51 protein-coding genes and 6 pseudogenes (2 of these 57 cut by a window edge) are annotated in these 57671 nt (G+C 68.5%); 28 read left to right on the plus strand and 29 right to left on the minus strand.

The genetic code is table 11. The features are described from left to right. The 5 genes and pseudogenes from K1T34_RS54325 to K1T34_RS54335 form a co-directional block, all read right to left on the minus strand. Nucleotides 1–16, minus strand: the start of a protein-coding gene (locus K1T34_RS54325; protein ID WP_255638134.1) for a hypothetical protein. Its footprint begins 212 nt before the window's first position; 16 of the gene's 228 nt are visible here — the first part of the coding sequence; the start codon lies at nucleotides 14–16; its stop codon lies beyond the left edge, outside the window. Then, nucleotides 13–246, minus strand: coding sequence for a hypothetical protein (locus tag K1T34_RS54330; RefSeq protein ID WP_255638135.1), 234 nt, complete (start codon nucleotides 244–246; stop codon nucleotides 13–15). Before K1T34_RS54330 ends, K1T34_RS54325 begins: the two co-directional genes overlap by 4 nt. Before the next feature lie 238 nt (nucleotides 247–484). Beyond that, nucleotides 485–691 (minus strand): annotated as a pseudogene (locus K1T34_RS55035) (undecaprenyl diphosphate synthase family protein); the annotation flags it as partial. Continuing rightward, entirely contained in the window at nucleotides 636–1628 is a 993-nt protein-coding gene (locus tag K1T34_RS49190) for a DUF6454 family protein (RefSeq protein ID WP_220241636.1), read from the minus strand. The pseudogene K1T34_RS55035 and the gene K1T34_RS49190, both read right to left, overlap by 56 nt. A gap of 192 nt (nucleotides 1629–1820) precedes the next feature. Further along, nucleotides 1821–2330, minus strand: coding sequence for a helix-turn-helix domain-containing protein (locus tag K1T34_RS54335; RefSeq protein ID WP_255638136.1), 510 nt, complete (start codon nucleotides 2328–2330; stop codon nucleotides 1821–1823). Between the two features lie 569 nt (nucleotides 2331–2899). On the opposite strand from K1T34_RS54335, the gene K1T34_RS49200 reads away from it, so the two are divergent. Next, a complete protein-coding gene (locus tag K1T34_RS49200; RefSeq protein ID WP_220241637.1) occupies nucleotides 2900–6142 on the plus strand; it encodes a TIM-barrel domain-containing protein in 3243 nt (1080 codons plus the stop codon). A gap of 73 nt (nucleotides 6143–6215) precedes the next feature. Here K1T34_RS49200 and K1T34_RS49205 read toward each other — a convergent pair whose 3' ends face one another. Continuing rightward, entirely contained in the window at nucleotides 6216–6470 is a 255-nt protein-coding gene (locus tag K1T34_RS49205; RefSeq protein WP_220241638.1) for an asparagine synthase-related protein, read from the minus strand. A 340-nt stretch (nucleotides 6471–6810) separates the two neighbouring features. Beyond that, complete coding sequence (locus K1T34_RS49210) at nucleotides 6811–7692, minus strand: SDR family oxidoreductase (RefSeq protein WP_220241639.1); 882 nt, start codon at nucleotides 7690–7692, stop codon at nucleotides 6811–6813. 108 nt (nucleotides 7693–7800) lie between these two features. Here K1T34_RS49210 and K1T34_RS49215 point away from each other — a divergent pair, with 108 nt between their 5' ends. Further along, nucleotides 7801–8397, plus strand: coding sequence for a TetR/AcrR family transcriptional regulator (locus tag K1T34_RS49215; RefSeq protein ID WP_220241640.1), 597 nt, complete (start codon nucleotides 7801–7803; stop codon nucleotides 8395–8397). 722 nt (nucleotides 8398–9119) lie between these two features. Here K1T34_RS49215 and K1T34_RS49220 read toward each other — a convergent pair. After that, nucleotides 9120–9944, minus strand: coding sequence for an SAM-dependent methyltransferase (locus tag K1T34_RS49220; RefSeq protein ID WP_220241641.1), 825 nt, complete (start codon nucleotides 9942–9944; stop codon nucleotides 9120–9122). Between the two features lie 538 nt (nucleotides 9945–10482). Here K1T34_RS49220 and K1T34_RS54340 point away from each other — a divergent pair. Beyond that, nucleotides 10483–11630 (plus strand): annotated as a pseudogene (locus K1T34_RS54340) (hypothetical protein). A 4-nt stretch (nucleotides 11631–11634) separates the two neighbouring features. Then, nucleotides 11635–12069 (plus strand): ANTAR domain-containing protein, encoded by a 435-nt coding sequence (locus tag K1T34_RS55040; RefSeq protein ID WP_220247815.1) that lies wholly within the window; start codon nucleotides 11635–11637, stop codon nucleotides 12067–12069. A 23-nt stretch (nucleotides 12070–12092) separates the two neighbouring features. On the opposite strand, the gene K1T34_RS49240 is transcribed toward K1T34_RS55040, so the two are convergent. The 4 genes from K1T34_RS49240 to K1T34_RS49255 all read right to left on the minus strand — a co-directional run bounded on the left by K1T34_RS49240 (nucleotide 12093) and on the right by K1T34_RS49255 (nucleotide 15542). Then, nucleotides 12093–13286, minus strand: a complete 1194-nt coding sequence (locus K1T34_RS49240; protein WP_255638140.1) for an FAD-dependent monooxygenase — start codon at nucleotides 13284–13286, stop codon at nucleotides 12093–12095. A 294-nt stretch (nucleotides 13287–13580) separates the two neighbouring features. Continuing rightward, a complete protein-coding gene (locus tag K1T34_RS49245; RefSeq protein WP_220241642.1) occupies nucleotides 13581–14132 on the minus strand; it encodes a hypothetical protein in 552 nt (183 codons plus the stop codon). 79 nt (nucleotides 14133–14211) lie between these two features. Next, nucleotides 14212–14898, minus strand: coding sequence for a response regulator transcription factor (locus K1T34_RS49250; RefSeq protein WP_220241643.1), 687 nt, complete (start codon nucleotides 14896–14898; stop codon nucleotides 14212–14214). Beyond that, nucleotides 14895–15542 (minus strand): sensor histidine kinase, encoded by a 648-nt coding sequence (locus tag K1T34_RS49255; protein ID WP_220241644.1) that lies wholly within the window; start codon nucleotides 15540–15542, stop codon nucleotides 14895–14897. Before K1T34_RS49255 ends, K1T34_RS49250 begins: the two co-directional genes overlap by 4 nt. Between K1T34_RS49255 and K1T34_RS49260 the strand changes: the two genes are divergently transcribed. The 8 genes and pseudogenes from K1T34_RS49260 to K1T34_RS49295 all read left to right on the plus strand — a co-directional run bounded on the left by K1T34_RS49260 (nucleotide 15495) and on the right by K1T34_RS49295 (nucleotide 23405). Further along, the gene (locus K1T34_RS49260; RefSeq protein WP_220241645.1) at nucleotides 15495–15959 is read left to right on the plus strand and encodes a hypothetical protein; all 465 of its coding nucleotides are present in this window, start codon (nucleotides 15495–15497) and stop codon (nucleotides 15957–15959) included. The genes K1T34_RS49255 and K1T34_RS49260 overlap by 48 nt on opposite strands. Before the next feature lie 255 nt (nucleotides 15960–16214). Further along, nucleotides 16215–17816, plus strand: coding sequence for a carboxylesterase/lipase family protein (locus K1T34_RS49265; RefSeq protein WP_255638141.1), 1602 nt, complete (start codon nucleotides 16215–16217; stop codon nucleotides 17814–17816). Between the two features lie 768 nt (nucleotides 17817–18584). Further along, nucleotides 18585–18768, plus strand: a pseudogene (locus K1T34_RS49270) (IS481 family transposase); the annotation flags it as partial. Nucleotides 18769–19084: 316 nt separating this feature from the next. After that, a complete protein-coding gene (locus K1T34_RS49275; protein ID WP_220241646.1) occupies nucleotides 19085–19606 on the plus strand; it encodes a YbaB/EbfC family nucleoid-associated protein in 522 nt (173 codons plus the stop codon). Next, entirely contained in the window at nucleotides 19603–19917 is a 315-nt protein-coding gene (locus K1T34_RS49280) for a hypothetical protein (protein WP_220241647.1), read from the plus strand. Before K1T34_RS49275 ends, K1T34_RS49280 begins: the two co-directional genes overlap by 4 nt. Next, nucleotides 19914–21704 (plus strand): WXG100 family type VII secretion target, encoded by a 1791-nt coding sequence (locus tag K1T34_RS49285; RefSeq protein WP_220241648.1) that lies wholly within the window; start codon nucleotides 19914–19916, stop codon nucleotides 21702–21704. The genes K1T34_RS49280 and K1T34_RS49285 overlap by 4 nt, the downstream gene beginning before the upstream one ends. A 200-nt stretch (nucleotides 21705–21904) precedes the next feature. Beyond that, the gene (locus K1T34_RS49290; RefSeq protein ID WP_220241649.1) at nucleotides 21905–22066 is read left to right on the plus strand and encodes a hypothetical protein; all 162 of its coding nucleotides are present in this window, start codon (nucleotides 21905–21907) and stop codon (nucleotides 22064–22066) included. Nucleotides 22067–22544: 478 nt separating this feature from the next. Next, complete coding sequence (locus tag K1T34_RS49295; protein WP_220241650.1) at nucleotides 22545–23405, plus strand: YihY/virulence factor BrkB family protein; 861 nt, start codon at nucleotides 22545–22547, stop codon at nucleotides 23403–23405. 367 nt (nucleotides 23406–23772) lie between these two features. Here the strand turns inward: K1T34_RS49295 and K1T34_RS49300 are convergent, their stop codons facing one another. Further along, a complete protein-coding gene (locus tag K1T34_RS49300) occupies nucleotides 23773–24438 on the minus strand; it encodes a DUF2637 domain-containing protein (protein ID WP_220241651.1) in 666 nt (221 codons plus the stop codon). 1362 nt (nucleotides 24439–25800) lie between these two features. Here K1T34_RS49300 and K1T34_RS49305 point away from each other — a divergent pair. Continuing rightward, nucleotides 25801–26160: an HPF/RaiA family ribosome-associated protein gene (locus tag K1T34_RS49305; RefSeq protein WP_220241652.1), complete on the plus strand. Its 360-nt coding sequence runs from the start codon at nucleotides 25801–25803 to the stop codon at nucleotides 26158–26160. Nucleotides 26161–26526: 366 nt separating this feature from the next. On the opposite strand, the gene K1T34_RS49310 is transcribed toward K1T34_RS49305, so the two are convergent. Continuing rightward, the gene (locus K1T34_RS49310) at nucleotides 26527–27186 is read right to left on the minus strand and encodes a helix-turn-helix domain-containing protein (protein WP_255638142.1); all 660 of its coding nucleotides are present in this window, start codon (nucleotides 27184–27186) and stop codon (nucleotides 26527–26529) included. An 87-nt stretch (nucleotides 27187–27273) separates the two neighbouring features. Here K1T34_RS49310 and K1T34_RS49315 point away from each other — a divergent pair, with 87 nt between their 5' ends. Continuing rightward, the gene (locus K1T34_RS49315) at nucleotides 27274–28284 is read left to right on the plus strand and encodes a zinc-binding dehydrogenase (protein ID WP_220241653.1); all 1011 of its coding nucleotides are present in this window, start codon (nucleotides 27274–27276) and stop codon (nucleotides 28282–28284) included. 129 nt (nucleotides 28285–28413) lie between these two features. Here K1T34_RS49315 and K1T34_RS54350 read toward each other — a convergent pair. After that, nucleotides 28414–28527: pseudogene (locus K1T34_RS54350) on the minus strand (site-specific DNA-methyltransferase); the annotation flags it as partial. A 195-nt stretch (nucleotides 28528–28722) separates the two neighbouring features. Between K1T34_RS54350 and K1T34_RS49320 the strand changes: the two are divergent. From K1T34_RS49320 to K1T34_RS49335, 4 genes and pseudogenes are all read left to right on the plus strand, one after another. Next, a complete protein-coding gene (locus K1T34_RS49320) occupies nucleotides 28723–29340 on the plus strand; it encodes a hypothetical protein (protein ID WP_220241654.1) in 618 nt (205 codons plus the stop codon). Nucleotides 29341–29490: 150 nt separating this feature from the next. Next, nucleotides 29491–29583: pseudogene (locus K1T34_RS49325) on the plus strand (peptidase S1); the annotation flags it as partial. 1045 nt (nucleotides 29584–30628) lie between these two features. Continuing rightward, nucleotides 30629–32593 carry an ABC transporter ATP-binding protein gene (locus K1T34_RS49330; RefSeq protein WP_220241655.1) on the plus strand — a complete coding sequence of 655 codons (1965 nt, stop codon included), beginning with the start codon at nucleotides 30629–30631 and terminating at the stop codon, nucleotides 32591–32593. 60 nt (nucleotides 32594–32653) lie between these two features. Beyond that, on the plus strand, nucleotides 32654–33667 hold the full coding sequence (locus tag K1T34_RS49335; RefSeq protein ID WP_220241656.1) for an iron-containing alcohol dehydrogenase: 1014 nt from the start codon (nucleotides 32654–32656) through the stop codon (nucleotides 33665–33667). 158 nt (nucleotides 33668–33825) lie between these two features. Here the strand turns inward: K1T34_RS49335 and K1T34_RS49340 are convergent, their stop codons facing one another. The 3 genes and pseudogenes from K1T34_RS49340 to K1T34_RS49350 all read right to left on the minus strand — a co-directional run bounded on the left by K1T34_RS49340 (nucleotide 33826) and on the right by K1T34_RS49350 (nucleotide 37362). Then, nucleotides 33826–34845 (minus strand): MsnO8 family LLM class oxidoreductase, encoded by a 1020-nt coding sequence (locus K1T34_RS49340; RefSeq protein WP_255638143.1) that lies wholly within the window; start codon nucleotides 34843–34845, stop codon nucleotides 33826–33828. Between the two features lie 44 nt (nucleotides 34846–34889). Further along, a pseudogene (locus tag K1T34_RS49345) lies at nucleotides 34890–36465 on the minus strand (GMC family oxidoreductase). 57 nt (nucleotides 36466–36522) lie between these two features. After that, complete coding sequence (locus K1T34_RS49350) at nucleotides 36523–37362, minus strand: alpha/beta fold hydrolase (protein WP_220241658.1); 840 nt, start codon at nucleotides 37360–37362, stop codon at nucleotides 36523–36525. 124 nt (nucleotides 37363–37486) lie between these two features. Here K1T34_RS49350 and K1T34_RS49355 point away from each other — a divergent pair, with 124 nt between their 5' ends. Together K1T34_RS49355 and K1T34_RS49360 are read left to right on the plus strand one after the other, a co-directional pair. Further along, nucleotides 37487–38080, plus strand: coding sequence for a TetR/AcrR family transcriptional regulator (locus K1T34_RS49355; RefSeq protein ID WP_220241659.1), 594 nt, complete (start codon nucleotides 37487–37489; stop codon nucleotides 38078–38080). Nucleotides 38081–38302: 222 nt separating this feature from the next. Beyond that, complete coding sequence (locus tag K1T34_RS49360; RefSeq protein ID WP_220241660.1) at nucleotides 38303–39781, plus strand: CdaR family transcriptional regulator; 1479 nt, start codon at nucleotides 38303–38305, stop codon at nucleotides 39779–39781. On the opposite strand, the gene K1T34_RS49365 is transcribed toward K1T34_RS49360, so the two are convergent. Together K1T34_RS49365 and K1T34_RS49370 are read right to left on the minus strand one after the other, a co-directional pair. Continuing rightward, nucleotides 39739–41166 (minus strand): amino acid permease, encoded by a 1428-nt coding sequence (locus K1T34_RS49365; protein ID WP_220241661.1) that lies wholly within the window; start codon nucleotides 41164–41166, stop codon nucleotides 39739–39741. The two genes, K1T34_RS49360 and K1T34_RS49365, sit on opposite strands and share 43 nt — an antisense overlap. Nucleotides 41167–41247: 81 nt before the next feature. Continuing rightward, complete coding sequence (locus K1T34_RS49370) at nucleotides 41248–42396, minus strand: mandelate racemase/muconate lactonizing enzyme family protein (RefSeq protein ID WP_220241662.1); 1149 nt, start codon at nucleotides 42394–42396, stop codon at nucleotides 41248–41250. Between the two features lie 209 nt (nucleotides 42397–42605). Between K1T34_RS49370 and K1T34_RS49375 the strand changes: the two genes are divergently transcribed. From K1T34_RS49375 to K1T34_RS49405, 7 genes are all read left to right on the plus strand, one after another. Then, nucleotides 42606–42941, plus strand: coding sequence for an ArsR family transcriptional regulator (locus K1T34_RS49375; protein ID WP_220241663.1), 336 nt, complete (start codon nucleotides 42606–42608; stop codon nucleotides 42939–42941). Continuing rightward, complete coding sequence (locus K1T34_RS49380; protein WP_220241664.1) at nucleotides 42941–43177, plus strand: hypothetical protein; 237 nt, start codon at nucleotides 42941–42943, stop codon at nucleotides 43175–43177. The genes K1T34_RS49375 and K1T34_RS49380 overlap by 1 nt, the downstream gene beginning before the upstream one ends. Before the next feature lie 211 nt (nucleotides 43178–43388). Then, nucleotides 43389–45509: an MMPL family transporter gene (locus K1T34_RS49385; protein WP_255638144.1), complete on the plus strand. Its 2121-nt coding sequence runs from the start codon at nucleotides 43389–43391 to the stop codon at nucleotides 45507–45509. Nucleotides 45510–45702: 193 nt separating this feature from the next. Further along, a complete protein-coding gene (locus K1T34_RS54355; RefSeq protein ID WP_255638145.1) occupies nucleotides 45703–45960 on the plus strand; it encodes a hypothetical protein in 258 nt (85 codons plus the stop codon). Continuing rightward, complete coding sequence (locus K1T34_RS49395) at nucleotides 45957–46181, plus strand: helix-turn-helix domain-containing protein (RefSeq protein WP_220240030.1); 225 nt, start codon at nucleotides 45957–45959, stop codon at nucleotides 46179–46181. The genes K1T34_RS54355 and K1T34_RS49395 overlap by 4 nt, the downstream gene beginning before the upstream one ends. A 41-nt stretch (nucleotides 46182–46222) precedes the next feature. Then, entirely contained in the window at nucleotides 46223–46732 is a 510-nt protein-coding gene (locus K1T34_RS49400; protein ID WP_220241666.1) for a Clp protease N-terminal domain-containing protein, read from the plus strand. Between the two features lie 4 nt (nucleotides 46733–46736). Next, on the plus strand, nucleotides 46737–47027 hold the full coding sequence (locus tag K1T34_RS49405) for a hypothetical protein (protein WP_220241667.1): 291 nt from the start codon (nucleotides 46737–46739) through the stop codon (nucleotides 47025–47027). 146 nt (nucleotides 47028–47173) lie between these two features. Here K1T34_RS49405 and K1T34_RS49410 read toward each other — a convergent pair whose 3' ends face one another. Genes K1T34_RS49410 through K1T34_RS49425 form a run of 4 tightly spaced genes read right to left on the minus strand, consistent with a single transcriptional unit; the run spans nucleotide 47174 to nucleotide 51991 of the window. Next, the gene (locus K1T34_RS49410; protein ID WP_220241668.1) at nucleotides 47174–49213 is read right to left on the minus strand and encodes a glycosyltransferase; all 2040 of its coding nucleotides are present in this window, start codon (nucleotides 49211–49213) and stop codon (nucleotides 47174–47176) included. After that, entirely contained in the window at nucleotides 49210–49839 is a 630-nt protein-coding gene (locus tag K1T34_RS49415) for a DUF998 domain-containing protein (protein ID WP_255638146.1), read from the minus strand. The genes K1T34_RS49410 and K1T34_RS49415 overlap by 4 nt, the downstream gene beginning before the upstream one ends. 56 nt (nucleotides 49840–49895) lie before the next feature. After that, nucleotides 49896–51302 carry an ATP-binding protein gene (locus tag K1T34_RS49420; RefSeq protein ID WP_220241669.1) on the minus strand — a complete coding sequence of 469 codons (1407 nt, stop codon included), beginning with the start codon at nucleotides 51300–51302 and terminating at the stop codon, nucleotides 49896–49898. After that, a complete protein-coding gene (locus tag K1T34_RS49425) occupies nucleotides 51299–51991 on the minus strand; it encodes a response regulator transcription factor (protein ID WP_220241670.1) in 693 nt (230 codons plus the stop codon). The genes K1T34_RS49420 and K1T34_RS49425 overlap by 4 nt, the downstream gene beginning before the upstream one ends. A 147-nt stretch (nucleotides 51992–52138) precedes the next feature. Here K1T34_RS49425 and K1T34_RS49430 point away from each other — a divergent pair, with 147 nt between their 5' ends. After that, on the plus strand, nucleotides 52139–52843 hold the full coding sequence (locus tag K1T34_RS49430; protein ID WP_220241671.1) for a phosphatase PAP2 family protein: 705 nt from the start codon (nucleotides 52139–52141) through the stop codon (nucleotides 52841–52843). A 155-nt stretch (nucleotides 52844–52998) separates the two neighbouring features. Here the strand turns inward: K1T34_RS49430 and thpD are convergent, their stop codons facing one another. From thpD to otsB, 5 genes are all read right to left on the minus strand, one after another. Beyond that, complete coding sequence (gene thpD / locus K1T34_RS49435) at nucleotides 52999–53907, minus strand: ectoine hydroxylase (protein WP_220241672.1); 909 nt, start codon at nucleotides 53905–53907, stop codon at nucleotides 52999–53001. A gap of 393 nt (nucleotides 53908–54300) precedes the next feature. Beyond that, nucleotides 54301–54768, minus strand: coding sequence for a hypothetical protein (locus K1T34_RS49440; RefSeq protein ID WP_220241673.1), 468 nt, complete (start codon nucleotides 54766–54768; stop codon nucleotides 54301–54303). A gap of 196 nt (nucleotides 54769–54964) precedes the next feature. Further along, nucleotides 54965–55969 carry an ROK family glucokinase gene (locus tag K1T34_RS49445; RefSeq protein WP_255638147.1) on the minus strand — a complete coding sequence of 335 codons (1005 nt, stop codon included), beginning with the start codon at nucleotides 55967–55969 and terminating at the stop codon, nucleotides 54965–54967. After that, entirely contained in the window at nucleotides 55966–56754 is a 789-nt protein-coding gene (locus tag K1T34_RS49450; RefSeq protein WP_220241674.1) for an HAD family phosphatase, read from the minus strand. The genes K1T34_RS49445 and K1T34_RS49450 overlap by 4 nt, the downstream gene beginning before the upstream one ends. Further along, a protein-coding gene (gene otsB / locus K1T34_RS49455) for a trehalose-phosphatase (RefSeq protein ID WP_220241675.1) crosses the window boundary here: on the minus strand, nucleotides 56738–57671 show its end. 2390 nt of this gene lie beyond the right edge of the window; 934 of the gene's 3324 nt are visible here — the last part of the coding sequence; its start codon lies off the right edge, out of view; its stop codon occupies nucleotides 56738–56740. Before otsB ends, K1T34_RS49450 begins: the two co-directional genes overlap by 17 nt.

Here is a 57671-nt window from a genome sequence, read left to right on the forward strand (position 1 = left end):
TCGGCAAACTGCTCACCGCGTCCGAGCGATTCCTGGAACGCGCGGTACACCGGCGCGGTGAGGTAACCCGGCCATGATGCGCCGCACCGTCTTCCGCACTTCGTCGGTGTCTTCCGAGGGAGCGGCGAAGATCCGCGCCGCGACCTGTGCCCCGGAGCCGATGTGCGTGGTCACGGTGGGCACGTCGGTGGCGGCCGGCCAGCTCAGGACCGCACCGTCGGCTTCCCGGCCGGCCAGGCGCAGCATCCCGGTCGCAGTGCGGCGACGAGGATCCGCGGCGCCACCGCCGACGCCCGGTCGAGGCGGAATCCCCGTACGCTGAACGTCTCGTAATCCTGCTCGACCCGGCCGCCGGCCAAGGCTTCCCGGAGGAAGCGAACGGTGTCCCGGGTCCGCTGGAACGGCCGGGTGAACGGAACTCCGTTCCAGTCCGAGAGTAGGAATCGATGGCAAACCGCAGGTCGTGGTGGGTGAATTCCGGCCACGACTTGTCAATGAAGACCAATTCGGCATATGCGGCTTGCCAGGGCAAGAAATTCGAGATGCGCCGGCCGGCACCGGTTCGCAGCAGAAGGTCAACGTCGGGCAGGTCGGGGACGTGGAGATATTTCGCAAACTGGGACTCGGTGACGGCGCTAGTCCGCGTCGTGGATCGTGGTGGTGTAGGTGTCGATGGAACCGCCCGCGTCATACTGCGTCAACACCACACCGTCCGTGGTGGGCGTGGCGAGGATCTCGTTGGCGTTGCCGCCGCCGATCTTCGTCGGGTAGCCGTTGAGGATCGCGTGGTCCGGGTCCTTGAGGTCGATCAGGTCGAACCCGCCGTGGGCCTGGATGCCCTCAGAGGCGCCGGAGCAGAGCATCTTCTCGTACGGCACGTACTGGCAGTCCTGGTAGCCGACGTAGTCCGAGGGGTTCTGCCAGGTGTCGACGAGCTTGCCCTTCAGGGTCCACTCATAGAAGGTCCGCGAATCCCAGCTCTGGCCCACCAGGGTCTTCTTCACCGGGTCGTAGATGACGCCGCCGACGTGGTCGTAGTCGACCGTGAACAGGGTCTTGACCTGGTAGGTCTTGATGTTGATCTGCAGGATGTCGGCCGAGCTGTGCGCCGAGTCGACCGCGAGCGGGACATAGGCGTAGTCGCCATAGACCTCGAAGCCGCCGGCGTGGGTGCGGGCGCCGTCGACGAAGGCGATGTCCTTGATGAGAGCGCCGGCCTTGTCGAGGATGACGAGGTGACCGTCGTTGGCGGTGTGGTCGTAGACCGAAATGTAGTAGCGGCCGTTGTAGTACTTGAAGCCCTCCTGCTCGAAGTCGACGCCGGCAGGCTGCCAGGTCTGCGGGATGGAGCCGGACTTGGTCCAGACGGTGTTCTGGTTGACCTGCTCGAAGGCTGCCACCAGCGGAGCGTCGCGGTGGTCGGCGCCCGGGGCCTTGACATTGTCCTTCGGGGGCTGCGCGGCCGGGCCGGCCTGGATCTGGATCGGAGCCGGGTCGCTCAGGGTCGCGGCGACAGCGGTGGAGGCGATGCCGGCCACGGCAAGGGCGGCGCCCGCGATCACAGCGAGGCGCGTGCGGTGGCGCGAGCTCGAGCGCTCGGCAGTGGACCTGGCGGGGAGGATTCTCATGGGTCGACGCTGCCGGAAGCGTCTGGCCGGTTCGTAAAGATCGACGGACCGGATCGCGAACGTTGCCTAAACCTGGATCCACCGATTGATGCCTGGGTGCGGGAATCCAGGTTCTCCTCAGCGGGTCGGGATTCCGCGTGCTCAACCGGTTATCGATCAAGCAGCCGTCACCCAGCTCGAAATCCGCCGACGTCAGCGGTTGGGCGGCATCCGCAACGAGAACCACCACGCCGCCTGACCTGCGCAGAGACGACATCTCGGCAAGCACACCGTCGCACCACACCGCTCCAGCCCCCAGTCCTCAGCAGCCTTCTTAGTGGGAAACCCAGACCTGCTCCCCCACGTCCCATCCGGACGCTTGTACCGGGCACGCCACTCACCCATGCCGGGCTCTTCCTGGCCGAAGGCCATCCTTGACGCCTCTTCTCTGTTACTCCGCCCCGGGGCAGCGCTGAGCCGCACCATCTCGGCGACATCGCCACGGGTGAACCGGTAGTGCTTGCCGAAGCGGTGATGCGGCAGCATTCTCGCGGCAGCTTGGTCCTTCAACGTCCTCGGCGACAGCTGCAGCAACTCCCCCACCTGTTCCGCGGTCAGCAGCGCGTCCGGATCCGCCGGCGGCCCCGGCACAGCAGCATTCACCACTCCTGCAACCTCCCGGATCGCAGCAGCAACAGCACAGTGGTCGGGTTCGGTTTCCATGACGGACTCCTATGCATTTCTCGTCGACCATCGAGACAGATTCAGGGAAGTGTTCGCCGGAGCACATTACTATCCATGCTGACGATCCACCGAGCAGTCAATAGTCTCTCGCAAGAAGACCAAAGAGCCTCGTCAACGCACATGCCGTCCAACTGGCCGCGATTTCAGGACGCTACTATTCGGCAGATCGACCACATGACACATCGACACAATGAAGGGCGATACAGATGGCTAAGAAGTTCACGATTGAAACTGAAGAAGAGAGGTGCGTCGATAATTCACGCAAAACAGCACGAGACAGACGAGTCATCATCGTCCTCCACTGGTAGCGTTTCAGCATCGAACACGTCTTCTTTGACACCTCTGACTCCGGCAATCCGCTCGCTTGGAGACAAGTTGCGGCCGACTTTCTCGACTCCTCGCAACCGGCTGCGGCCAGGCCCATAACGCGTCGGCGACCGACATCACCTGGGTGCAGGACAGATCACCGGACAGTCTTGTGCCCGCGTCTTCATCCTTGATCGTTCACGAAGTAGCGTCGCCGAGGGTCTGTCCAGGGGAGGCATGCGGTGGCGAAATCGGTCCGACGACGACTTCTGGTGCGGCTGCTGGCCGCCGTGTGCCTCGCGGGCACCCTCGTGTCGACGGGGGTTTCCGCCGGTGCGACACCGGTTTCCGCACCGGCCGGGCAAACCGTCACCGCCGGGCAGGCGAGGTTCGAGGTCCTGTCGCCGACGCTCATCCGGACGGAGTACGCGGGTGACTCCGCCTTCGTCGACGCCGGTACCTTCAACGCGGTCGGCCGCGGCAGTTTCGCCAGAACCCCTTACACCGCGACGAAGCGCGACGGTTGGCTGACCATCCGGACCAGCGCCGTCCAGCTGCGCTACAAGCTCGGCTCAGGCGCGTTCTCCGACGACAACCTCACCGTCGGGCTGCGCACCGGCGGCCAGGACGTCACGGCCCGCCCCTGGGCGGGCAAACTGACCCCGGCCTGCGCGTTCGGCACCCTGTGCGAGGCCGAGAACCTGCAGCTGTCCGGGCCGGGCGTCGCCGGCGACCACCGCGGCTACACCGGCGACGGCTTCGCCGCGGGCTTCGCCAACGCCGGCGACGACCTGGCGTTCCGCACGACCGCCCCGGCGGCCGGCGCCTACCAGCTGGATCTGCGGTACGCCAACGGATCCGGCGGCGACGGGCAGCACACCACCCGCACGCTCACGATCCTCGTGGACGGCGGCGATCCGCACCCGGCGTCGCTGCCGCCCACCACCGACTGGGACACCTGGACGCTCGCCACCGTGCCCGTGACGCTGCCCGCGGGCGAGCACCAGGTGACCGTCGAGCGCGGCGCCACCGACTCGGGCAACGTCAACATCGACAGCCTCGCCGTGGTCACGACGGGCGCGCCATACCCGCAGCCCGTCCCGTCCGCACCCACACCCTGTGCCTTCGGCGCCCTGTGCGAAGCCGAGCAGGGCGCCCTGGTCGGCGGCGCGCACGCGGCGAGCGACCACGACGGCTACTCCGGCAAGGGCTTCCTCGCCGGGATGGAGCGCGCGGGCGCGGCCGGCGCGCTCGCGGTGACCGGCGTGCCCGCGAACGGCTCGTATGACCTGCAACTGCGCTACGCCGACGCGATCGCTGTCTCCGGCCAGACCCAACCCACCAGTTTGTCCCTCCAGGTGGGCGACGCCGCACCGACCAGCCTCACGCTGCCCGCGACGAGCAGCTGGAACTCGTGGCGGACCACGGCCGTCCCGGTCAAGCTCGCGGCCGGCACCAACACCGTGACGCTCGGCTGCCCCGACTCGACGAACTGCCACCTCAACATCGACACCGTCGCGGTCACCCGGCCCCACTCGGCGCTGCTCGCGCCGCACGCGGCGTTGGGCGGCTACCGGCGCGGGCTCGACGGCGTGGACGGCACCGCCGTCACCAGCCCGGGAATCCTCTACCAGGACGGCTGGTCGCTGCTCGACGACACCGCCTCGGCGCTGTACGACCCGCGTACCAAGGTCGTCACGCAGCGCCCCGCGCACGGTGGCAAGGCCTACCAGGACGGGTACGTGTTCGCCTACGGTCAGGACTACGCCCGCGGGCTGCGCGAGCTGTCCCAGCTGACCGGTCCGTCCCTGCTGCTGCCGCGCTGGTCGTACGGCGTCTGGTACTCCGAGTACTACGACCGCACGGCCGGGGACTTCGAGCAGACGATCCTGCCGAAGTTCCGGTCGCAGAACGTGCCGCTGGACATGCTCGTGGTCGACACCGACTTCAAGTCGCCGAACAAGTGGAACGGCTGGGAGATCGACCCGACCCGCTTCCCCGACCCGGCGGCGTTCTTCCAGTGGGCGCACGACCAGGGCCTGCACACCGCGCTGAACGTCCACCCGAGCATCCTCGCCTCCGACCCCCAGTTCCCCGCCGCCCAGGCAACGGCGAAGGGCAAGCTCAAGCCCGGCAGCTGCGGCGGTGGGGGCACCGACTGTTACGTGTTCGACTTCGGCGATCCGGACCAGCTGCGGGCCTACTTCGACCTGCACCGGCCGATGGAGCAGCAGGGCAACGACCTCTGGTGGCTCGACTGGTGCTGCGACGGATCGAGCTCCACCCTCGCCGGCGTCACCCCTGACTCGTGGATCAACCAGCAGTACGCCGACGACGCGGCGAAGACCGTCGGCCGCGGGTTCGCGTTCTCCCGCGCGTACGGTTCGCTGCAGGCCGGTGGTTACAGCTCGCCCACCGCGGTGCCCACGGGGCCGTGGGCCGACAAGCGCAGCACTCTGCACTTCACCGGTGACACCGTTTCCGACTGGGCCACGCTGGGCTTCGAGGTCGGCTACACGCCTGGCGAGTCCGCGGCGACCGGCCTGGCTTCGGTGAGCCACGACATCGGCGGCCACACCGGGGGCCTGCAGGAACCCGGGAGCGAGCCGGGTAGCACGAAGCTGCCGGACGACCTGTACGCGCGCTGGGTGCAGTTCGGCACGTTCCAGCCGGTCGATCGCCTGCACTCCAACCACAGCGACCGGTTGCCGTGGCAGTACGGGGCCGCCGCGGACGCGTCGGCGACGAAGTTCCTGAACCTGCGCGAGGACCTCGTGCCGTACACGTACACGCTCGCGCAGCAGGCCACCGCGACGGGACTGCCCATCGTGCGGCCGCTGTACCTGCAGTACCCCGGGCGCCAGGAGGCCTACGCCCAGGCGGGCGCGGAGTACCTGTACGGGCCGGACGTGCTGGTGGCTCCCGCGACGAGCCCGGGCACAACCGCCACCACAAGTGTGTGGTTCCCGCCCGGCAGCGACTGGACGGACTACTTCACGGGCAAGACCTATCGGGGCGGGACCACGGCGCAGATCACCACGGGCTGGGACACGATGCCGGTGTTTCTGCGCTCGGGCGGCATCATGGTCACCCGCAGCGGCGACGTCCCCGGCGACGCGGGCCACCCGCTGACCGCCGCGACGGTCACCGTGGCCGGCGGCCACCGGGGCGCGTTCACCCTCTACGAGGACGACGGGCAGTCGGCCTCGGCGAAGGGCGCCACCACCGGCATGACCTACACCGAGGACGCCCACTCGGCGACACTCGCGATCGACGCCCCACACGGGTCGTACCGTGGGCGGCCGACGCAGCGCACCTGGACCGTGCGGTTCACCGACGCCAAGGCACCGTCGGCGGTGCTCATCAATGGTCACCGCAGCCCGGAGAACACGTGGACCTGGGACCCGGCGACGAAGACCGTGACGGTGCGGACGCCGGCGCAGCCGGTCACGCGGCCGCTCACCGTGCGGTTGCTGAACTCGTAGCCGGGGGTGCCCGGTGCCGCCCTCCTCGGTGCCGGGCATCCCGTCGAGTCGCGATGACGGCGCGCCGGCCTGGTCACGAACGGACAGTCCCGCGCCGCGGGTAGGCACAGCGCCGGGTCCGTTCGAAGTGCTCGGTGCCCAAGTGGGCAGCGACCCGTCGCGCGGCGGCGAGGTCGGCGGATTCGGCAGTGCCGACGGAGAAGGTGCGCAGCCGGTCTCCGCGCTCGCGGCACCACCGGGCGGCGATGGCCGCGGCTGCGAGCGTGGTCGCCGCCGAGCTCGTCCTCGTTGGCGCGCCCTTCGCCACAGCCGCACCGGCAAGAGTCACCCGGGATGTTCGGGTTTCCTAACGGCACCACCGCCCCACCAGCACTGTCACCTTCGGCAACCAAGGCATCACCGTGAACCAAACCCAGCACGCCGTCGGAAGCCGAACCTTCTCGGACTGGGGCCCAGCCGAGAAGGGCGGCGGCGAACACGTGCCGCGCTCGTCGCCGGACATGGGACAGCAGTTGGCGGTGACGGAGTTCCAGCAGTAGTTTCCTTGCCCCCCGAATCCCGAAATGGCGCGTTTAGGGCAGTGACGCGGCGCAAAGCGTGCCTGAGGCGCAAGTCGTGGCGCTGGTGCGGAGGGGTGTCAGACTGTTGGCTGCTCCGGTTGCGGGTCGTCAGGCGAAGTAGTGCCCTTCTTCGATGTCGTCGATGAGGCCGGGGTGTATCGGTGTCCACCCGAGCAGTTGCTGGGTGATCGTGCTCGAGGCGGGCATGTCGGTGCCCAGGAGTGCTCCGAGGGGCATGCCGAACTCCTCGGCGGGGCGGGACTGCGCGGGCACGCCGACGCCTCGCGCGATCGCCTCGGCGATGTCGCGGAAGGCGACTCCCTCGTCGCCCACGGCGTGCAGGACCGATCCTGCAGGCGCCTTCTCGATCGCGAGCCGATAGAGGGCCGCGGCGTCCTTGACGTGCACGGCCGGCCAACGGTTCGTCCCGTCGCCCACGTACGCGGAGACTCCGGTTGTCCTTGCCCGGGCGGCGAGCTGGGGGATGAAGCCGTGCTGCTCGCCCTTGCCATGTGCGGATCGCGGGATCATGACAAGGCTCACGCGGACTCCGCGATCGGCGGCGGCGAGGGCGGCCTGCATGTTCTTGATGCGCGCAGCGATGGGCCCCTCTGGCACCAGCTCGTCGTGCTCGGTGGCGGCTCGACCCGGCACGGTGATGGTCGCGCCGGTGACGAGCAGCGGCTTGTCGGTGCCTTCCAGCGCGCTCGTGAACGTGTCGATGGCGGCGGCATCGGCCGGGGCGCCGCCGATCTGCCCGAGTTCGTGGGCGTAGGCGAGGTGGATGACGCCGTCACTCTCTTCCGCCGCGTCTCGGAGGGTGTTGAGGTTGTCCAGGCCGCCACGGCGGGCTTCGGCGCCCAACTGCTCGATCGTGGCGGTGGCGGTGTCGGAACGGGCGAGGCCGATGACCTCGTGGCCGGCGTGGATGAGTTCGGGGACAACTGAGGATCCGATCCAGCCGGAGGCGCCGGTGACGAAGATGCGCATGTGATGCTCCCTGCAAGTGATGCGACTGTGTCGCATTGAAGCTAGATGATGCGACTCAGTCGCGTCAAGGGAGTGATGCGATGCTGTCGCATCGGTTATCGTGTGAGCATGAGCAGATGGGCGCCGGATGCGCGTGAGCGACTGGAGGATGCCGCGCTCGAGCTGTTCTCCGCTCAGGGGTACGAGAACACGACGGTGGCTCAGATCGCCGAACGTGCCGGCCTGAATCGCGCGACCTTCTTCCGGCACTTCGCCGACAAGCGCGAGATCCTCTTCGGTCGAGAGGACGAGCTCGCCATCCTGTTCTCCGACGCGATCCGCTCCGCACCGACGGATGCCGACGTGCCCGCCTGTCTCCTGTCCGCCTTGCACGCGGCGGACGCGAGGATGACAGCTGATCAGCGCCCCAGAGCCCTTCAGCGGCGCCGGATTGCCGACGCGAACATGGACGTGCAGGAGCGTGGGCTGCTGAAGATCGCACGGACCACGACCGCGGCAGCCGACGCGCTCACAGGCCGCGGCGTCGATGAGCTGACCGCGCGTCTCGCCGCCGAGATGCTGATCCTGGCATTCAGCGCCGGCCTCCGCGAATGGATCAACGCCGGCGATCATGCGGACCCGTTCTCGTCACACGCCGCGGCAGCCCTCGAAGCGATCCGCGACCGCGCCGGACTGCTTCGAGACTCGACCACCGCGAAGACGTGAACCTGCTCCTGGACACAGCCTCAGACCAGTTGGGAGCACACAGGTTTCCGACACTTCCGAACGAGAAGCACGGAACCTGTTACCTTGCTGGGTCATCCACCCCGTGGGTCGAAGGCGGCGAGTTCGGTGGGCCGCCCACTCCGACCAAGATCTCAGACACACTCTCAGATCTGTCACCACTTCGTGCACCAAACGCCTGAGCCCCCGACGACAGTTGGATGGGGCTCACCGGGCCGGGCCTGACGACGTCGGGGACATTGTCGACTACGTTCTGGCCCAACCGAGCCCACCATCGCCGCCCAATTTCGGCCTTGGGCTGTACGTTGGGCTCGACGGCCTGAACCAGGATGGCGCGCCCGCATATCCCGGTGATCCGGACGGCCAGCCGACGCTGGTGGGCGTGCCGCGCCTGCCAGCCGTGTGGGAGCGCATGCCGCGCATGCACCGGGAGCCGGACACGGACAAGCTGAAGTGGGCAACCCGGCCCTGAGCTGCCGGAGCTGCTGCCGCCGAAGAAGTGATCAGCTGGCGCAGGGGTTCCAGCCGAGCCAGGTGAACACGCCCACCACCGCAGCGACGTCGCCGAAACAGCCGCTGGATCCTCCTGCCCGACTTCCATGACGCCGCCCGCGCCCAGGCCGTGCTCGAGGAGGGACCCTTGGCTCGGCGAAACCCAAAAGGGGCAGCGCGGTCACGTATCTGCCGCCGCGTCAGCGGCTCGGTTAGGGTTTGCGGCCCACGGCTGCGAGCAGGCAGTGATCGGAGAGTTTGAGTGGCTGCACGCGGGGGCCCCCGGGCCACCAGTCGGCTGGCTGTACCAGGCCAGGTTTGAGCAGCTCGAGTCCGGCGAGCATGGTGTTGATCTCGGCGCGGGTACGGAAGTGGATCCGCCCTGAGGAGGCGCCTTGATACACGCGCTCGATGTTACGGGCGACGACGCTGTACTCGTCGTCTTCGGGATCGAAGGCGTGGCTGAACACCACATACGATCCTGACGGCAGGGCGTCGAGATAATCACGCAGCACGGCGGCCGGGTCGTCGGCGCAGAAGTGCAGGCTCATCGAGTGGATCAGTGCGATGGGTTTGTCCCAGTCGAGCTCGCCGCGCACGGTCTGATCGGCCAGCAGCCTCGTGGGCTGGAAGATATCGCCGCTGACGAAGTGGGTTTGCATGTTGTCGGCCAGCAGCGCCCGGCCGTGGGCGAGCACCACCGGATCGTTGTCGACGTAGACCACGCGCGCGTCGGGGTTGGACCGCTGTGCGACCTCGTGGACGTTCTCGGCGGTGGGTAGCCCGGAACCGCAGTCGAGGAACTGGTCGATGCCCACGTCGCGGGCCAAGAAGCGCACGGCGCGGATCAGAAATTCTCGAGCGACGATGGCCAGTTCGGTCACCTCGGGCGCCACGGCTTGGACCTTGCGCAGCATTTCCCGGTCGACCTCGTAGTTGTCTTTGCCGCCCAAGCCCGCGTCGTAGATCCGGGCGGTGCTCGGCACGGTCGGATCGATAACCGTCGCCAAGTCGTCGTCGCGCTCGCTCATGACCATCAAAGTACCGCTATGCGGTTGCGCCGCGACTTTGACCGAGTGCCCACCGTAATGAGGGACCCGGGTGTCGTCCGCGCACGTTGCCCGACATCGTCGCCAGCGCTCTCGCGATCATCACAAAGCAGCCGTCCGCGCTGCCTGTGACCGTGCGGCGGGACCGGGCGCGCGGCCGGCGGCGACCTGGTGGTGTGCGCCATGAGGACTCGACAGAAGACAGGCTGATGCGGCTGCTCGCCGCGTGGCGCTGTGACGTCGACGCCCAGCCCCTCTCGGTGTCCCTGGACATTGCGGCGATGCGCCGCCGCGCGCGGGCAGGTCGCGTGCCACGACGCGCGCGATAGGTCGCAGGGCAGCTCGGCCTCCACCTGATGGATGGTGTGACCTGCACTTTTCCCGCGCGCAAGCAGGCTGCCGGAGTTACGCTCGCGCCCAGGCGCGCCGGTGTTACAGGTCCCGGCTGCCGGACCCGGGAGGCCAGGATGGCGACGTTATGCGAGCCGCGGCGGGCCGGCGAACCGGGCGTGGAGACCGGGTAGCCATGGCCGCGGTCCGGCCGCCGGTGCGGTTGCCGCTGGCGCAGTCCGCACGGGAGGTGCCGGTGTCGCGCCCGGGCTGGACGTGGGCGTACGAGACGAAGCTGGATGGGTGGCGCGCGGTCCTGTTCGCCGAGCTCGGGGTGCTGCAGTCGCGTCAGGAGAACAACCTGGCCGACCGCTTCCCCGAGATCGTGTGCGCGGGCGCCCAGTTGGGTGGCGTCGTGCTCGACGGCGAGCTCGTCGCGCTGCGGGACGGCCGGCTGGATTTCGGTGCGCTCACCTCGCGCCCCGCGGCGCGCGCGAAGGCGAGGGTGAGCATCTACTTCGCGGTGTTCGACGTGCTCACCACCGGACCTGAGGACCACGCGCGGTCCAACCCGTACCGGGATCGGCGGGCTCGACTGGGGCAGCTGCTCGCCGGTGTCGCGCCGCCGCTGCAGCTGGTGCCGAGCACGACTGACCGCGACGCTGCGATGGCGTGGATGCGGCCGGAGGCCAGCGATGTCGGGATCGAGGGGGTCGTGGCCAAGCTGCTCGACGCCCGCTACCGCCCCGGCCGGACCGATGCGTGGGTGAAAGTGCGGCAGGTGACCGTCGTCGACGCCGTCGTCGTCGGCGTGGCCGGCAATCCCGAAGAGCCGAGCGAGGTCGTGGTCGCTCGCCGCGACACCGGTGGCGCGTGGCAGCAGATCGGGCTGTCCCTGCCCCTGGAGCCGCGGCTCGGCCAGCAGATCGGGGCGCGCGTCACCCTCACCGGCGAGCTCGCGGTCCGGTTAAACCTGCAGGTGTACTGCGGAATCCGCACACGCGACTCCAGCGCGCCCGCCGTGTACGCCAAACGCCTGGCGCGGCGGCTCGCGAAGGAAACGTCCGGCGAGGTGACCGCGGTGATGGCGAAGGCCCAGCGCAACGGCAAGGTGTTCATCGACTGGTCCCAAACAACCCAGCCAAGATCACGATCGCGCCCTACTCGCTACGCGGCCGCGCCCACCCCACCGCGTCCACGCCGATCACCGGGGACGAAGTCGGCACCTGCCGGCGCGCCGACCAACTGGCATTCACCGCCGACGACGTCCTCGACCGCATCGACGACCTCAGCGACCTGTTCGCCGACGTGGACACCACCAGCCACCGACACCCGAGTGCTTGAGCTCATGCACTGCACCACAGGCGATGCCCAACGACCGAGCAGGACTTCAACCTCGCAAGATTTCCGTGATATTCGCGGCCGCCTGTCTGACGAGTTCACCCTCCTTCCGCAAAGCCTCGAGGGCGACCACCGTCGTGGCAAACTCTTCGAGCGGCTCGACAACACCCTCGGCGCCCAGAACCTCTGCGCCGCTCAGGTAGACGCGTTCAGCGACCGGACCGAGCAGTACCGGCGCGTGTTCGCCACCCACGCCGCCGTCGCGCTCGTCGGCGCCCAGACCGAAGCGCAGCTGCACGTCGCCATCGAAAGCCGCGACGTCATCGGTATGGCCAAGGGAATCCTCATGCAGCGCCACGACATCGACGCAGTCCAGGCCTTTCGACTGCTCGTCGAATCGTCGCAGACCACCAAGGTGACACTGCACGACGTCGCCACCTGACGCGCCAGGCAGACCGGGCAGCGTCAGACCGAATCCCGGGCGTCCGGCACCCCGGCGTAGTCGGGCAGCTCGATGCCGTTGAGCGCGCGCTCCACCAGCGCCATGAGTGCCTCCATGTCGGGCTCCGGGGCCGGCTCGGCGTCCGGCCCGGGGACGTCGCGGCTGAGCGCGTGCAACCGGCCGATCTCCTGGTTGGCCTCGACGAACGAGCGCATCCGCCCCTCGTAGGCGGCGAACCCGGCCTTCGGGTCCCACCCGGCCGCGGCCAGCTCTCCGGCCAGGAGGTAGGCCCCGACCAAGGCCATCCCGGTGCCCTGCCCGGACAGCGGCGACGAGCTGAACGCCGCGTCTCCGAGAAGCCCCACCCGGCCGCTGGACCAGCGGTCCATCACCACCTGGGCGACCTGGTCGAGGTAGAAGTCCGGAGTGTCGTCCAGATGCGCGAGGATGCGCGGGGTCAACCAGCCGAAGCCGGCCATCCGCTCGCGCAGCAGGCGCTTCTGCGCTTCGATGTCACGGTAGTCGACGTCGAAGTCGGCCATGGAAAAGAAGAGCATGGCCATCGCCCGGGTGTCGTCCGGGAGGGGCCGCAGGCCGGCGGAGCGCCCGGGCTCCTGGTAGTCGATCACCCAGCGATCCACCCCGAACTCGTTGGGCACGCTGTAGAAAGCCAGCACCTGCCCGAGGTGGCGGACGAACCGCTCGCGCGGCCCGAAGACCATGTCTCGCAGCGCCGAGTGCAGCCCGTCCGCCCCGACCACCAGGTCGAAGCGCCGCCGTTCGCCGCCCGCGAAGACCACGTCGACGCCGTCCGCGTCCTGGTTTAGCTCGACGATCCGGTCGCCGAAGACGTACTCGACGCCGTCGCGAGTGTCGTCGTACAGCACCCGGGACAGGTCCCCGCGCAGGATCTCGATCTCCGAGATGTACCCGTCGCCGCCGTCGTCGTCCGCGCTGTGGGTCTGCAGCACGGTCCCGTCGACGTCCACCGTGTACGCGCCGGCCGTCTCCGTGCGGGCCGCTCGCACCGTCGCGTCCAGCCCCATCCGCCGGATGACCTCCCTGGTCACCCCGCGCGCGTCCACCGCCTGCCCGCCGGGACGCAGCCCGGGGGCCCGCTCCACCACGGTCACCTCCGCGCCCCGCCGGCGCAGCCAATGGGCCAGCGCCGGCCCCGCGATGCTCGCCCCCGCCACCAACACCTTGACACCGCTCACCGTGCCCCCACTCACCCGTCCGAATCTCAGTCCGGATTGTACGGTCGCCGGTGGGTCCGTCCGGCGATTTCGGCTCGAAACCCGTGAGTTTCCCCGAGCCCGCCCTTGCCTGGATTCGATGCTTCACGACAAGGCGCGGCAAAATAGGGCCAGCGCTGGGATCTTCCGCCCCAACCGCGCCCGTCGCGCGACCTCAGGGATCCCCGTCCTCGGTCGGCCACGTGCTGTGCGTGTGCCGGCCCTCATGGAAGGTGAACGTCGGTGCAGCATCGCTTCCTGACCCGCTCTCATCGGCTATCCGGATCGTGAGTCGACGGCATTCGAGCGGAAGCTCCCCGGCGCGTGCCGACCGGATGCCCGGGCGCGCCATGGCTTGTACACGCCGAGCGCCGCTGCGGCGAGGTACAGCGCGCAAGCGACGGCCGGAGCGATGACGAGTGTCGGGCCCGGCGCGTACAGCGTCGCGAACAAGGGCCCGGGATCGGCGCCGGGCGCGGTCGCCGCCGCAGCCTGGGCCGCGCGAGGGCGCAAGGCGAACCAGGCCAAGGGGAGAGCGACGACGCTGACCACCAGTTTCACCGTGGCCCAGCGATCACGCCGGAAACGCCACGGGCCCGCACGCATCAGGAGCAGGCCGGAGCCGATCGAGGCGAGGCTCACGGGCACCAGGAGGGTGTCGAGCAGCAGCACCATCACGAGGTATGACGCGTGCCGTTCGGCAGGGTCGGCTGCCGCGTGCACGCCGAGAGCCAGCAGCACGAGGTCCAGTCCCAGCCAGCTCATCGAGGACACGAGGTGAGCCAGGAGCGCGATCCGCCGGGTTCTCCGGCTGAGTGTCGGGGTCATGCCGCCAGCGTGCGGAACCGGTGGGTCCCAGCGCGTCGGCGCGGAGGAGCGTTTCCCGGCACTCCCCCGGGAGTACCGATCACTCGCCGATCCAGCCGGGGCGGACCAGCCCGGTCTCGTACGCGAGCACGACCAGTCCCGCCCGGTCTCGCACCGAGAGTTTGCCCATGATGTGAGAGACGTGGGTTTTCGCGGTCAGCGGGCTGACGAACAGCCGGGCGCCGATGTCCGCATTGGACAGTCCCGCTCCGGCAAGGGCCAGGACTTGGCGTTCCCGCTCGGTCAGCGCGGCGATCTCCGCTGCGGCCACCGGAGCCGGCTTCGTCCGCGCGGCGTACTCGGCGATCAGCCGGCGGGTGACGCCGGGGGCGAGCAGGGCGTCCCCGGCCGCGGCGGCGCGGACGCCCCGCACGAGCTCGTCCGGTTCGCTGTTCTTCACCAGGAATCCGGCCGCGCCCCGCCGCAGCGCTTCGAACACGTACTCGTCGAGGTCGAACGTGGTGAGCATGACGACGCGGGTCCCGCCGCACGTCGGGTCGGCGGCGATCCGCGCGGTCGCGGCCAGTCCGTCGAGGCCGGGCATGCGGATGTCCATCAGGACGACGTCGGGCCGCAACTCCCGCACGAGGGCGAGAGCGGTTTCGCCGTCGTCGGCTTCGCCCACCACGACGAGGTCCGGGCGGGTCTCCAGAAGCACTCGGATACCCGCGCGCACCAGTGCCTGGTCATCGGCGAGGACGACCCGGATCGCGCCCGGCGCGGTCACGGGGCGCCGCCGATCGGCAGGACGGCGGCCACCCGGTAACCGCCTCCGGGTACCGGCCCAGTCGTGAGCATCCCGCCGAACGCTGTGGCGCGTTCCCGCATCCCGGGCAGCCCGTTGCCGCCTCCGGCCGTCCGGCTGCCGGGACGTCCGCCGCCGTCGTCGGTGACAGTCAGCTCCAGCCGTCCTTCGGTGCAGGCCACGCGAAGCCCGACAGTCGCGCCCGCGCCGGCGTGCCGGATCGCGTTGGTGACCGCTTCTTGCGCGATCCGGTATGCGGCCTGGTCAACCGGAGCAGGCAGGACCGGCAGCGGGCCCGCGGTGTCAGTCGTGACGCGCAGCCCCGCCGCGCGCGCTCCGTCGAGCAGTTCGGCGAGGTCGCCGGGCTGGGAAAGCCGAGGGCTCGGACGGTACGGAGCGGCCCCGGCACCGGGCGAGCGGAGTGCGTCCAATGCTGCACGCAGCTCCCCGAGCGCGGAGTTGCCTGCGTCCTTGATCGCCGTCAGCGCCTGCTCGACGGCTCGCGAATCCCGCGGGAGCAGAGTGAGCCCGGCGTTGGCCTGAACCGTGATCAGGGCCAGCTGGTGAGCGAGAACGTCGTGCAGATCGCGCGCGATCCGCAGGCGTTCGTCCCCGGCGCGACGCAATTCCTGCTCCTGGCGGGTCCGCGCCGCACCCGCCAGTTCGGCCTCCCGGGCGCGGCGCGCCTGCCGTCGCACCCGGACGAGTTCCGCGGCAACGGCCAGCACGAGGAACCACGCCGCCAAACCGCCCCCGACGCCACGCTCGGCGGGTCCCAGCCCGGCACCGGAACGAACACGGCCAGCACATACCCGGCGACGAGAACCGCGTACGCGACCGGCCTGCTGCCGAGCACCACCGCGGCGGCGAACGTGACGATCAGCGGCAGGAACACCGGTGCGGGGGCCACGCCCGACGCCAGATCCGCCGCATACGCAGCGAATCCGATCACCACGGCGAGCGTCGGCCGCACCCGCCACCACGCCACGGCCGCACCGGCCGCCGCGGCCGTCACGCACCCCACGGCCCACGGCCCGCTTTGAAACGCGGCCGCCACTCCCGCCGCAGCCGCGGCGAAAGCCAAGCCGAGCAGCGGGTTACCGCCGCCCGGCAGACGGCGGTGCCCGGCGATTCCACGGCGAGGTGCCACCCGGCCATCGTCCGCGCGTCGCCGCGCTGACGCGTCCGCCTGGAAGCGCATTTCCCGCTACGCCCCTGGACGTACTCCCGGGGGAGCAGCCGGAGATACGCCTGTGACGCGACGCGGACCAGCCGCGGATCACCGCATGATGCCCGCCATGACCACTTTTCGAAGGATGTTCCGCGCAGGGCTCGGGGTAACCGCGGCAGCAGCGCTGCTCGCCTGCCTGCCCGGCTCGGCCTCGGGCGAGGCGGCCGGGCCCGATCTGGTGCAGGTCCACGACGGACAGCTGCGCGGCGTCGTCGCCGGCGAGCATCGGACGTTCGCCGGGATTCCGTACGCCGCGCCCCCGGTGGGCGACCGGCGATGGCGTGTGCCCGCACCGGTCCCGCACTGGCACGGGGTCCGGGCGGCCACCGCCCCGGGCAACCGCTGCCCGCAACCCGGCTCCGATCCGGCAGGCGGGCCGACAGTCATCGGCTACGAGGACTGCCTGTATCTGAACGTCACGACGCCCGTCATGTCCGGGAACCCGCGCCTGCCCGTCCTCGTCTGGCTTCCCGGCGGCGGATTCGTCAACGGCGCGGGCAGCGACTACGACCCGTCCCGGCTGGCCGTCACCGGCGACGTTGTGGTCGTCACCGTGAACTACCGGCTCGGAGCGCTGGGATTCCTCGACGAACCCGCGCTCCACGACACCTGGGCAGGCAATTACGGGCTCGCCGACCAGCAAGCCGCATTGCGCTGGGTCCGGGAGAACATCCAGGCCTTCGGCGGTGACGCCCACAACGTCACGCTCGCCGGCCAGTCCGCGGGTGCGTTCAGCGTCTGTGCCCAGCTCGCCGCGCCCGCAGCACAAGGGCTGTTCGACAAGGCGATCGTGCAGAGTGGACCGTGCGGCAACAGCTTCGTGTCGCAGCCGGACGCACAACGACGCGGCGGGCGCACCGCGGCGCGCCTCGGCTGTGCCGCACCCGCCGACGTCGCGGCCTGCCTGCGCGCCATTCCCGCAGCCGACCTGATCGGGCTGGACACCGACGACGCCTTCCGTGCGACCAACCGGCTCCGCGACATGCCCTGGAGCCCCGTAGCCGGCAGCCCGGCACTCCCCCGGCAGCCGCTCGACGCACTCCGCGACGGCTTTGCCGCGGGCATTCCGATCATCCAAGGCACCAACCGCGACGAAATGCGCCCGTTCGTCGCGCTCGACAACGACGCCCGCGGAAAACCCGTGACCGCTGCGGGCTATGCGGCCGCGCTGGGGGAGCTCTTCGGCCCCGACACCGACCGGGTGCTCGCGGAGTACCCGGCTGACCGGTTCTCGACGCCCGGAATCGCACTGGCCACCGCGCTGACCGGCCGCGGAGCAAAACTCGGCGCGTGCCCCGCGGCCCTCGCCGATCAGGCAGCCGCCCGGTACGCGCACGTCTACGCCTACGAATTCGCACAGGACGACGGCCAGCACATCCTCGACTTCCCCATGGGCGCCGCGCACAGCGCCGAACTGCCCTACCTGTTCGACGGAACTTTCGCCGGACCGCCCGCGGCCCCGCCGGACGCCGGGCAAATCTCCTTGTCCCACCAGCTGATCGGGTACTGGGCCGCCTTCGCCAGAACCGGCGACCCCAACGCCGACGGCGCCCCGCGGTGGCCGCGCTACCAGCCGACCACCATGCCGTCCTTCACCGCCGCCGGCACCCAGCAGATCGACTTCTCAACCGAACACCACTGCCCGTTCTGGCAGACCGTCCGACGGTAGCGCTCGCACCATCCGAGGAGACGAGAGAATGTTTCCCGACTCGGTACCAGATCACAAAAAAAGGTGAGGCAGAAGCTACCGGCGGGCGATCAGCGCGCGGCGTCACGACGGACGCCGCGCCGTTTTTGCCCCAGCAGAGTGGGAAGGGGCGAGAGAGATCAGGAAGAAGACCACATAGGACACTACGGCCAGCCCGCTCGTACGGGCGCGTAATTCCGGGGTGACGGGCATGGGCTCCAGACCCACCCAAAGATCATCGAGAGGTCGACAAGTGCGGTGCCGGTGCACACACCGAAGTCGATCTCATCGGGTCGATGCAGGTCCACCGCCGCCCCTCGGGTCGGCAACCACTTCGACAGCCGTGCCCGGCTTGTCGCCGCTCAATGATCGGTACTGACTTTATGTTTCTTCGCAGGTCAGAGCCGCATCGAGGGCGCGACGGTGAACATCAGCAAGTCCAGAACAGGCTGTTCAGCGTTCCCTCGGCCGCCGACAGACCACACGCGCCGACACTGCCCTGACCACGAATATCGAGCACCACGCACACCCACCCCACCCCCCGCACACCTACCTGGGTTGAGCCGATGCTCGCCAAGCCCGATGGCGGCCGGCTCCCCGTCGGCTCGAGGTGGGCCCACGAGCACAAACTCGACGGCTACGGCCGCGGTCCCGGCACGATCAGCCACCCACTGATCAAACGATCTGCCGAACCTGGCGTGGCAGCAACCATGTCCGCCCTCGAACTACACACTCCACAATAGACCGTATGTGCTGGCCCGCAACAGTATCCCGCCACTGGCGACACTCAGCCCCCTGATCGGCGAGGTGATCCGGGCCGGCAAGACCACAGCGGTGCGCTACGAACGGGACCGACCTGGCGAGCCGGCCCCGCATGGAGGTCAAGAAGACCGGCCGCATTCCCGACGGCGGCGGCACTCGAACACCACGGCGTACAGGTGCCCTCACCACGGCGCTGTACGCGCGCAGCAGACGACTGAGGAGGGCCTCGACAGGGCTGCCCAGACTTCGGTTGTCATCTGGGGCACTTTCGAGGCGGCTGAGTCATCTGGACCACTGCACGACGACAAAAGGACGTTAAGGACCTCGGCCGCCTCCGCGTCGGCCTTGACTCGTTGCTGGCGCGGGCATTTCATCACTCCCGGCGGCAACGCGGACGGTAGTTGGGCACGTGAGCGGAGAACTTCTCCGCTTTCGTGACAGCGTCCGGTTGCGTGCTGTCGACAGCGCGGTGTATTTGAAGGAGCAAGGTGGAGCCGAATCTGAGGTCCGGCGAGGATCTCCAGTACTATCTCGAACGACAAGCCAGTCAAATGCAGGAACGGGCATCCGCGTTACATGAAGCTTTCGCTGCGGCCGCCGCGACCGTGACTTCACGGGACGGCGCGGTCACGGTGACACTGGCGCCGAACGGTGCGCTGCGCAACATCCGACTCGGCAGGCGCGCGTGCGAGCTCGGGGAGGCCCGGTTGACGGCGGCGATCATGGAGACCGTGCGCCAGGCGCAGAGCCAGACCGCGCGCGCAGTCACGAACTCGGTGGAGTCCATCCTCGGTGGCGGCCAAGCGGTCGAGATGATGAAGAGTTTCCTCCCGCCGGAACCGGCGGCCTACGACGAGGTAGACCAGAACAAGTTCGTCGAGAACCCCGAGCCGGACCAAGCTCCCCCGCCGCCGAAGCCGCCCACGAACCCGCCGCCGGCGTCGAGGCCCGCACCGCGACGCCGCCCTGCCCGCGACGACACAGATGACGATGAGGTGGACCCGTGGTGAGCGGTGGATACGAAATCAAAGATCCCGCCGCGTTTGACACCTTCGGCGGCAAGCTGAACGAGCTTTCGGACAACGTGCGCGGCACCGGCGATCTTGTGGGCCACATGATCGCCGATCCTGGCCTGTTCGGCATTCTCGGTGGCCAGATCATCGGCATGGCTGCGAGCATCTACTGCAGCGGCGCGAGTCAAGCCTTCGCCAAATACGGCGAGGCTCTCGAGAAGCACAAGGAGAAGCTCGACCAGGCCAAGAAGGCCTACGAAGCCCAGGAGGATGGCGCGAGCGACTCGATCTCGAGGTACCAGCTGTGAGCGCCATCGAGGATAAGGAATCCTACAAGCCCAACGACTTCTGGCACAATCCGAAAGATACGATCACCGCCGACAACACCCGGACCAACGGCGCGGGAATCGTCAACACGATCGATGTCCTGCAGGCGGCCGTCCACAATAACGACAAGGTGACAGAGGGCATCGCGGGCGCCGGCCTCGCGCTCGACGTTCTCGGGCTGGCGATCGATCCGCTCGGCACCGTGTTCGCCGCCGGGATCGGCTGGCTCATCGAGCACGTCACGCCGTTCCGTGTGCCGCTCGACATGTTGATGGGTGACCCAGACGGCATCACGGTCGCGACGAACGCCATCGGCAACGAGAAGGACAAGGTCGACGGGTGGTCCCAGGACCTCAAGAACGACCTCGGCGCTCTCATGGACTCGTGGTCGGGTGATGCCGCGGACAAGTTCAAGGAGAACACGGACGGTCTCGCCGAGGGACTCACGGCGCTGGGTAATTCCCTCGAATCTGCGAAAAAGACCATGTCGATCTGCGGCGCTGTCATCGGCGCCATCCGAGGGATCATCCGTGACTTCATCGCCAGCGTACTCGGCGGCATTCTCGCGGGCGCGATCGCCGCGGTTGCGGCCATGCCATTCACGTTCGGAAGCTCGATCGGCATCTTCCTGGGCACCGTAGTCGCGACGGTCGCCATCGCGATGGGCAAGATCGCCACCCAAATCGCGAAGCTGACCAAGCAGCTCTCCTCCGCAGCGAAGGGGATCAAAGACCTCGGAAAGGGCACCCAAGGCTTGGGGGACGACGCTGCCAAGGCCGCGGATGACACCGTGCCCACATCCACCAGCGGCGACCACGACGCTCCCGCAAGCGGCGGCGGCAATACGCGGGCTGACGATGACCCCACATACAACCCGTGGGCAGACAACAACACCAACAGCAGCCACGACGTCCCACCACCCGTCCCGCCCAAAGACAGCAACGACGTTCCGCCGCCCGTCCCACCCAAAGACGGCCACGACACCCCCGAAAGCAGTGGCGGCGGCAATACGCGAGCAGACGATGACCCCACATACAACCCGTGGGCAGACAACAACACCAACAGCAGCCACGACGTCCCACCACCCGTCCCGCCCAAAGACAGCCCCAACACCCCCGAAAACAGCGGCAGCGGCAATGGCAGCGGCAACGCGCGGCCAGACGACGACCTCACATACAACCCGTGGGCAGACAACAACACCAACAGCAGCCACGACGTTTCGCCGCCCGTCCCACCCAAAGACAGCCCCAACACCCCCGAAAACAGCGGCGGCGGCAACAGTCCCGACTCGTCAGGCGGATCGATCTCGGGCAGGCTCGACGGCGGGCCCAACACCCCCGAAAGCAGCGGCACCGGCGGCGGCCACGATACCGGCAACACCGACGGAAACCCTGGCGATGCCCAGAACGCCGATAGCAAGGACAAGTCCTGGCTCTCTGACAAAAATACGGAAAAGACCCGCGACCTGTTCATGGACGGCGCAAGGAAATACGCTGACGAGCACCCAGAAAAGAACATCACAAGTCAGCAGCTTGACGATTTCGGGTCCAAGATGGACCGGATCCTCAAGGTGATGGATGGGGGCCCGCCAGCGCTCGAAAAGGCGGGCGTGGACCCCCAAATCGTGGAAAAGGTTGAAGACACCATCAAGACTTTCACCGATTCGACTCACAGCGGAACGGCGTTCATAACGAAGAGCACTATCGACTTTATCCGGTTCGGAGCATTCCCCGCAATGCAGGCCGCGGGCATCTTCCCCGATGAATGAGGGGTAAGAACGCGTGAGTGTTGCCCTGGGTTCGGGTGTCCTCAATGGACATCCGGACCCAGGGCTTACCAAAACACTCCAGGAGACCGACCCGTCGTAGCCGTAGCCGGTGGTCTGGCCGGATTTGGCCGACGAAGCCAGCTGACCGCGCGCGTCCCAGGTGTAGGTGGTGGTGCCGTCCCCGCGGCGAGGTCGACGACTTGGGCGAGGTGACCTTCGGAGCTTCCGGCGCCGTCGAGCTCGTCGACGAGATCGCGCGCCGCGCCTGGCTGTCGGGCGCCTACCTGCTCGCAGTCCGCCACGAGGACGTCCCCGGCGGCGGCGACGTCGCCGCGACCTTGAGATACGCGCCGACGGCGTGACCGCGGACCGCTCGCCACCTGCGGTGACTATCGTGCCGGTTGACCACCCGCAGCACCGAGTACAGCCGGTGAACGGGCGCGTCGCGAGCCGCCAGGTTTCCCATCTCGATACCTCGCCGATGTCGTCTACCAGCAGCTCACCAACGACACGCCCACACGCCCGAACACGTTGCGCCAAACCAACCGCCGCTTGACACCAAACCCCGGGTGGTCCTCATTCCAAGATCATTAACCTTCGTGTCGTTCGTGTTCGCAACCTCGCACGACCACCACCGAGACCACCGCTGACACATCACCCTTCCAGGGTGAGAAACGCCTCGCTACGCGCCCGGGCCCGGGGTCTTGGCGCGTCGCTGCGGCAACGGGTGTCGCACAAGACGATGGGGATGGAGGGACGCAGTTCGAGGTCTCCACCCTCCCGGACGAGGTCACGCCGACGAAGCCGGCGCAGACTTGGCGAAAGGAGGTGCATGAGCGCGTGACAAAGTCGGCTCCGCTGGTTCGCGCGCTGCGCAGCCGAGTCGAGGCCGCCCTGCGGGTCACAGCCGAGGACCAGCTACCCGACCGAGCCGCAGCACTGACCTACTTCGGCCTGCTGGCGATCTTCCCGGCGCTCATCGTGCTGGTCGCAATTCTCGAGCTGACCCTGCGCTCCACTCCCGACACCGACGTCGTCGTTGATGGTTTTGTCGAGCTGCTGCCGGCCGGCGCCGCCGGGGTAGGCCCGGTTCTGCGCGACGCCCTGCGCGACCGCACCGCGGCCGGAACTGTCGTGGGGGTCGGACTGGTCGCGAGCGTGTGGGCGGTCTCGGGCTACGTCGCCGCCTGCCAACGCGCGATCGGCGGGATCCGCGGCGTGCCAGACACCCGACTGCCCTGGGTCGCCAAGTTCTCGCGGCTTCCGCTGACTCTCCTGATGCTCGCCCTGCTGGCCGGGATCACTCTCGCGCTGCTGGCCAGCGGTCCGCTCGGCGCCGCCCTCGAGCGGGCGGTCGGGCTGCCCGACCTGGTCGCGCGCCTTTGGCACGTACTGCGCTGGCCGCTGTTGTTCGCAGTGCTCCTGATCTTCTTCGGGCTGCTGCAGCGGGGGCTGCCGGCCACCCCGGGAGCCCCGCGCGGGCGAGCTAAATGGGTGAGCCGGGGCGGCGTTGTCGGCGTGCTGCTCTGGCTCGCCGGCTCCGGCGCGTTCTCCTGGTACAACGCGAACTTCGCCACTGGTGGCTACGGCGCGCTCGGCACTGTGGTGATCTTTCTCGCGTGGCTATGGGTGGGCCACTTCGCCCTGCTGATCGGTGTGGAGATCGACCTCCGGTCAGTCAGGTGCACCATCAAGAAGTGAGCCTCAAACTCCGCGCCATGAACACTGCCGGCTCGACCACACCCTGACCAACCCAGCAGCGCTCCCGCCGCTGCCGGCCCACCGACTAGAACAGCGCCGACACAACATCGCCCGCCTCCTCGCCGACGCCGACTCACCTGTGGAGACACCGTGATCCGCCGCCGCGCCGGGCGCTCAACGCAAGTACGGTGCGCAGCTACGCAGGGAAGGTGCGCTCGTTGGCCAGGATGAACCGGTAGTCCGCGCTACTCACCTTCGGTGTACCCCGCGCGGCACCGCGCAGGCCCACCGTTCATCGGCCTACCGGCGCAGGCGCCTGGGTGCAACTCACGCGACTTCTAGCTGGTCCGTCCATCTGTGGAGCTAATCAGTCGACGCTGGCAACGCTGACTTCGGACCGCGGACTTCGAGGGATCTTCTTGGCCGCTCGCCACTGGCGCAAGACCCGCCGACCGTAGTTGTGCGTACCGGCCACCCGATCCAACTCGGCACCATTCGGAGTCCGACCGCCGGCTGCTTCACGCAGGTAGTGCTCCCACATCCGCTGCTCGGCCGTCATCCCGCCCGCTGTGGACGGATGCGAGACCGAGTGCAAGCCGACAATCTCGGCGGTCTCGTGACCCGACTCGTCGTCGAGACAGCGTTCGCTCCGCTCTCGGCGTGCGGAAGCCGTCTCGGAGCCAGTCTCGACCGCTGTCCGGCGCTTCAGTGCGCCGTTGAGCAGTTCGACCGCCAACAGCAACACCAACGGAGGACAAGCAGCCACCGTCACCTGAAGCGCGCGCAGCATCGGCGCCGAGCCGATGTTCGCCACCAGCGACAAACAGATGCCGAACACGAACGCCAGCCACGCCACCCGACGACCCTCCGGCCGAGCACCATGGTGGCTCTTCCACAGCTCAACCGTTGCGATCGTCAGCAAGCCGTCAACGAGCAGCGGCCAGATCGACGCCGTAACCCCGTCCGCACCGAACCGGAGCGCGAACCCGCGTCCGTGCCGATACGACGCATACGCCGCGCCGAGCGCAACCAAGCCGGTGCAGACGCACTGAATCGACAGAGCAAGGTCTTGAGCAGGCCAGCTTCGTCCAGGTGCGCGAGCGACGCCACGCCGACCACCAAAAATGATCCGGACCGGGCAACACCACCCGGCACCCGCGAGCCCGAGAGGTCGGAAACACGACGGCAGACGCCGGCACACACCAACACCGCAGGCACCCGACAGCCCAGGAAAACGACGCTCTCCGGCATCACTCGGCACCGTCCGACAGGTCAGGCCGCGAACTCTTAACCAGCGGTTTCAAGAACCCGTGCTTTACTCTCCGACGGAGGGCTCGAGCCCGAGGCTTTGCGCTCCGAAGGCATGGTGAGACCTGGGCAGTCACCAACGAGTCGCCGGCGTTGGAGCACTTTCCGACCGTAGTTGCTCGTACCGGCGAGTCGATCTAGGTCTGCGCCCGTCGGGATGCGTCCAGCGGACCGCTCCGCCAGGTAGAACGTCCGCATCCGCTGCTCAGCAGTCGCCATCGCCAACTGCTGGTCTTCAACATCGCCTGACGCCGCGCCCGGCTCCGGCTCCGCGACGTCAACTGGCGCAAGCGCACCATCCGGCTGTGCGCCGACACGAACACCCACGTTGTGGGCTACCCGATGCCGCTTCAGCGTCCACGGCGCTCTTGGTGACCGCCGCGGACCGACAGCGGCCATCACAGACGTCCACGGATGGACCAGGACCCCGCGCACTGGCGGCCAGCCCTTCGCCAGTCACCAGAGTTCGGTCACGCGGCAACTGACGCCCCGGGCCTCCGCCAACTCGACGGCTGGTGACACCAGCCCATGTGGCGCCGGCACCACGGCACTTTCTCGTGCGGCGGCATGGATCGGTTTCGTGTTCGGGTCGGTCATGGCGATCGCCGCCAATGTGCTCCACACCTGACTCGCCACCACAGCCACACACCTGGCACTGGACACTCGCCCGGCACGAAGAAGCAAGAACCGTCGCACTCGGTTCCGCCATCATCAGCTACAGCCCCCTCCACGCGCTCCTCCTCGCGTGGGATAACACCGTCGGCCCACTCGCGCTCGACGCCTCATGACCGTCTCCGGATTCTCACTCCTCGGTCACGACCGGCAGACACTGCCAGTCGCCGCCCGACCGCACGCCGGGCAACGCGACGGTCTAGTTACGGCGGTTGAGGCCCGTGACGCGCAACCGCGCACCAAATGAGACTTACCAAAGACATCGACAACGTGTCGGATACCGTGGACGAGCCACGACTCCGACAGCTAGGCCCCTCAGTGGAGAACTCGACCACGGGACCAGCGGCTTACACTGTCGTGCGATGTCCTTCTCATTGTCACCGCTGTGCTCGCGTGTGCAGAAAGGAACCAGGGAATGCAGATCCAGATCAGCACAGACAGAAACCTGCACCGCGACGCGGAGCTGATTCAGAGCTTCGAGACCGCGCTCGAATCAAAGCTCGCACGGTTCAGCGACCGCCTCACCCGCCTGGACGTCCACCTGAGCGACGAAATGGGCGGTGGTACCGATGGGGAAGACCTGCGGTGCGTGATCGAAGCCTTCCCCATCGCGCGAGAGCCGGTCGTCGTCACGAACCGCGCCGGCTCGGTGGACGACGCGTTCAACGGCGCAGTGTCCAGGATCGAGCATGTCCTCGCCACCCTGTTCGGCCGCACCAGCCACCACAAAGGAGGCGAGTCCATCCGGCACATGCCGAGCGACAACCAACGCTGAACCGTGCGGCTCTGCTCAGCGCCCAGGTGCCACCCTCGCCGTCCTCCTCACGCGACGCCGAATCGACGTACTCCTCGACATCGACCGGGTCCTGCTTCCTTCTCACCCGAACCAGCCCGACCGGCCACCGCGACGTTGATCGCGATCGTTTCCGGCACGTCCAAGCGCGGCCGACAAGAGGCTCGGCGACGAACGCGCAGCTCTCTCTTCCTCGCGGACGGCGTCCCACAGCGAGGGGTGCGTCATGTGTACCTCCGTTGAATCAAACTGAATCAACGTCATTGATTGCACGAATCGCCGGTCGACAGTGCACAGCAACCAGAACCTCCGCCGTGAGCCCGCCACCACGGCGATCCAAGCCAGCGGTCAGGTGGTACTGCCCAAGAGTGCCGGCGCGGGAAAGCAGTGACTGAGGCGGGCGAAGCCCGCGCGGTCACCGATGATGGTCAGCTCGCCGGTGTCTTCGAATGACTTGGGGTCGCCGCCCCTGCCCAGAGTGGCCCGGAGGGCGCCGACCGTGCCGGTCGCGCGAAAGTCGACGTCGCCGACGGCGCCCTGTTCGACCTGAAGGCCATTGGTGGACGCGGTGAGGGTGAAGTTCTCCCGGCCGATCGTGAGTACGGCGGTCGTGGTCGCGCCCATGCGCGCCGGTTCGTAGAGCGCGCTGAAACCCAGCAGCAGCGCGGCAGGGCTCTGTTCGGCCCCGGGCGGCGCGGGCTGGAGGACACCCCACCGGGACAGCTCGATGAGCACGGGCCGCAGCTGAAGCCCACGGGTGGTGAGGCGGTAGGCCGGGGTGTTGGCCGGCGGGTCGAGCAGAATCCGCTCGACCAGTCGCGCCTGCTCCATCTCGCGGATGCGGCGGGTCAGCACGTTCTGGCTGATGGTCGGCAATCCGCTGCGCAGGTCGCCGAACCGCTTCGGCCCCAGTAGCAGCTCCCGGACGACCAGCAACGTCCACCGCTCGCCGACCACGTCCAGTGCGCGAGCCATCGCGCACGCATCGTCGTAGCTCCGCTCCGTCACAAACGCACACTACCAGAATCGCTCCTGATGGTGCTAGCTTCAAACTAGCCAGTGCTAAAGTAGCACCAACAACGCCAGGAGCTCCCCATGACCACCACGCGAGGCCTGCGGTTCGACTCCCTCGGCGAACCCGCCGACGTGCTCTCCCTCGTCGATCTCGACCTGCCGGCTCCCGGGGCCGGCCAGGTCACCGTCGATCTGGAGGCCGCCCCGGTCGACCCGGCGGATCTGAACTTCGTCCGCGGCCGCTACGGCCTGCAGCCGGCACTTCCCTCCGGGGTGGGCCAGTCCGGTGTCGGCCGCATCTCGGCCGTCGGCCCGGAGGTCGCCGCCGGCGCCTACGGGCACCGGGCAGGCGACCGGGTCTTGATCATCCCGACCGGCGAGCAGTTCTCCTGGAGGAACCGGGTCAACGTCGATGTTGCGAACGTCGTCGCCGTTGACGGGGACGTCGACCCGGTGCAGCTCTCGGCCGTGGGCGTCATCCTGATCACCGCCTATCAGCTGCTCGACCACGGCACTCTCGAGAAGGGCGACTGGGTCGCGCAGACCGCGGCCAACTCCGCGGTCGGCGGCGCCGTGATCGCCCTTGCCCACCAGCGGAGTCTGCGCACGCTCAACATCGTCCGACGACCGGAGGCCGTGCAACTGGTCGATGAACGAGCCGACGCTGTCCTGGTCGACGACGACGACCACCTCGCCGAAGGCATCACCGCCGTGCTCGGCGAGGAGAAAATGCGGCTGCTACTCGCCGCGACCGGTTCCGCGGTGCCGACCGCCATGCATTACCTCGGATACAACGGCACCGTCGTCGCCTACGCGGCACTTGACCGGCAGCCCATCGCGCTCCCGCCGCTCGCCTTCGCCAACCTGCACGTACACGGGTTCTGGATGCTGAACTGGCTCCGCGACACCGACCGTGCCGAGGTGCACAACGCCTACCGCGCTGTCGCGGACCTGGTCGCCCAAGGGGCGGTCCGGACGCCGGTCGCGGCCACCTACCCCCTCGAGGAATTCGCGACAGCGCTCGCCCACTCCGCGAAGACCGGCACCGACGGCCGCCAAGGCAAGGTCTTCTTGACATTCGCGCAGTCCTGATCCCGATCAGTCACCCGCCGCTGCTCCTGAGGACAGAACCCCGCTTGCCGACTTCACTACGAACCCGCCGGTACGTCTTGGCGGCCTGCCCCTCGACCCTGACCGGGTCCCGTCGACGACGGCGTCGAAAGCGTGCGCCGCGACAGCAGGAAGCTTCTTCGCCGGGTGCGCGGTCGACTCCGGCACGTACCGGCCCTTGCGCTGCGCGGCCGGTGACGTCTGGGCGGTCGCCCACACCGACACCGGTCCCGCCGCTCGTCCGCCGACGAGGGTGAGCTGTCCGTCGCAGAAAAGTTCGAGGCATGAACTTCGTGTTCCGGGGAAGCCTTCAGGTGACAAGAAGGAGGTTTCCATGGTGGAGAACGACGAGGACGTCCTCGAGCTGCTGCAGCGGGAGCACTGGGAATCCACGAGCGGTTCACTGGGAGGTGAGCGGCAGTGAGGCACGGAGAACCGCACGACGGCGACGTCGAGGCCAATCCGCAGGAGTTCGCGGAAGAAACCAGGACGGACCCGGTGCCCCGGGAGGTGCAGGAGCCGAATCAGTCGGCGGCTCCGGTCTCCGGCCGCCGCCGGCTGGCCTGCGTGCTGCGGATCCTGTTCGGGGTGGTGTGGGCGATCGACGCCTCGCTCAAGTGGCGCCCCGATTTCCTGCGCGGCCAGGTGTTCGCCCACCAGTTCGGCATCCACGACCAGATCGCCACTCCCGTCATCCGCCAGTGGATCGACCTGTGGCAGTACATCGCGGCGCTGGCGCCCACCGGGATGGGCGTCGCGACGGCCATTGTCGAAACGCTCATCGCGGTCGGCCTGCTCACCGGCACGCTGTGCAATGTGGTGTATGTCGGGAGCGCCGTGTACTCGTTCGGGATCTGGTCCGCGGCGGAGGCGTTCGGCCTCCCGTGGTCCGCGGCCGGCGCCACCGACATCGGCCCGTCGATCGGGTACATCATCGCCGCCCTGGCCCTGCTGGCCGCTCCGGGCAACGCCATGTGGAGCGTCGACCGCGTACTCCGGCCACGACTCGGCAAATACGGCTGGATGTGCGGCGATTGAGTCCCACCAGGCTTCGCGAATACCAGTGAGTGCACCGCCCGTCGCGCTGGGTGACTTCTTCGTGGGACGCGGGAGAAACCGACCGCCGAATGCTCCGGCAGGCACGCAGTGACGTTCGGACGATCGCCGTACACGGCCAAACCGACGCCGCTCAACCTGGGCAACTCCGGCGGCGCACTGGCCGACAGCCATGGCCGGATCAGCGGCATCAGCACCGCCGACGCCCGCTTCGGCCTCGGACTGACCGCCGAAAGCATCGGGAGCCAGTGACGACCACTCACGCCGCAGAGAGAGCAGCGCTGAACTCGCCGCACAGGAGAGTCAAATCGCTCAATTCGCCCAGCGGTCTCACCAACCCGGATCTTCGGCAAGCTCGGCATCACCTCTCGCCACGAATACCGCGCCGCCGCGGACGAACGCCCGCCCGGTGGAGCCCTGACGACACGGTTCGCTTGATCGATGACTCCGGTAACGAGCGGACCGGTCCCTCGCCAGCGGTGGAACTCCAGCCGCGAGCGGGTGAGGCTCCGGATGTCGCAACGCCGACATCGTGCACGCTGATCAACTGAAGCCCTTGATGTGGTCGTCTTTCTGTCGCAGGAAGCATGATCAACCAGGGCTTCATCCGTGATCATCAAGTTCCTGATCACCCAGTTCAGACGTCAAAACTCAAGCCAGACAGCGATTCGAGCAACGTTGGTTACTGCGCCACCTATTTCCCATGTGTCCGGGATGCGCGAGCCAAGCCGGCCCATGAAGATGTCAAGCTCGGCGGCAGTTTGGCTCCAATCCGACGTGGGCGCAGGAGTTGATCTATGGGTCGCGCAGTGTGTGGCTTTCATCGGTTGGCGTCACGTTTGCGCACTCTGCGCAGATATGGTCCATGGCAGGAAACCGCCTTTCCTTACGCAGTTCTCACGGCCTATGCGACGTGTTCGACGACACTTCTCTCGCCAAGTCTGCAAGTCGATTTCCGGGGTACCGTCGTTGATGTCGGGGCGCGCCGACGGAACAGATTCAAACTGTATTGAGGAGGAGATCACGATGGGTTCTTTCAAGCCGGTTCACCGCGACCGTTACGACTCGCGACGCAACGACCACGACCACTCCCGACGGTACAACCGCAACCGTCGCTACGGTCGCTGATCCTGTTCTGATGGTCAGGACAAGCAAGTCCTGATCCCGAAAGAGGGGGAGGGGCCGGCGCATCGAAAGCGCCGGCCCTCACTCTTTCCCCGACCCGGCCGGCCAACCCGCAGTCCATGGAACGACTCGAAACGAGGTGCGCGTGACCGCCATTATTCCCGCGGCGAGCGACGGCGGCACCTACACGAGCGACGCGGACAGCCCCGCGAAGCCGGCGTCGGTACGTCAGGCATTCCGGAGGTTCTGGCCCTATGTCCGCGCCGAACGCCGTCTGCTGCTGCTGGCCATTCTATTGCTGGTGATCAGTGCCGCCGCGGAGACCGTGTCGATCTGGACCTTCGGTGTGATCATCGACGATGCCTTGACCACGGGCGACCTCCGCGGGTTCTGGCGGCCCGCCGCGATCTGGGTCGGCATGGCCGCAGTCGGGGGCTTCGCCTCGTTCGGAGGCGGCCTTCTGACCTCCTGGGTGTCAGAGCGGTTCCTGCTTCGCCTGCGCGACGCCGTATACGCACACCTGCAACAGCTTTCCGCCGACTTCTTCGCCCGGCATGACACCGGTGACCTGGTAGCACGGGTGACCAGTGACATCGAGATGGTCGAACAGTTGACCGCGTCCGGGACGGTCGAAACCGTCAGTGCGATCGTGACCGCGATTTTCTACGCCGGCGCGGCACTGATCGTATCCTGGCACCTGGCACTCGCATCATTTATTCTCGCCCCGCTATTCGGACTGGCGGCACGGTCGTTTTCGAAGAGAATCAAGACAGTCTCCCGCGACGAGCGCGACTACAACGGCATGATCACCACTGCGGTCCAGGAAAGCCTGACGAACCTGCCCCTGGTGCAGGCCTACAACCAACAGCAGACCGAACAACAGCGGCTGCACGCACACGGCGCGTCCTGGATGCGAACCAAGGTGCGCGAAGCACGGGTGTCCGGAGCGTACGCACCGTTGGTGGACATCACGGAGGTCACGGCGTTGCTGCTGGTGGTCGGCGCAGGGATCTGGGAGATCAGCCAGCATCACCTGACCCCGGGGGGCGTGCTGGCGTTCACCGCATACGTCGGCTATCTCTATCCTCCCCTGCGCCAGCTCGGCTCTCTGACGATCATGGTGAACGCGGCCACGGCGAGCTCCGACCGCATCTCGGAATTGCTGAACACAAGACCGACGGTCGTCGACCACGCAGGTGCCCACGTGCTGGCCCACTCCCATGGCGAGATCAACGTGGACCGGGTCAGCTACCGCTATCCTGAGGCCGACCGGCCCGCGCTGACTGAGCTGTCGTTCACGGTCCGCCGTGGCCAGTTGGTGGTGATCACCGGGGCCAGCGGCGCCGGCAAGTCGACCATCACAAAATTGCTGCTGCGCTTCGCCGACCCGTCTTCAGGCAGTATTCGGCTCGACGGCTTCGACCTGCGTGGTATCACCACCGAATCGCTGCGCGAACAGGTGACCCTCGTGCTGCAGCAGACCCAGGTCTTCCATGGCACCGTGCGTGACAACATCGCCTACGGACGGCCCTCGGCCACGGATTCCCAGATCGTGGCCGCGGCGGTCGCGGCGGACGCCCACGAGTTCATCTCCGCCCTGCCGGAGGGATATCAGACCGTGCTGGACGGCGCCGGCCAGCGGCTCTCCGGTGGGCAGCGGCAACGGCTGGCGATCGCCAGGGCCATCGTCCGCGACACCCCGATCCTGGTCCTGGACGAGCCCACCGCCGGGCTCGACGCGCGTGCCGTCCAGCGCGTGATCGAACCACTGCGCCGGCTCGCCAGTGGCAAGACGACGATCCTGATCAGCCACGATCTGTCCCTGGCTCCGGCTTCAGATCACATCCTGATGTTGGACCACGGCCGGCTGATCGAATCCGGTCGGCACCAAGACCTGCTGGACCTTGGCGGACCGTACGCCAAGCTGTACGCGCAGCACCGGGCTGAAGCGAACACCCCACCCACGTCGCCATGGGCGCTGGTGGGCTCGCAGGCAAAGCCGGAGGCTGGCGAAGGCGAGCGGCGTCCAGGGATGGAACCCGTCCGCTGGCGGGTACAGGGCCAGCTTTTCGACCCAGAGGACGGCCACCGTTCCGCCATTTCGCAGTGACTGGGAAAGAATGCACCGATCTCCAGGCACGGGTTGCTTCCGCGCCGGCGGTGAGTACCAGTGCTCACCGAAACCGGTGCCCCGCTGACGGCCGGGTTGCGCAGCGTCCAGGCCGCAATCGCGCCGGGTGTCGCGCTGGCCGCTCGGCGACAGCCCGCAGTCGAGCGGCCAGCGCCAGGTGCCAGGAAAGCCGGTGTTCCGGTCCCGGTCGCGGATGAGGCCCGCGAGCTGGCGCGCTCGGCCGGCGCGGATTCGCTGCTGAGCGTCGGCAGCTGCTCGACGACCGCCACGGCGAAGGCCGTCGCGCTGAGCACCGGCCCGCCGATCATCGCGATCCCGACGAAGTACGTGGGCTCGGAAGTCACTCCGGTGTGGGGGCTCACCGACGCGGCCCGCAAAACGACGGGGACCGATCCGCGGATGCTGCCGCGGACGGTCATCTACGACCCGGAGCTCACTTGCACGCTGCCCGTGGACCTGTCCGCCGCGAGCGGGCTCAACGTGATGGCGCACTGCGTCGAGGCCTTCGCCGCGCCACGGCGCAACCCGATCTCGTCGCCGGCCGCCGAAGAAGGGATCCGGGCGCTGGCCGCGGTCCTCGCCGATCCCGATGACCTCGAAGCCCGCGGGAACCTGCTCCACGGCGCCCGCACAGCGGGAGCGCGGGTTTCCCAGCGGGGACATCAGGAAGGCAGAGCGGTGACTGCCTCGGAACTCTTGGAAATTTGGGTCTCGCCCATCTCCGCGATAACCGAACCCGGTCTCCCCCATCCAGGTAGCGGGCGTGACGAGCACCGCAGAGGACGGCCAGTGAACGAGCTCCTCAATCCGGAGCAACTGCGGGCCGCCTTCGATCAGCCCCAAGCGACCCGCGGCAGCCCGAGAGTTCCCCGCGCAACCGACGCCAGTGACGCCGGCGCCTACCGGGATCCTCGGACGGATTGCGGTCCGGCAAAGCGACTCCGCGGATTGGCCATCACAACTCGGCTGGTACCGGCAGACCCAGATGCTCGAGCAGTTCCGCGAGTTTGCGCGAACGTGGGCAGGTCCAACGCCGGCACAGCGGCTTCGTAGCGCTGGACGAACTCCGCGAACGCCGCGTTGACGGGCACAGCGAACCGTTGCACCGCGTGCACAGATGACTCAACGGAACGAGAATCGTTGAAAGACATGCCGTTCTCCTTGGTGCGGGACACCGCAAGACGGGGACGGGTCTGTTGCGGATCCCGGGACTACGAGCAGACGAGTTCGAGGGACCTCGCCCGCAATACCGGGTCGTAGATCGGTGTGGACAACATCAGTTCGTCCGCGCCGGTCAGTTCCGCGACCGCTCGCAGCCGGCGGCGCACGGTCTCCGGCGATCCGTGAGCCTGCGCGGCGCGCATCCGGTCAAGCCGTTCACCGAGAGCGGCCGGCAAAACCTCTTCGGACGCCTGGGCCGGACTCAGCAATCTCGCATCAGGCCCTTGGCCTTGCAGTGCCAACGCCATCGTGTGCCGGGCCGGAAGCCCGAGCTCTGCGGCTTCGGCATCGCTGGGTGCACAGCACGTCTCGACACTCGCCAGGACGTACGGGTCGGCGCACCACTGCGACGGCCGGAAGGCCTCCCGATAGCGGGTGACCGCCTCGATCGCGTTGTCCGGGCGAATGTGATAGGCGAAAGCGAGTGGCAAGCCCAGCTCCCCGGCCAGCGCCGCGCTCTCCGCGCTCGATGCCAGCAACCACGGCGCCGGGACGGCGGTCAGGCCGGGTACCACGCGGAGGGCGCTCGTGCCGGCCAGGTACGACAGCAGTTCGGTCAACTGGTCGCGGTAGGACTCGCCGGATCGCCGCAGCGCGCCAACCACCCGGGGATCGGTCGTGCCGGGTCCCCGGCCGATGCCGAGATCGATACGGTCCTGATACAGCGCGGCCAGGGTGGTGAACTGCTCGGCCACCGCAAGTGCGGAGTGATTCGTCAGCAGTACTCCACCGGAGCCGACCCGGACTCGCATCGTCTCGGCCGCCAGTCGAGCTGTCAGTACGGCTGGTGCGACGCTTCCCACCGAACGGTAACCGTGGTGCTCTGCGACCCACACCCGTCGGAAACCAAGCTCCTCCGCGCGCCGTGCGGACGCGACGGTAGCCGCCAGTGCCTCGGCGGTCGTGGCGCCCTCTTCGACGAGCGCCAGTTCGAGCAGTGACAGCGGAGGCAGGGAAGTCCGCTCGTCCATCGGTGTCGTCCGTTCGAGTGCATCAACGCGTTCGCTCATACTGACCTTTCAGCTCGACGCAGTTACTCCACAGCGTGATCTTGTCAGGAGCGATTCTCCCGCAGCAGATCCGCCGCGCGTTCCGCGATGGCATAGACCGTGGCGTTGGTGTTGGCCGAAGGAACCGAGGGCATGACCGACGCATCGGCCACGCGAAGACCTTCGATCCGGTGAACGCGCAGTTGCGTGTCCACGACCGCGGTGTCGTCGTCTCCGATGCGGCAGGTACCGACCGGGTGGAAGTAGGTCAGCAAGCTGAGCCGGATGTAGTTGCGGATTTCCTCGTCGCTGTTCACGTCCGGGCCCAGGGAACACTTCTTCGCCGCGCCAGTCCTTGAAAGCGTTCGCGCGTCCCATTTCCCGCGCCAGACGCAATCCGGCGACCATGACGTCGACGTCGTGGTCGTCCGTGTAGTACCGCGGATCGATCCGGGGCCGGTCCGCCGGGTCGCCGGACCGCAGTCGCAGCGTTCCACGGCTGCGCGGGAGCATCGCCGAGAACACGACCGAGTACAGCCCGTCCGGGCCGGGCAAGGCAGGCCCGTAGAGGGGAATGTCGGAGAACAGGAACTGCAGGTCGGGCCCCTCGAGCCCGGACCTGCTGCGCAGCAGACCGATCACCCCGCTGTGGTTGTGTTCCATCGGGGGCAACGGCTGCGTCGGCCGGTAGGTGACCTGCGACAGAGAATGGTCGTGCAGGTTCAGCCCGACACCCGGAAGCTCGCGCACCGGTTCGATGCCCATCTCGGTCAGGTGGGACTTGGGTCCGATCCCCGAGAGCAGCAGGAGCTGTGCGGACCCGATCGTGCCGGAACTCAGGACGACCTCCCCCGCACTCGACGCGATGACCACGTCGTTCCCGGCGCGGTACTCGACGCCCATCGCGCGGCCATTTCGGACGATCACCCGGTGCACAAGGGTGTCGGTGAGGATGGTCAGGTTCGGCCGGTCCAGTGCGGGCAGCAGGTAGGCGTCCGCGGCGCTCTGCCGCCTCCCGTTGACGATGTTGAGGTCGGCGCGGCCAAACCCTTCTTCCGCGCCACCGCTGACGTCGGTGGCCAGTGGGTGTCCCACTTCGGCCGCGGCTGCCAGGCCGGCCTCCATGATCGGGTGGAGGGGTTCGGCCGGCCCCGGAGTCAGAGGACCGTCGGTTCCGCGCAGAGAGGGGTCCCGGCCCGGCACGTTTTCGCTGCGCCGGAAGTACGGGAGGAGATCCTGGAAACCCCAGCCGCGCGCGCCGGTTCGCGCCCAGTCGTCGTAGCTCGTGTGGTGGCCACGCACGAAGAACATCGCGTTGATCGACGAGGAACCGCCCAGCACCCGTCCGTGCGGAAACGGCAGCGAAATCCCGTTCGCGCCCTGCGGTTCGGTCGTGTCCGCCCAGTCCGCGTCAGTGCCGAAAAGCATGGGCCACGCGGGAGGGACGGCCGAGAGGTCGGGCGCGTGCCGGGAACCTGCTTCCACCAGGAGCACGCGCACGTTCGGTCCTCCGACAGGCGCGCGGCCAGCACGGAGCCGGCCGTTCCCGCACCCACAACGATGTAGTCGTAATCCGTCACGATGATGGTTCCCTTTTCCGGCTTGGTCGGAGCAGGAAAAATGCAAGCCTGCTGCGGACATGGGGAGCACCGGGCCGCGGTCACGCGACCCGGTGCTCGGATCTCGTCGCCGCGGCGGTCAGTCGCGGAGAAAGTCCAGGACCTGCTGGACGAACAGCTGGGGGTACTGGAAGAGCGCGCCGTGACCGGCGTCCGGGTAGATGCCCAGCTGGGCATGGGGCAGCACGTGCGCGAGGTTGACCGAGCTGATGGTCGGAATCATGATGTCGTCGTCACCGTTGATCACCAGAGCGGGCTGCGAGACGTTCGCGAGGCCGGTCGGCGAACTGCTCTGCTCCCATTTGGCCAGTGCGGTGGCCTGGGCCCCGATGGTCTCGTTGGTGACCGCGGCGTCCCGGTCGGTGGTGCGCTCGTCGAGCCGAGCGAGGAACGCGTCGGCCGCGGCCTGGCTGGCGTCGGTCTGCGAGAAGAACAGGACGTGCTTCGGGTGCCTGCCCGTGGCGGTGGCCTTTTCGACCGAAGTCTGCAGCACGCCGAACGCGTTGGCCGGTCCCGCATCGCCCGCCGGCGACGTGCCGGCCAGGATCAGGCGGCGGACCAGAGCCGGCTCCTGCTGAACGAAGGCCTGCGCGACCATGCCACCCAGAGAGAAGCCCAGCAGGTCAACGCTGGTCAGGCCAAGCGCCTGCACGAAGGCAACGGCGTCAGCGGCCATGGCCTCGACGCTGTCGGGCGTGGTGCCGCCCGAAGCGCCCACTCCGCGCAGGTCCACCAGGATGACATGGCGCTCGGCGGCCAGGCCGTCGACCACGGTGGGATCCCAGTCGTCGAGGTTGGCCGTGAAGTGGTGCAGCAGGACGACCGGAACACCCGATCCGGCGCCGATTTCCCGATAGGCGAAGGGCGTTCCGTCGACGTCCACCGTGCGGGTGGGGGCCTCGTTGTGGCTTGTAGACATGGGTGGTCCTCGTACCTCTCGTTGTTCGGGGCAGTGACCCGTCATGGAATAACGGTCGCTATATAACGATCGCTATCGTATGGTGGTGGCAGCGTGAAGGCAAGTGGGAAGACGAGGACTCGACGTGCGTTACCCGAAAGACCACAAGGAGACGGCACGCGCCGCGATCCTGACCGCGGCCGCTCGCCCGCTGAAGGAGAAAGGCTTCCACGGAGTCGGTGTCGACGGCCTCGCGGCAGCGGCCGACGTGACCTCGGGGGCGATCTACTCCAACTTCGGCAGCAAGGAGGCGTTCCTCCAGCAGGTGGTGGAGGAGCAGCTCGGCGTCGAGTTCACCGTGATCGACGCCCCCGACCCGGACGAGCGCCGGCGTCGTCTCGTGGAGTTCCTCCAGTTCTACCTGAGCGACGAGCACTGCGCGGCAATCGCGGACGGGTGTCTCATGCCGGCGCTCAGCGGAGACGTCGCGCGCGCGAGTGAGGCGGTTCGGGAGACGTACGAGCGTCGGATGGCGGCCCTGGTCGAGTTGCTCACTCCGGCCATGCCCGGCTCCCCGGACGAGCAGACAGAACGCGCGTGGGCACTGGTCGCCTCGGTCGTCGGCGCCGTCACGATCGCACGCGCTCTCCCGTCGGGCGAACGAAGCCGCGCCATCCGTGCGGCCACGCTTCGTTGCGTCACCGCCGCAATTGACGGCGGTGGCAGCACTTCTCCCTGATCGACCGGACAACCGAGCGTGCGCAGGAGGATGACCGGGCTCGAGCCGCCGGTTACCCTCAGCGGATACCGCCGCCGCGAGGCGAGCTGACGGCGAAGGCGAGGCTCCGCTGTGGACATCCACCCAACAGACATCCCCTTGGGCTGCGTTGTCGACGGGTTGACCGGCCTGTGTTCGGCGCCGGGCGCGACAGCACGGCAGCTCGAACGTGGGGTTCGCGCGGTGGTGGTATCGGATCCCACGGACTCGGTCCAGAGCGCCGGCGCCGGCAGCGGACACATCGTGGTCCTCACCGGTGTGGACGGGTCCGAGCCGCCCGGACCGGAGGGGATCCGACTGCTCAGTGCGGGCGTCGCGGCGCTCGTGCTCAAGGCGAGCACCGAGCTCGACCGTGCCTGGCAAACGGACGAAGGCCCCGCTGTGCTGGTCGCCGAGCGGAAACTCCCGTGGCTGGATTTCCTTTCCGCGATCTCCAGCACCGTGGGGACGAATGCCGGTCCGGCAGCGGCTGGTGCTTCGTTGTCGGAGCTCGTGGACGACCTGGCGGGTGAGGTCGGCGCGAACATCCTGGTCGAAGACATCGCGGGCCACGTGCTTGCGCATTCGGCAAGCGGTGAGCAGATCGACGACTGGCGGCGCGACGCGATCCTGGCGAAGCGGTCGGTGTGGCCGACGTCGGTTCTGCTCCGGCGGCACGGAGTGCAACCGCGGGCGATGGCCGGAGGCACGCCCATCCGGTTCACCATGCCCGGGGCGCGGGATCGGCTCGTGGCCGAGCTTCCCGGAGATCGAGCGGTGAGCGGTTACATCTGGGCTGCGTTGCCCTGGCCGGAGCTGACAGAGGACGAGGTCCAGGCGCTCGCGGAGTCGATCCGCCGAGCGACCGCCGAGATGGGGCGAGCAGTGTCCCTGCTCGGGACCGGCCGGCGCGCGGAGTCGGCGCGGCGTACCGCGCTGGTGCGTTCGGCGCTCGAGCACCCCGACGCCACGACTCTCAACCGGATCGGGTTGGCACCGGCTTCGCAAGTCGTCGTGTTCGCTGCCCGCTTTCCCACTCCCGCCGACGGCCCGGACGAGCTCGATCGGCTCCGCGCCCGGCTTGAGACCGACCGGGATTCCCGCATCGTCGTCGTGCTCGACGACGTCCTCGCGGTCATCGATCGCGCCGACGACAAGCTCCGCGACCGGACAGGTTCATCCATCACCAACACCGGCGCGACGGCAACCGTGGTCGAAGGCCCGGCCGCAGAACTCGGGGCACTGTTCGAACGCGCGCGTGCCGTGTTGGAGGAGGCGCCGCGACTTCCACGGCTCTACGAGGTGCGCCATGTGTGGGGAGCGCTGTGTCTGCGAACTCTCGCCGCACGCCCCGAGGACGACACCTGGGGTTCAGGCGGTGCCCTGCCACTGTTGCGCCACGACGCGGAGCACGGCACCGCTTACGTCCTGACTCTTCGCCGTTATCTCGAGCACTTCGGCGACGTCAAAGCGACTGCGCGCGGGCTCGGGGTACATCCCAACACCATTCGATACCGCCTCGGCGTGATCCGGAAGATGCTCGACGTCGACCTGGACAATCCGGACAACCGGCTGGTTCTGCACCTCCAGCTCGCGGTGCTGGAACGGCGGGGCGCCGGGCTCGCTCCGGCGCCCCGTCATCAGTCCCGTGTCGCCTCGAGCTCGTCGAGGACAGCCGGCTGAGCGGATCGGACCGAGTTCCGGCGACGCAACTGGTGCACCGCGCCCAGTGCGCACGCGAGGACCGTCACTCCGATGCTCATCACCGTCGACCCGCGGTTGCCGGGATCGAACAGGAAGCCCACCAGCACGGCAAACAACGCGGCGACCACGACGATGCCGAGCACCGGGTGTCCCCACATCCGGACCTGGAGCGCTTCCGTTTGCGACGCGGTCATGCGGAAACGCGCCTTGATCTGCGTCAGGGCGATCGCCAGATAGACGACGAGCGCCATCCCGCCGATCGAGCTCAGCAGGAAAGTGAAAACCGTCTCGGTCGGCAGGAAGTAGTCGGCCGCCACGGTGACAAAACCACCGCAGGACGCGGTGAGGATCGCCAAATGCGGTACGCCGCGCTTCGTGGTCCGCATCAGGCCGCGCGGCGCCTGCTGGTGCGTCGCCAGTCCGAACACCATTCGCGAACTCGCGTAGATGCCCGAGTTGAGGTTCGAGAGCACGGCGGTGATGATGGCGATCTCCATGACCGCGGACGCGCCGGGTATCCGCAGGTGTTCCAGCACCGCGACGAACGGCGCCGATGCGACGGCCGGGGAGTCGGAAGGCAACAGGGTCACGATGATCGCGATCGATCCGATGTAGAAAATCAGGATCCGCAGCACGACCGAGCGCATCGCTTTCCGCAGCGTGTAGGCGGCGTTCTTCGTTTCGCCGGCGGCGACCGTGACGACCTCCGTGCCGAAGTAGGAGAACATCACGACGAGCGCGGCGACGACGACGCTGCCGATCCCGCTGGGGAAGAATCCGCCGTGTCCGGTCAGGTTCTCCAACCCGGGCGAGGATGTCCCCGGCAGGATCCCGAAGACGGCGAGCACGCCGATGGCGAGGAAGGCGACGATGGTCACCACTTTGACCAGAGCGAACCAGAACTCGAGCTCGCCGAACAGGCCGACCGCCACGAGGTTGACGCCGGTCATCGCCACCACGAAAACCAGAGCGAACAACCACGGTGGAACGGCCGGCACCAGATTGCTGAGGATGGACGCCGCCGCGGTCGCCTCGAAGCCGGCGGTCACGATCCAGATGTAGGCGTAGACGTACCCGACCGCGATCCCCGCCCACGCACCGAATTCACGAGTGGCGTAGGCCGAGAAGGACCCCGTGTCCGGCGAGTGGACCGCCATTTCGGTCAGCATGCGCATGATCAGCACGACCAGCAGTCCGACAGCGGCGTACGCGACCAGAACGCCGGGGCCGGCCGTCTTGATGGCGCTCCCGGACCCGACGAAAAGTCCGGCCCCGATCACGCCGCCGAGCGAGATCATGCTGACTTGCCGAGAGTTGAGCCGGCGCTTCAGGCCGGCTCCGGATTCTTTGGTTGTTTCGCCCATCTTGTTCTCCTGGCTCTGTTCTGCGCCGGTGGTGCGCGCGGGATCGAAGCCCCCCTTGAGCTGATCGGGTCCCGGCGGTCGTCAGACCGCGACCGAAATCCCGGTTCCCGGCCGCACGTTCGCGAACTCCGCCCTGATCTCGGCCGGCAGGCCCACCCCGAGCCCCGGTGCTCGCGGAGGCGCGACGGAACCCCCCTCGATCTGCAGAACGCCGTCGAGCAGCCTGGTCATCAGCGGGTTGTCGTAGGTGCAGAACTCCACGAGCTCGATGCTCGGATTGGCGAACGCCGCGTGATAGTTCGCCATGATCGCGATCGCTGATCCCCAGGTGTGCGGTACGACTCGGAGGCCGTGCGACTCGGCCAGCGTCACGACCGCGTTGAGCTCACCGATCCCGCCGACAATCGTCGCGTCGGGTTGCAGAACGTCCACTCCGCGGCTGTTGGCCAGCGCCCGGAAGTCGGCTCGGGAGGTATACGTCTCGACGCCGGCGAGGGGAACGTCGACTTTGCGGCGCAGCTCGGCATAACCGGCGTGGTCATCGGCCGGACGGGGCTCTTCGAACCACTCGGCGTCCAACGCCGACAGACGGCGTCCGATCTGGACCGCTTCCTGGAACGTCCACGGCGTCGCGACTGTGCCCTGCGCACCGTCGAGCGCGAACCGCGTTCCGGGCAGGAGAACGTCCGCGACCCGATCGAGCAGCTCGAGGGTCTCCGGCACAGTCGGTCGCGCCCTGACCTTGACCAGGTCGAACCCGGCCTCCTGCTGAGCACGCACCTGCTCGACGACGGCGGCGACGGTCGGGCCCAGCCCGGTGCTCGCGTAGGCGCGAACCCGCTCGTGGGCCAGGCCTCCGAGCAGTCGCCACAAAGGCACGTGCTGCTCCTGCGCGAGCAGGTCCCACGCCGCCACCTCGAGCGCGGAGATGACGCCCACCGGCAGGCCGCCGCGCGCCCAGAACCTCGTGCTCCGCACAAGCAGGTCCCGCAGCGCGGCCGCGCTGCTCAGTCGTTTGCCGACCACCAGCGGCCGCATCGTTTCGACGATGCTGCTCACGGCCGTCACGGCGGCCGTCGCCTGCGTCACCTCACCGAGGCCGACCAAGCCGTCTTCGGTCTCGACCTCGACGATGGCGTGGTCGAACCCGTGGAACACACCTCCCAGCCACGGAATCGGCTCCGGCAGAGGCGCGCTCAGGGCAACCAGACGTACGTCTGTGATCTTCACTCTCTGGACCTTTCGACACCGGCGAACCACTCACGGTTGAACGGACGGAGTATGCGGAGTGTCGAACGACCAGGTCATTCGCTTGTGTTACAGGAAATGGGGCGAGCTTCTTGTGCGGATTTCCAAACGACCGCCGGGGAGATCAAGACCGGTACTAGCAATCTTCGCTAGCTCCTGCTAACTTCTCTTTGCATGTGCAGGGTTTCACTATGAGCAGCTCTGTGCCGACCGGGGACGAGCTCGTGCAGATCCTCGCGACGCTGGCCAACCCTCACCGGTTGCGGGTGATCGCGGCACTGAGCCGTGAGCGCAACTACGTCAGCAGGCTGGCGCGCGAGCTGGGCATCAGTCGCGCGCTGCTGCAGGTTCACCTGCGGAAGCTGGAAGCGGCCAACCTGGTGTCGGCGCGGATGGAGCTCTCGGAAGACGGGAAAGCAATGAAGTTCTACGAGGTGCGGCCATTCGTGCTGGACCTGACACCTGAAGCCGTGGTGGTCGCGGTCCGCACGCTGACCACGCCCGGCGAATCGGAAGGAACCCGGTGATGGATCGCAACTTGCAGGAACTGGCCGGCGTGATCGGGATGTTCGCGCTGGTCATCGTGATCACGGCCACGCAGATCGGAGCGGTCCGGCGGGAGAAGGCGCGGCGCGTTCGCGATGACGACTACCGCAAGCTCGCCGAGGAAGGCCTCGCCTCGCTGCGGAACATCGAACGACAGCTCACCGAGATGAGGACCCAGATGAACTCCGTCGAACGGATCCTGCAGCAGGTCGAGTAGTCACAAGAAGTCCTGGGCCGCCGAGCTGCCACTCGACGGCCCAGGTGAGCGAAGACGCACCGAACTCGCCCGCGGGCGAGCACTCAACGGAACCGTCCTCACGAAAGGACAGTATTTCATGCTGCCTACCGACAGCAGCCGCACCGGCGCGCCGTCACCATCTCAACAGCAACGCAGAGAAACACTCGCCGAACGGATCTCCGCGTGGTCCGTGCAGCACCGCGCGCCGGCGATCATCGGTTGGCTCGCACTGGTCGCACTTGCCCTGCTCATCAGCGCCGTTGCCCCGGGTGAGGGCGCACGCGCCGTGGACCCGGGCGAGTCGGGTCGCGCCGAAGTCGCCCTCGATGCGCAAGGAAAGCACGAGCCCGTGCGGGAGAACGTGCTGGTGCAGCCAGAAAGCGACGGACGAGCGCCGTTCTCGGCCAACCCGGCAGTCCGCGCCGCGACCGGTGATCTGGTCGCGACACTTCGAGCCGTACCGGGAGCGGTGGCCGAAGTCCTTTCGCCGCTGGATGATTCGAGCCGGATTTCCGGCGACGGCCGGTCCGGCCTCGTCACCTTCGTGCTCGCAGGCCCCGACGACCAGGTCTCGGCTCATTACCGGGCTGCCACCGAGGCCGTCGGGCAGGTGGCCGCACGCCATCCGCAGGCGCGGCTCGCCCAGGCAGGTGACGTGAGCCTGAACGACGTGGTCAACGACTCCCTCGGCCACGACGTCGAGCGCGCCGGGCTCATCTCGTTGGTGCTCACCCTGGCGATTCTGCTGATCGTGTTCGGCGCGCTGGTCGCCGCCGTCCTGCCCGTGCTGCTGGCCATGACCGCCGTGGCGGGTGCGTTCGGGCTGCTCGGGGTGATCGACAAGGCGGTGCCCGTCAACAGCGCGGTGAACGCGATCGTGCTGCTCATCGGGATGGCGGTGGGAGTCGATTACACCCTCTTCTCGCTCCGTCGGGTCCGCGAGGAACGCGCTGCCGGACACACTGACGACGAGGCACTGAGGATCACCGCCCGAACGTCCGGACGCGTCATCGTTGTTTCCGGGGTGACGGTGATCCTCTGTTTGTCCGCCATGCTGTTCACCGGCCTGGACAACCTGCGGGGTGCCGGTCTGGGTACCGCCGTCGTGGTGGCCGCCGCGATGGCCGGCGCGGTGACGTTCCTGCCGGCGCTCATTTCGCTGCTGGGTCCGAGAATCGACCGCGGACGCCTGCCGTGGATCGGCCGCCGGCGAACGGCCGCAGCCGAATCCCGGGCCTGGTCGGTGGTGGTCCGCACCGTGGTCCGGCGCCCACTGGCCTGGGGCGGCGCAGCCGCACTGGTGCTCATCATTGCCGCGCTGCCCGCGTCTGACATGCGGTTGGAAGACGCCGGTGCCCTGCACAGCGTGCCCCGCAGTGTTCCCGCGATGGACGCGGCGATCCGGGTCAACGAAGCGTTTCCCGGCGTGATCGCGCCCGCGAAGATCGTTGTCTGGGACGACGACGGCGGCGTCGTCGACAAAGCCGGAGTTGCGCAAGCGCTGGCAGGCCTTGGCCGGCGCGTAACCACGAGCGGCGGCTTGCTTTCCCAGCCAATCACCACCGTCACGGTGGGCCGCGCCCTGGTGGTCCGGGTGCCACTGGCCGGTTCCGTGACCGACCCAGAATCCTATCGAGCGCTGGAGGACCTGAGGACCGACATTCTGCCGGCCACCTTCGGGAAGGTGAGTGGCATCCAGTATGCCGTCACCGGCAAAACGGCGATCGCCTACGACTTCACGGCCGTGCTGTCCGGGCGGATTCCGATCGTCTTCGCCGCCGTGCTCCTGATGGCATTCGTCCTGCTGGCCGTGTCCTTCCGCTCGATCGCGATCCCGATCATCTCGATCGTGCTCAACCTGCTGTCCATCGGCGCCGCCTACGGCGCACTGACCTGGATCTTCCAGGACGGTCACCTCTCGTCCGTCTTCGGTTTCACCAGTTACGGCGGTGTGGTCTCGTGGCTGCCGATGTTCCTCTTCGTCATGCTGTTCGGGCTGAGCATGGACTACCACGTCTTCATCCTGAGCCGGGTCCGCGAACGGCGCGAGAGCGGAATGGACCTGCGCGAAGCGATCGTGAGCGGGATCGGGCGCAGCGCCGGCGTCGTGACGAGCGCGGCCGTGATCATGACCGCGGTCTTCGGCGTCTTCGTCATGCTCAACGCGATCGAGTACAAAATGCTGGGCTTGAGCATGGCCGTCGCAGTGCTTGTCGACGCTACCCTCGTCCGCGGAGTGCTACTCCCCGCCGCGTTGGCACTCCTGCCTCCACGGTCTTGGAAGCCGTCACGGTGGACGCGGCCCGGATGACCTGCGAACTGGCCGAAGCAAGGCTTTGTGAACTGCCATCCTGTGGCGTCTGCCGGATCAGCGCTGAACTGCGCTCGGCTGCAGTCAACCGCAAGAGCCATCCAGGGTTTTCTCGATAACGGCAGGCCAGGGCGTATGTGTGGACCATTCTGGCAGTGAGGGGGCGCGTCTTCGCAGGAGGACCGACGCGGATGTGGTCCTCATCGACGGTGTCCGCTCCGCCGGCGCCATCACGGAAATCCGGACCGTGATCGGCGACAAACCGTTGCTGTTCAACCAGATCGCGGGCGGCAAGTCGGCACGTTTGTCCCTGCCCGACTCGGCGCCTGACCCCGGGGCCGGCCGGATCCGTTCTTCCGGCCGGCCCCGCCCGGCGATCGAGCAAAGAACCCATCGCAATCGTCAGCTTATGTTGACACCTCGGCATCGTCAGCTTATGTTGACGAGATGAAGACACGAGCGGAGATCGCCGAGAGCGCGGCCAGTTCCGACCCCGACGTCGGATTGCGGGCGGTGGCGGCGCTGCGGGCGCTGGCGGAGGAACTGGAGACACTGCAGGTGGACCGGGCGCGCCTGTCGGGGTGGTCGTGGCAGGACATCGCGGCCCGGCTCGGCGTGAGCAAGCAGACGGTGCACCGCAAGCACGGCCGCAGAATCCGGGGGCCGAAATGAGGAACCGGCAGTTCGCTGAGGACGCCCGCGCTCTCGTACGGATGGCACAGGAACGCGCCCGCACGCTCGGACACCCCGGGATCGGCTCCGAGCACCTGCTCTTCGCGGTCGCGGACGCACCCACCCGAGTAGGCGAGGTGGCCCGGGAGTACGGCTTGACTCCCGACGGCGTCGCCACCCAAACCGACCGGCTCCTGGCCAGGCCACGCCGGGCGTTCGACAACGTGGACGCCGAGGCGCTCGCCGCGATCGGCATCGACCTGGACGCGGTGCGGGAAGCGCTCGAGACCAATTTCGGCCCCATCCCGCCACCCTGGCCGCTGACCCGGCGTCCGCGGCTACCAGGACACCTGCCGATCACCGGTCGGGCCCGGTCCTGTCTGCGGGCCGCGGTCACCGAGGCCGGGCGCCGTGGCGTGTCCCCCGCCGGGGCCAGTCACCTCGGCGCTGTCGTGGTCGGCACGTCCGGCGGGATGGTGCCGCCGATCCTGACCGCCCTCGGTATCTCCGCGCCGGCACTCCGGACGGCGCTTCTCGAACGCACCTGGTGACGTCATGACCCTCCGGAACCGCCAGGCCCTGTGGTGGCTGCTCGCGACAGGCGTGGCCGCCTGGGCCGGCAGCTGGCGCATCATCCACTTGGAAGTGACCCGCTGGCACCATCTGGACTCACGCCTGCGCTTCACTCCGCCGCCCGCGCCTCCCGGCGGTCCGGCTCCCCACGCCGGACTACCGGTGATCATGGCCCTCGCGGTCGCCGGAGCCGCCCCGCTGGTGTCCATCGTGGTCATCACACTCCTGCTCGCACGTCCGTCCGCAAAGGACAAAAAGCACGCAGCCGGCTGACGTCGTCTCGGGTCAGTCGTGGCCGAAGCCGGAGCAGCCATGGTTCGAGAGTGCCCCGTCCCGCAGCCGGTGTCCGCCGATGTGGCCGCGATGTCGCTGTGCTCTGGCCGAATTCGATGATCCACGGGAGCATCCGCTGCGCCCGGTCACGAGCTTTGCGCAACAGACGGTTGGCGCCCCTCGATCTCCGCCGGTTGCGCCGCACCGCATGCGTGGCGGTACACGGAAACGAAGCTCTCGAGTGTGTCGGCGAGGTCGTGGCGGGCCACGAGCGCTCGGCTGGCCGCGCCCATCGACGCGCGGGCGCCCGGGTCGCCGGCCAGCTCGTCCAGCCTGATGGCAAGCGCGTCGATGTCGCCCGGCGGGTAGAGGTGGCCGTTGACGCCGGGGTGGACCAGGTGCGGCAGCGCCATCGCGTCGGCCGCGACGACGGGCAGGCCGGCGGCCATCGCTTCCATGGTTGCGATGCTCTGCAGTTCGGCGGTGCCAGGCATGCAGAAGATCTGGCAGCAGGCGTAGATGCGGACCAGGTCGGCGTCCGGGACGAAGCCATGGAAGCAGACGCGGTCGGCCACGCCGAGTTCGGTGGCGAGGCTCATGAGCGTGGGGCGGCATGAGCCGTCGCCGACGATTTCGGCGCGCAGGCGCGGCAGGCGGGCGACGGCGCGGACGAGTTCGTCGACGTTCTTCTCCGCGTCGAGGCGGCCGACGAACAGGGCGGCGACGTCACCCGTGGCGGGTGTGGCGCGCTCCGCGTAGTGGGCAAGGTCGATCCCGCACGAGATGACGCGGACGGGACGTTCGAGTCCGTTGCGCGCCAGCAGTTCGGCGGCCCGCGGTGTCGGCGTCGTAACGGTCCCGACCGTGCGGTACACGCGAACCAGGTCGCGCCAGCCGACGCGGATCAGCGCGCGCCGGAGGGACTGCGGCAGCCGGACGTAGCCGAGGAGGTTCTCGGGCATGAAGTGGTTGGTCGCGACGGTCGGGATGCCCCGGCCTCGCGCGGCTGCGAGCAGGGCGCGCCCGACGGAGAAGTGGGATTGGACGTGCACGACGTCGGGCCGGACCCGGTCCAGCACGTCCTCCGCGGCCTGGCGGGCGCCGCCGGGCGTGCTGATCCGGAACGTCGGGTGGAAGGGCGTCCCGAAGGCGCGGGCGTCGTGGATGGTGAGGCGGCCGTGGTCCGTGTCGTCGCCGCGGGTCCGGGGTCGCAGCACGTGCACGTCGTGTCCGAAGTCGGCCAAGCCGTGGGCGAGCCGGGCGGTGAAGTGGGCGGCTCCGTTGATATCGGGCGGGAACGTGTCGGCGCCGAGCAGGATCCGGAGGCCGGAGGTGGGGCGCGAGTCGGGCATGGGGGGTTCCTTGTCGTGTTCGGAGGGACCGCTGAGGGAGCCCGCCAGCACGAGCACGCCGAGCACGGCGGCCAGCGCCAGGACGAGGCGTGCTGCGGCGAGTGCCGGCAAGAGGTGAGGTGCTTCGCCGTAGAGCACCTGGTCAGCGACGACGGCGGTGAGAGGGTCGAGCACTGTCGTGGCGGCAACCACGACGGCGGTGGGCCCGGCGGCGTGGGCCTGCTGAAGCAGCCAGCCGCCACCGCCGATCAGCACTCCGCCCGCGAGCGCGAAACCGGCCGCGGTCGGCAGATGGGACAGGCTGAGCACGGCCGCCCGCATCACCGCGGCGCCGAGGCCGAACAGCACGGCTGCGGCGGCAGCGCGCCCGAGGCAGCGCGCACGGCCCCGGCACGCGAGCCCCGCCGCGGCCACCACCGGACCGGCCAGCACCGCGAGCACGACCGCGCTCGCGGTGATGTGCGCGGGTGGGGTCGGCGCGGACGCCGAGGTGAGCACGAATCCGGCGACAGCGACGCAGACGACCGCGGCGGCGACGCCGATCCGGCGTGAGGTCGCCGCACCTCGGCCGGCAAGCACGGTCAGCACGAGGCTGAGCACCCCGAGCGGCTGGACGACGGCCAGGGGCGCGAGCGACAACGCGGTCAGGTGCAGGGCGGTGCCGGTGACGCCGAGGAGGACCCCCGCCTGCCACGTTCGTGACCGGGCCAGCCGCGCGAGCTTGACCCGGCCCGTGACGCTGCTCCGGGTCTGGACGGCGTTGTGCTGCAGGGCAACGGATCCCGCGAAGAAGCAGGCACCGAGCAGTGCGAAGGCGACGGCGAGGAGGGTCATCGGGCCGCCGTCCGCACCACGAGCGCGATGGTCACCAGGGTGCCGAGCTCGGCGGCGAGCGCGACTCGTTCGAGCAGTCCCTGGGGCAGCTCGGAGACGAACTGCGCGATCCCGAACGCCGCTGCGGTGGCGAAGGCCAGCCGGCCGCACGAGCGGATCCGCGGTGCGTGACGGGACCAACGGGGGTCGGCGCGCAGGAGCCGTACCAGCGCACGGCAGGCCAGCGGAAGGCACGCGAACAGCACGGCGCCGCCGAAGCGGTGGATTTCGCCGTGCACCGTGACGACGGTGGTGCTGGGGTTTTCCTGGAACAGCAGGACGAGGAACAGCCCGGCCACCCACAGTCCGAAGAGGACGGACACCGCACGGTCGCGCGGCAACCCCGCCAGGTGCGCTGCGACGACGAGGGCGATCCCGCCGGCGAGCACGAGCAGCACCGCGATCGTGAACAGGCCTCGGCCCCAGCGGTGCAGCGCGTAGTCACTGACGGGATCGCGGAACGGGTCGACGCGCTGCGCGAACCCGATGGTCAGCCCACCCACCAGCGCTAACGCGGCCGTCCACAGTCCGATCGCGGTCCACGCGATGGGGCTGATCCGCGCCGGCCGAGGCGAAGTGGTCCTCACTCCGCCCACGATCGTGAGCCTGGATGAGGAAATGATGAAGATCGAGCCCGGTTTGGTTAAGAACCGCGGACAGGTGCCGCACACGGCAGGGTCAGCTCGAAGCGAGCCCCGCCGCACTCGCCGTTCGACGCGGTCACCCGGCCGTGGTGCTGCGCGACGACCTGCTGCACGATGGCCAGCCCAAGCCCGGAGCCGGGCAGTGAACGAGCGGACGCCGCCCGGTAGAAGCGTTCGAACACGTGCGGCAGGTCGGTGTCGGGGATGCCCGGGCCCTCGTCGGTCACCACGAGGTGCGCTTCGCCCGGCTCGGCGGTGAGGGTGACGGACACGGTGCCGCCGGCGGGACTCCACTTGGCGGCGTTGCCCAGGATGTTCAGCACCGCGCGCTCGAGCGCGGCCGGCCGGCCCCGGACCACGGAGGCTTCGGCGGACAGGTCGAACCCGATCCCGGGCGCGTGTGGCCGCGCGCGGTCCACCGCCGTACGCACGAGGTCGTCAAGCTCTACGTCTTCCACGCCTTCGGGTGAACGGTCTCCCGTGGCCAGCTCCACCAGCTCGCCGACCAGGTCGGTGAGCTCTGCGGACTGCGTGTCGAGGTCGGCCAGCAGGCGGGCGTGGTCGTCCGAGGGCAGCCCGGACCGGGTCTGCGCGTGGATGAGCAGCTCGATGTTGTTGCGCAGGCTGGCCAGCGGCGTGCGCAGCTCGTGGCCGGCATCCTCGACCAGGCGGCGCTGTTCGTCGCGCGAGGTGGCCAGCGCGGCGAGCATCTCGTTGAACGACTCGGCCAGTTTCGCCAGCTCGCCCCGGCCCTCGACGGTGATCTCGGCCGCCAGAGCCTGGGTGCGGGCGACCTCGCCGGCCGCCGCGGTCAACGTGTCGACCGGGCGCAACGCCGTTTTCGCCACCGCGCGGCCGATGAGCGCGGCGACCAGGACACCGGCGAAGCCGACCAGCAGTTCCCACAGCCCGAGATCGGCCAGAGTGTGCTCGACACCCTCCGAATCGCGGGCGACCTGCACCGCGCCGCCGTCCGGACGCGCGGCGATCCAGACGCGGTAACGGTCCGAACCGATCTTGTCGACCTCGGAGCCGACCGAGATCCCCCCGGCGGCGACTTGCCGCGCCGGCGCGCCGACCGGAAAAGTGCTCACTTCCCCGGCGGCCCCGGTGGGCGCGCCGGCGGCGTCGAGGAACTGGACGGTGAGGCCGATGCCGTGGTCCGGGTCGGTGCTGCGCCCGTCACGGTCGGCCGAGCGCAAGGTGGCCAGCGCGTCGGCCGGCGACGCGGACTTCGCGGCCACCTGGGCGTAGGCCTGCAATTGCGCGTCGAACTGCCGGTACAGGCTCGCCTGCGTCACCAGCCACGAGGTGAGCGACACGGCGACCACCGCCACGGCGACCGCTGCCACCACGAGCACGGTCAGCCGGGCCCGCAACGTCAGCTCCGGGAGCCGCCGTTTCACAAAGGGTCCTCACGCAACACGTAGCCGACGCCGCGCACGGTGTGCAGCAGCCGGGGCTCTCCCCCGGCCTCGAGCTTGCGGCGCAGCGAGCCGACGTAGACGTCGAGGCCGTTGGACGCCGCGCCGAAGTCGTATCCCCAGACCTGTTCGAACATCACCGCGCGGGTCAGCACGTGGCGCGGGTTGCGCAGGAAGGTCTCCAGCAACGAGAACTCGGTTCGGGTGAGGCGAAGCGGCCTCGACCCCCGAGCGACCTCCCGGGTCGAGGAGTCCAGCACCAGATCGGCGAACGACAGCGGTGGCGGCAGCTCCGTCGCGGCGGAGGCGTAGTCCGTGCGACGCAGCAGAGCGCGGACCCGGGCGAGCAGCTCCTGCAACGCGAACGGCTTGACCAGGTAGTCGTCGGCACCGGCATCCAGGCCGGCCACCCGGTCATCGATGCCGGTGCGGGCCGTGAGCATCAGGATCGGGACGTGGTTGCCTTCGGCCCGCAGCAGCCGGCAGCTGTCGATGCCGCCGAGGACCGGCATGGTCACGTCGAGGATCACCCCGTCCGGCCGCTGCGACCTGACCAGCTCCAGCCCACGCGCCCCGTCCGACGCGACCGACACCGTGTAGCCCTCGAACCGCAGGGTGCGCGACAGCGAGTCCCGTAGCGCGGCTTCGTCATCGACGATCACGACGTGCACTCGCGCCTCCGGGTCTCTTTCACGCAAGTTACCGACGGGTGGCTGAGCGGACCGTCAGCGCACGGTTAGCGGCCGGTTAAATCCGCTTGCGAAGTCGTTGACCTCGGTCGAACGTCCCGTTGAGCGTCGAGAACTTACAGTCGATTCGTGCACGAAACCGCGGAACCGGAGACCGGCGGCCGGGTGCTCGCCCCGGCCGTCGTCGCCGGAGTCGCGACGCTGGTCTTCCTGCTGTTGACGGTCTCCGCGACCGGAACCCTGCCCTGGACGAAGGGATTCGACCTCGCCGTGCACTCGTGGCTCGTCGCGCACCGCTGCGCCGCGGTGGTCTCGTTCGCCGCAACCTTGACGAGCACCGCGTCCTCGGCGTTCGCCGTCCCGGCGGTGTTCCTCGCCGCGATCGCCCTGACGCGAGGCTCGCTCGGCGCCCGCCTGGCGCGTGCTGCTTGGGTCACCGGGGTCGTCGGATTGGGCGTGTTGTGCCGGTACGGGCTCTCCGCGCTGATCGCGCGGCCACGACCTCCCGAGGCCGACTGGGCCGTCACCGCGTCGGGCCAGTCGTTCCCCTCGGGCCACACCGCGGACGCGATCCTGGCGGCGGGCATGCTCGCGTGGCTCGCGGCGCAACGGTTGCACGACCGGCCGGTGCTGCGCGCGACCGTGTGGATCGTCGCGGGCACCTACGTGGCGGCGATCGCGTGGACGCGGGTGTACCTCGGCGTCCACTGGCCCACCGACGTGATCGGCAGCATCGCCTTCGGGACCGCGTGGCTGTGCGGCGCTCTCGTCGTCCGCCGAGCGCTGCTCTCCGGCGGCCGTTCCGGCGCGAAGCCGTCCTCCGCGCCCGACTGAGCTGAGGTCGTGTCGGTCTCGGAATCCGTTCCGGTGGCGCGGAAAACGGTGACCGCAAGGAAAAGTCCGGAGCGGGGCCCCCAGGCATGGGGCGGCCACGCAGACGAGCAATACGATCCCTGCTACCACAGAGGGCCGCGACCGCCTCGAGAACGTCAGTGCGTGGGCATGAGGGGCGTGAAGTCGCGGGCGGCAACGAACGGGGGACGCGGCGAGGCAGCGGCATACGGTTCCCGCAAGGTGTTCTCCACGCTGTTGAAGACCACGAACACATTGGAACGCGGGTAGGGAGTGATGTTGTTGGCGGATCCGTGCATGAGGTTGGCGTCGAACCACAGCGCGTGCCCGGCAGGACCGGTGAACTGGTTGATCCCGTGGGCCGCTGCCAGGCGCGCGATCGTGGTCTCGTCGGGCACGCCGACCTGTTGTTCCTTGAGTGAATCCCGGTAATGGTCCCCGGGGGTGGCACCGGCGCACTGCGCGAACTCCCGGTGGGAACCGGGCATCACCATGAGGCCGCCGTTGAAGGGGTGGTTGTCCGTCAGTGCCAGTGACAGGCTGACCGCGCGGGGAACGGGCATGCCGTCTTCGGCGTGCCAGGTCTCGAAGTCGGAGTGCCAGTAGAAACCCTTGCCGCGGAAGCCGGGCATGCAGTTGATCCGGCTCTGGTGCACGTACACCTCCGAGCCGAGCAGTTGCCGGGCCCTGTCCAGCACACGGGGATCGCGCACCAACCGTGCGATGAGCGGGCTCATGCGGTGGACTTCGAAGATCGACCGCACTGCCCCGGAAGCCTTCTCCCGCACCACGCGTTCGTCCGCTGCCAGCGTCTCGTCGGCGCAGAGCCGATCCAGCTCCGCACGCAGCAGGTCCAGTTCCTCTTCCGTGACCGACGACGGGACGATCGAAAATCCCCGTTCGGCGTGAGCGGCCAGCTCGGCCGGGGTGAACGGCTCGCGCAGCCGACCCGGCCACACCGCGGGCACCTCGCGGCGCAGCAGCGCCGGTTCACCGCCGATCCGCGTCGGATATCTGTCTTCGGTCGTGGTGCCCGTCGTCGTCATCCCAGTTCCTTCCATTCCACGGCAGGGCGAGTACCCCCGAACCCGAGTAGAATCCACATTAACGTGAAAATTCCTGCGACCGGCAGCGCTCACCCGCCTTGGCGCGGCATGCCGTCCTGAAACAGCACTGGTAAACAGTCGGGCTGATCGACGATTTCTTCGCAGGCACCCGTCGCATGCTTGCGTAACTCGGGACCCGGCCCGGGCCGCGGATCGATTTCGGCGACCGGGCCGGTGCCGTGAAAAGTTCGTCGTGGAAAGCTGCGTGAGCCGCCGCGGACTCACGAGAGAATGTTTCCCTCGGGATCCTCACCTCACCAGGTCCGTGACTTTCCCACTCGGGAAACAAGACCACGATTCCTTCTACGTCGACTTCATTGCCGCGCGGGCCGGTCAGCGTTTCGTGGTGATCGTGGTGACCGGCAGGCCGAACCGGCGCTCTGCTTGGTGCGGCAGGTCGGCCCGGAGCCAGCGGGAGGCGCGCCGGGGCAGCGTGGCCACGATGATCTCGTCGATCTCGCGGCCCGCGAGCACCTTCTCGATGGCTTCGAGCGGCCGGGCGCTCCCGAGGTCGCCGTCCGCCTGAACCTTCCGCTCGGCGAGGTCGGCGAGCACCTGGTCCAGCCGTTGCCGGGCCTGCGCTGTCGCCTCCTCGTCGGAGGCAGGTCGACCGAAGTCCATCACCACGCTGGGCATCGGCATCAAGCCGCCGGCGGCGGGCACCGTGTGGTAGTGCACGGCGGCGGTGTTCGGGACGAGCACGTAGAAGGAACTCGGCCCCGCCTCGATTCTCTTGTGGAGCTCGTTCTGCAGCTCCGGACCCAGGAGGGTCTGGTTCGCTACCACGAGGTAACTGCGCATGAAGACCACCCACTCGGTCAGCCCTTGACACGCTGTGAAATCTCATGATAAGTCGCCGCACGTGCCGTGGTCTACGGGCCAAGGGCCGCGACGGTCGCCTTCGAGACCAGGCGGAACCCGCGCACCGCCCGGGCCAAGACGTCCACAAAGGACTTGCCGGTAGAAAATCCCGACCGACGCCCCGAACCCGCCGGGCTCACCGCAGATGGGACAGGTCGGCGGCGCCCACGAGTCCGGCCTCGTTGCCCAGCTCGGCGATCCGCACCTTCGCGGTCGGGCGGTGTCCGCGGCCGGTGAGGTTCTTGCGGAAGACGGCCTCCGTCGGCGCGCGGAGAATTTCCCCGGCCTCGCACACGCCGCCGGCGATGACGAACATGCCCGGGTCGAGGATCGCGGCCAGCGCGGCCATCCCGCGCCCGAGCCATTTGCCCAGCTCGTCGAAGCAGTTCAGGGCGGTCACGTCGCCGGACCGTGCGGCCTCGGTGACGATGTGGCCGGTGATGCCCGCCGGACGCCCCCCGGCGAGCCGCAGCAGCTCCGGGGCCATCGAGGGCGCGACGGTCGCCTGCTCCTGCGCCTCGAGTACGAGCGCACGCCCGCTGCCGTACTGCTCCCAGCAGCCGTGCAGGCCGCATCCGCAGCGCCGTCCGTCGGGGACGATGGTGAAGTGCCCGATCTCGCCGGCCAGCCCGTAGCGGCCCCGGAAAAGCTTCCCGTCGAGGACGACACCGCCGCCGATCCCGGTACCGATGGTCAGGATGACGACGTGGGTCTCGCCGCGGGCGGCGCCGAACCGGGCCTCGGCCCACGCGGCGGCGTTGGCGTCGTTCTCCACGATCACCGGCATGCCGAGCCGGTCCTCCAGCGATTCCCGCAAATGCTCGTCCCGCCAGGCGAGGTTCGGCGCGAACATCACGGTCGAACGCTTCTCGTCGACGAAACCCGCCGCGCCGAGGCCGACCCCGACCACGGTGTACTCGCTGGTCAGCTCGCGAACGGCGTCGGCGATGGACTCCTGGGTCTTCGACGGGTCGTCGGCGGGGGTCGGACGCCGGGTGCGGGCGACGATGTGCCCGCCCTCGTCGACCACCCCCGCGGCGATCTTGGTGCCGCCGATGTCGACGCCGATGGCGAGCGTCCCCTCAGGGGCTTCGCGGACTGCCAGGGGAACCGTCTCCGCTGCCGGCGCCTGGGCGTTCACGACGCCCGCCCGGCCAGCACGTGACGCCCGAGCGCCGCGACGTCGATCTCGTCGAGGGAGGTCACCACGAGGTCGGCCCGCGCGGCCGCGAGCAGCGCCTCGTCGTCGGCCCTGGCGACACCGAGCGCCGCCATCCTGCCGGCCTTGGCTGCCTCGATGCCGCTGGCTGCGTCCTCGACGACGAAGCAGTCTTCGGGGGCGACGCCGAGTTCGGCCGCGCCGGTCAGGAAGATCTCCGGGTGTGGCTTGCCGTGGGCGAAGTCGCGGCCCGAGATGTCGGCGTCGAAGGAGTCGAGCAGGCTCAGTCCGGGCGTCACGAAGTCGTGGGAAAGGCCGTTCTGCGCAGCGAAGGTGTCGAGGCGGATCTGCCGCAGGAAGAGCCCGGCGTTCTTCGACGACGACGCCGCCGCGGTCGGGATGCCCGCGGCCTTCACCGCGAGGACGAAGCGCAGCGCGTCGGGGTAGGCCTCGAACTCGCCGGCCTCGATGAGCTTGATGACCATGTCCTGTTTGTGCGCACCGTAGACCTCGACGCGCGCCTTCGCGTCGGGGACCTCGAAGTACTCGAGGGCGGCCAGCGCTCCGGCGGCCCGGGGTTTGCCGGACATCACTTGCTGGTAGACCTGGGGAGTGAAGCGGTCGTCCGACCACGTTGTCCGCTCGCGGATGTCGGCCCACTCGGTCTCCATCAGCTCGCGCAGCGAGTCCTTCCAGGCCCGCTCGTGCGGGGAGTCGACGAGCACGCCGTCGACGTCGAAGATCGCGCCCTCAAAGCCCTTCGCCATGGTGACTCCCTTCCGCGTGGCCCGGGTGGCTCTCCACCGTCGCCGGCCTGGGCTCGTGGGACAGGGTGAAGATCCGGCTGTCCCCCGCCCCGAGCTCGTGGACCTCGTCTCCGACGCCGACGAAGACCGGCCCGCGGAAGCCCTGGGGAAGCGCGAAGACGGTCAGCTCGTCGCCCGTGATCGACACCCGAAGCGGTACGCCGCGGTACTGCATCGAGAAAACCAGGCCGTCGAGCCGGTTGAGCTGGGTCGGCGCGAAGTACAGCACGCCGTCCCGCACCGCGCTGCCGACGTAGTAGCGCTGCAGCAGGTCCAAGGTCCCGGACATGACACCCATGTGGATGCCTTCCTTGGTCGTTCCTCCTTGGACGTCACCGATGTCGCTCTCCAGCGCCACGATGAACCGGTCCCAGGAACTCTTCGGGTCCAGCGCGGCGAGCACGCCGGCGTGGGTGACGAGACTCAGCGTCGAACCGTGGGAGGTGCGCCGGTCGTAGTAGTCGATCGTGCGCCGGGTCAGCTCCGCATCGTGCTCGTAGCCGAGCCGGCGGAAGAGAGTGCGTAGCTCCTCGTCGGAGAACAGGAAGAACAACATGACCGCGTCGGCCTGCTTGGCCAGTTTGAACCGGTCGGGTTCTTCGCCCTCAGCCTTGAGGATCCGGTCCAGCCGCTGGATGTTGGCATGTTCGGCCCGGTAGTGCTCCCAGTCGAGTTCGTCCAGGTCCAGGTAACCCTCGAATTGGCTGATGATGCCGTCCGGGTGGAACGGCACGTACATCTTGCGGCTCATCTCGTCCCACGTGTGCAGCTCGTCGTCGGTCAGTCCGAGGCGGGCGCGCAGCGCGGCGCGGCGGCTGGCCGGCAAGAGCCTCAGCACCCGCGGAGCGGTGTCGGCGATCCAGGCCACCATCACGTTG

The organism is Amycolatopsis sp. DSM 110486, assembly GCF_019468465.1.
GTDB lineage: Bacteria > Actinomycetota > Actinomycetes > Mycobacteriales > Pseudonocardiaceae > Amycolatopsis.

Bases quoted from the DNA above. Each gene is read 5' to 3' on its own strand.
- K1T34_RS49450 (WP_220241674.1), bottom strand. From the start codon at position 56,754: ATGGCGAAGGGCTTTGAGGGCGCGATCTTCGACGTCGACGGCGTGCTC.
- K1T34_RS49340 (WP_255638143.1), bottom strand. From the start codon at position 34,845: ATGAGCGAACGCGTTGATGCACTCGAACGGACGACACCGATGGACGAG.
- K1T34_RS49305 (WP_220241652.1), top strand. From the start codon at position 25,801: ATGCAGATCCAGATCAGCACAGACAGAAACCTGCACCGCGACGCGGAG.
- K1T34_RS49265 (WP_255638141.1), top strand. From the start codon at position 16,215: ATGACCACTTTTCGAAGGATGTTCCGCGCAGGGCTCGGGGTAACCGCG.
- K1T34_RS49440 (WP_220241673.1), bottom strand. From the start codon at position 54,768: ATGCGCAGTTACCTCGTGGTAGCGAACCAGACCCTCCTGGGTCCGGAG.
- K1T34_RS49380 (WP_220241664.1), top strand. From the start codon at position 42,941: ATGGATCGCAACTTGCAGGAACTGGCCGGCGTGATCGGGATGTTCGCG.
- K1T34_RS54330 (WP_255638135.1), bottom strand. From the start codon at position 246: ATGCTGCGCCTGGCCGGCCGGGAAGCCGACGGTGCGGTCCTGAGCTGG.
- K1T34_RS55040 (WP_220247815.1), top strand. From the start codon at position 11,635: ATGCACTGCACCACAGGCGATGCCCAACGACCGAGCAGGACTTCAACC.
- K1T34_RS49405 (WP_220241667.1), top strand. From the start codon at position 46,737: ATGACCCTCCGGAACCGCCAGGCCCTGTGGTGGCTGCTCGCGACAGGC.
- K1T34_RS49315 (WP_220241653.1), top strand. From the start codon at position 27,274: ATGACCACCACGCGAGGCCTGCGGTTCGACTCCCTCGGCGAACCCGCC.
- K1T34_RS49245 (WP_220241642.1), bottom strand. From the start codon at position 14,132: ATGACCCCGACACTCAGCCGGAGAACCCGGCGGATCGCGCTCCTGGCT.
- K1T34_RS49220 (WP_220241641.1), bottom strand. From the start codon at position 9,944: ATGGTCATGAGCGAGCGCGACGACGACTTGGCGACGGTTATCGATCCG.
- K1T34_RS49395 (WP_220240030.1), top strand. From the start codon at position 45,957: ATGAAGACACGAGCGGAGATCGCCGAGAGCGCGGCCAGTTCCGACCCC.
- K1T34_RS49365 (WP_220241661.1), bottom strand. From the start codon at position 41,166: ATGGGCGAAACAACCAAAGAATCCGGAGCCGGCCTGAAGCGCCGGCTC.
- K1T34_RS49375 (WP_220241663.1), top strand. From the start codon at position 42,606: ATGAGCAGCTCTGTGCCGACCGGGGACGAGCTCGTGCAGATCCTCGCG.
- K1T34_RS49215 (WP_220241640.1), top strand. From the start codon at position 7,801: ATGAGCAGATGGGCGCCGGATGCGCGTGAGCGACTGGAGGATGCCGCG.
- K1T34_RS54335 (WP_255638136.1), bottom strand. From the start codon at position 2,330: ATGGAAACCGAACCCGACCACTGTGCTGTTGCTGCTGCGATCCGGGAG.
- K1T34_RS49190 (WP_220241636.1), bottom strand. From the start codon at position 1,628: ATGAGAATCCTCCCCGCCAGGTCCACTGCCGAGCGCTCGAGCTCGCGC.
- thpD (WP_220241672.1), bottom strand. From the start codon at position 53,907: ATGACGACGACGGGCACCACGACCGAAGACAGATATCCGACGCGGATC.
- K1T34_RS49410 (WP_220241668.1), bottom strand. From the start codon at position 49,213: ATGACCCTCCTCGCCGTCGCCTTCGCACTGCTCGGTGCCTGCTTCTTC.
- K1T34_RS49210 (WP_220241639.1), bottom strand. From the start codon at position 7,692: ATGCGCATCTTCGTCACCGGCGCCTCCGGCTGGATCGGATCCTCAGTT.
- K1T34_RS49400 (WP_220241666.1), top strand. From the start codon at position 46,223: ATGGCACAGGAACGCGCCCGCACGCTCGGACACCCCGGGATCGGCTCC.
- K1T34_RS49350 (WP_220241658.1), bottom strand. From the start codon at position 37,362: ATGTCTACAAGCCACAACGAGGCCCCCACCCGCACGGTGGACGTCGAC.